At 71.3% G+C, this 57,671-nt stretch carries 45 protein-coding genes and 1 pseudogene (1 of these 46 running past the window's edge); 17 read left to right on the top strand and 29 right to left on the bottom strand.

Features of this window, described 5'->3' with window-relative positions:
- From MYF83_RS06330 to MYF83_RS06295, 8 genes are all read right to left on the bottom strand, one after another.
- Positions 1-408, bottom strand: the 5' portion of a protein-coding gene (locus tag MYF83_RS06330) for a NifU family protein (protein WP_248959230.1). The gene continues 162 nt to the left of window position 1, outside the view; the window shows 408 of its 570 coding nt (coding positions 1-408); the start codon lies at positions 406-408; its stop codon lies off the left edge, out of view.
- A 40-nt stretch (positions 409-448) separates the two neighbouring features.
- On the bottom strand, positions 449-2,233 hold the full coding sequence (locus MYF83_RS06325; RefSeq protein ID WP_248959229.1) for a nickel-dependent hydrogenase large subunit: 1,785 nt from the start codon (positions 2,231-2,233) through the stop codon (positions 449-451).
- Between the two features lie 4 nt (positions 2,234-2,237).
- Positions 2,238-3,305 (bottom strand): NADH-quinone oxidoreductase subunit B family protein, encoded by a 1,068-nt coding sequence (locus MYF83_RS06320; RefSeq protein WP_248959228.1) that lies wholly within the window; start codon positions 3,303-3,305, stop codon positions 2,238-2,240.
- Between the two features lie 23 nt (positions 3,306-3,328).
- Positions 3,329-4,129 carry a D-sedoheptulose-7-phosphate isomerase gene (locus MYF83_RS06315; protein WP_248959227.1) on the bottom strand — a complete coding sequence of 267 codons (801 nt, stop codon included), beginning with the start codon at positions 4,127-4,129 and terminating at the stop codon, positions 3,329-3,331.
- On the bottom strand, positions 4,116-4,439 hold the full coding sequence (locus tag MYF83_RS06310; RefSeq protein WP_248959226.1) for a HypC/HybG/HupF family hydrogenase formation chaperone: 324 nt from the start codon (positions 4,437-4,439) through the stop codon (positions 4,116-4,118). Before MYF83_RS06310 ends, MYF83_RS06315 begins: the two co-directional genes overlap by 14 nt.
- Positions 4,436-5,047, bottom strand: a complete 612-nt coding sequence (locus tag MYF83_RS06305; RefSeq protein ID WP_248959225.1) for a D-sedoheptulose-7-phosphate isomerase — start codon at positions 5,045-5,047, stop codon at positions 4,436-4,438. Before MYF83_RS06305 ends, MYF83_RS06310 begins: the two co-directional genes overlap by 4 nt.
- 97 nt (positions 5,048-5,144) lie before the next feature.
- On the bottom strand, positions 5,145-5,828 hold the full coding sequence (locus MYF83_RS06300) for a dienelactone hydrolase family protein (protein ID WP_308201407.1): 684 nt from the start codon (positions 5,826-5,828) through the stop codon (positions 5,145-5,147).
- 69 nt (positions 5,829-5,897) lie between these two features.
- Positions 5,898-7,907: an erythromycin esterase family protein gene (locus MYF83_RS06295; protein ID WP_248959224.1), complete on the bottom strand. Its 2,010-nt coding sequence runs from the start codon at positions 7,905-7,907 to the stop codon at positions 5,898-5,900.
- Positions 7,908-8,313: 406 nt separating this feature from the next.
- On the opposite strand from MYF83_RS06295, the gene MYF83_RS06290 reads away from it, so the two are divergent.
- Together MYF83_RS06290 and fdhA are read left to right on the top strand one after the other, a co-directional pair.
- Complete coding sequence (locus MYF83_RS06290) at positions 8,314-9,426, top strand: family 2 encapsulin nanocompartment cargo protein polyprenyl transferase (RefSeq protein WP_248959223.1); 1,113 nt, start codon at positions 8,314-8,316, stop codon at positions 9,424-9,426.
- A gap of 637 nt (positions 9,427-10,063) precedes the next feature.
- Positions 10,064-11,287: a formaldehyde dehydrogenase, glutathione-independent gene (gene fdhA / locus MYF83_RS06285; RefSeq protein WP_248959222.1), complete on the top strand. Its 1,224-nt coding sequence runs from the start codon at positions 10,064-10,066 to the stop codon at positions 11,285-11,287.
- A 134-nt stretch (positions 11,288-11,421) separates the two neighbouring features.
- Here fdhA and MYF83_RS42460 read toward each other — a convergent pair whose 3' ends face one another.
- Positions 11,422-13,479: a glycoside hydrolase family 6 protein gene (locus MYF83_RS42460; RefSeq protein ID WP_279339190.1), complete on the bottom strand. Its 2,058-nt coding sequence runs from the start codon at positions 13,477-13,479 to the stop codon at positions 11,422-11,424.
- A gap of 249 nt (positions 13,480-13,728) precedes the next feature.
- Positions 13,729-14,931 carry a nucleotide disphospho-sugar-binding domain-containing protein gene (locus MYF83_RS06270; RefSeq protein ID WP_248959221.1) on the bottom strand — a complete coding sequence of 401 codons (1,203 nt, stop codon included), beginning with the start codon at positions 14,929-14,931 and terminating at the stop codon, positions 13,729-13,731.
- A gap of 434 nt (positions 14,932-15,365) precedes the next feature.
- Between MYF83_RS06270 and MYF83_RS06265 the strand changes: the two genes are divergently transcribed.
- Both MYF83_RS06265 and MYF83_RS06260 read left to right on the top strand, forming a co-directional pair.
- Positions 15,366-17,018 (top strand): PHP domain-containing protein, encoded by a 1,653-nt coding sequence (locus tag MYF83_RS06265; RefSeq protein WP_248959220.1) that lies wholly within the window; start codon positions 15,366-15,368, stop codon positions 17,016-17,018.
- Positions 17,015-17,683 carry a hypothetical protein gene (locus MYF83_RS06260; protein WP_248959219.1) on the top strand — a complete coding sequence of 223 codons (669 nt, stop codon included), beginning with the start codon at positions 17,015-17,017 and terminating at the stop codon, positions 17,681-17,683. The genes MYF83_RS06265 and MYF83_RS06260 overlap by 4 nt, the downstream gene beginning before the upstream one ends.
- 69 nt (positions 17,684-17,752) lie before the next feature.
- Here MYF83_RS06260 and MYF83_RS06255 read toward each other — a convergent pair whose 3' ends face one another.
- Positions 17,753-18,481, bottom strand: coding sequence for a DUF998 domain-containing protein (locus MYF83_RS06255; RefSeq protein WP_248959218.1), 729 nt, complete (start codon positions 18,479-18,481; stop codon positions 17,753-17,755).
- A gap of 162 nt (positions 18,482-18,643) precedes the next feature.
- On the bottom strand, positions 18,644-19,591 hold the full coding sequence (locus tag MYF83_RS06250) for a PrsW family intramembrane metalloprotease (protein WP_248959217.1): 948 nt from the start codon (positions 19,589-19,591) through the stop codon (positions 18,644-18,646).
- Between the two features lie 194 nt (positions 19,592-19,785).
- Here MYF83_RS06250 and MYF83_RS06245 point away from each other — a divergent pair, with 194 nt between their 5' ends.
- Positions 19,786-19,986, top strand: coding sequence for a hypothetical protein (locus MYF83_RS06245; RefSeq protein WP_248959216.1), 201 nt, complete (start codon positions 19,786-19,788; stop codon positions 19,984-19,986).
- Between the two features lie 12 nt (positions 19,987-19,998).
- On the opposite strand, the gene MYF83_RS06240 is transcribed toward MYF83_RS06245, so the two are convergent.
- The 4 genes from MYF83_RS06240 to MYF83_RS06230 all read right to left on the bottom strand — a co-directional run bounded on the left by MYF83_RS06240 (position 19,999) and on the right by MYF83_RS06230 (position 23,785).
- Positions 19,999-21,177 (bottom strand): glycosyltransferase family 4 protein, encoded by a 1,179-nt coding sequence (locus MYF83_RS06240; RefSeq protein ID WP_248959215.1) that lies wholly within the window; start codon positions 21,175-21,177, stop codon positions 19,999-20,001.
- Positions 21,174-22,040 (bottom strand): sulfotransferase family protein, encoded by an 867-nt coding sequence (locus MYF83_RS06235; protein ID WP_248959214.1) that lies wholly within the window; start codon positions 22,038-22,040, stop codon positions 21,174-21,176. The genes MYF83_RS06240 and MYF83_RS06235 overlap by 4 nt, the downstream gene beginning before the upstream one ends.
- Before the next feature lie 60 nt (positions 22,041-22,100).
- Positions 22,101-22,235, bottom strand: a complete 135-nt coding sequence (locus tag MYF83_RS42455) for a hypothetical protein (RefSeq protein WP_279339189.1) — start codon at positions 22,233-22,235, stop codon at positions 22,101-22,103.
- A gap of 131 nt (positions 22,236-22,366) precedes the next feature.
- Entirely contained in the window at positions 22,367-23,785 is a 1,419-nt protein-coding gene (locus MYF83_RS06230; protein WP_248959213.1) for a pentapeptide repeat-containing protein, read from the bottom strand.
- Between the two features lie 440 nt (positions 23,786-24,225).
- Between MYF83_RS06230 and MYF83_RS06225 the strand changes: the two genes are divergently transcribed.
- Complete coding sequence (locus MYF83_RS06225) at positions 24,226-24,396, top strand: helix-turn-helix domain-containing protein (RefSeq protein ID WP_248959212.1); 171 nt, start codon at positions 24,226-24,228, stop codon at positions 24,394-24,396.
- Positions 24,397-24,518: 122 nt separating this feature from the next.
- On the opposite strand, the gene MYF83_RS06220 is transcribed toward MYF83_RS06225, so the two are convergent.
- Positions 24,519-24,905, bottom strand: a complete 387-nt coding sequence (locus MYF83_RS06220; protein WP_248959211.1) for a TetR/AcrR family transcriptional regulator — start codon at positions 24,903-24,905, stop codon at positions 24,519-24,521.
- Between MYF83_RS06220 and MYF83_RS06215 the strand changes: the two genes are divergently transcribed.
- Positions 24,904-25,431: a cysteine hydrolase family protein gene (locus tag MYF83_RS06215; protein WP_248959210.1), complete on the top strand. Its 528-nt coding sequence runs from the start codon at positions 24,904-24,906 to the stop codon at positions 25,429-25,431. The genes MYF83_RS06220 and MYF83_RS06215 overlap by 2 nt on opposite strands.
- Positions 25,432-25,671: 240 nt before the next feature.
- Here the strand turns inward: MYF83_RS06215 and MYF83_RS06210 are convergent.
- A pseudogene (locus MYF83_RS06210) lies at positions 25,672-26,031 on the bottom strand (helix-turn-helix domain-containing protein); the annotation flags it as partial.
- 114 nt (positions 26,032-26,145) lie between these two features.
- Here MYF83_RS06210 and MYF83_RS06205 point away from each other — a divergent pair.
- A complete protein-coding gene (locus MYF83_RS06205; protein WP_248959209.1) occupies positions 26,146-26,619 on the top strand; it encodes an NUDIX domain-containing protein in 474 nt (157 codons plus the stop codon).
- Between the two features lie 13 nt (positions 26,620-26,632).
- Here the strand turns inward: MYF83_RS06205 and MYF83_RS06200 are convergent, their stop codons facing one another.
- Positions 26,633-27,211 (bottom strand): hypothetical protein, encoded by a 579-nt coding sequence (locus tag MYF83_RS06200; RefSeq protein WP_248959208.1) that lies wholly within the window; start codon positions 27,209-27,211, stop codon positions 26,633-26,635.
- Between the two features lie 213 nt (positions 27,212-27,424).
- Here MYF83_RS06200 and MYF83_RS06195 point away from each other — a divergent pair, with 213 nt between their 5' ends.
- From MYF83_RS06195 to MYF83_RS06175, 5 genes are all read left to right on the top strand, one after another.
- On the top strand, positions 27,425-28,543 hold the full coding sequence (locus MYF83_RS06195; protein ID WP_248959207.1) for a glycosyltransferase family 4 protein: 1,119 nt from the start codon (positions 27,425-27,427) through the stop codon (positions 28,541-28,543).
- The gene (locus MYF83_RS06190) at positions 28,540-29,280 is read left to right on the top strand and encodes a GlgC family sugar phosphate nucleotidyltransferase (protein WP_248959206.1); all 741 of its coding nucleotides are present in this window, start codon (positions 28,540-28,542) and stop codon (positions 29,278-29,280) included. The genes MYF83_RS06195 and MYF83_RS06190 overlap by 4 nt, the downstream gene beginning before the upstream one ends.
- Entirely contained in the window at positions 29,168-30,052 is an 885-nt protein-coding gene (locus tag MYF83_RS06185; RefSeq protein ID WP_308201408.1) for a class II aldolase/adducin family protein, read from the top strand. Before MYF83_RS06190 ends, MYF83_RS06185 begins: the two co-directional genes overlap by 113 nt.
- Before the next feature lie 93 nt (positions 30,053-30,145).
- The gene (murA, locus tag MYF83_RS06180; protein WP_248959204.1) at positions 30,146-31,492 is read left to right on the top strand and encodes a UDP-N-acetylglucosamine 1-carboxyvinyltransferase; all 1,347 of its coding nucleotides are present in this window, start codon (positions 30,146-30,148) and stop codon (positions 31,490-31,492) included.
- A 55-nt stretch (positions 31,493-31,547) separates the two neighbouring features.
- Positions 31,548-31,889, top strand: a complete 342-nt coding sequence (locus MYF83_RS06175; RefSeq protein WP_248959203.1) for an HAD family hydrolase — start codon at positions 31,548-31,550, stop codon at positions 31,887-31,889.
- Positions 31,890-32,276: 387 nt separating this feature from the next.
- Here MYF83_RS06175 and MYF83_RS06170 read toward each other — a convergent pair whose 3' ends face one another.
- From MYF83_RS06170 to MYF83_RS06135, 8 genes are all read right to left on the bottom strand, one after another.
- Positions 32,277-34,655: a beta-xylosidase/alpha-l-arabinosidase gene (locus tag MYF83_RS06170; protein WP_248959202.1), complete on the bottom strand. Its 2,379-nt coding sequence runs from the start codon at positions 34,653-34,655 to the stop codon at positions 32,277-32,279.
- Between the two features lie 8 nt (positions 34,656-34,663).
- A complete protein-coding gene (locus tag MYF83_RS06165) occupies positions 34,664-35,482 on the bottom strand; it encodes a carbohydrate ABC transporter permease (protein ID WP_248959201.1) in 819 nt (272 codons plus the stop codon).
- A complete protein-coding gene (locus MYF83_RS06160) occupies positions 35,479-36,408 on the bottom strand; it encodes a carbohydrate ABC transporter permease (RefSeq protein ID WP_248959200.1) in 930 nt (309 codons plus the stop codon). Before MYF83_RS06160 ends, MYF83_RS06165 begins: the two co-directional genes overlap by 4 nt.
- A gap of 14 nt (positions 36,409-36,422) precedes the next feature.
- Positions 36,423-37,739, bottom strand: a complete 1,317-nt coding sequence (locus MYF83_RS06155) for an ABC transporter substrate-binding protein (protein ID WP_248959199.1) — start codon at positions 37,737-37,739, stop codon at positions 36,423-36,425.
- A gap of 421 nt (positions 37,740-38,160) precedes the next feature.
- A complete protein-coding gene (locus tag MYF83_RS06150) occupies positions 38,161-38,664 on the bottom strand; it encodes a MauE/DoxX family redox-associated membrane protein (protein WP_248959198.1) in 504 nt (167 codons plus the stop codon).
- A gap of 399 nt (positions 38,665-39,063) precedes the next feature.
- The gene (locus tag MYF83_RS06145) at positions 39,064-40,002 is read right to left on the bottom strand and encodes a clavaminate synthase family protein (protein WP_248959197.1); all 939 of its coding nucleotides are present in this window, start codon (positions 40,000-40,002) and stop codon (positions 39,064-39,066) included.
- A 123-nt stretch (positions 40,003-40,125) separates the two neighbouring features.
- Positions 40,126-41,139, bottom strand: coding sequence for a 2,3-diaminopropionate biosynthesis protein SbnB (gene sbnB / locus MYF83_RS06140; protein ID WP_248959196.1), 1,014 nt, complete (start codon positions 41,137-41,139; stop codon positions 40,126-40,128).
- Entirely contained in the window at positions 41,129-41,836 is a 708-nt protein-coding gene (locus MYF83_RS06135) for an aspartate/glutamate racemase family protein (protein ID WP_248959195.1), read from the bottom strand. The genes sbnB and MYF83_RS06135 overlap by 11 nt, the downstream gene beginning before the upstream one ends.
- 112 nt (positions 41,837-41,948) lie before the next feature.
- On the opposite strand from MYF83_RS06135, the gene MYF83_RS06130 reads away from it, so the two are divergent.
- From MYF83_RS06130 to MYF83_RS06115, 4 genes are all read left to right on the top strand, one after another.
- Positions 41,949-43,148, top strand: coding sequence for a cytochrome P450 (locus MYF83_RS06130; RefSeq protein WP_248959194.1), 1,200 nt, complete (start codon positions 41,949-41,951; stop codon positions 43,146-43,148).
- A 9-nt stretch (positions 43,149-43,157) separates the two neighbouring features.
- On the top strand, positions 43,158-44,345 hold the full coding sequence (locus MYF83_RS06125; protein ID WP_279339187.1) for an NAD(P)/FAD-dependent oxidoreductase: 1,188 nt from the start codon (positions 43,158-43,160) through the stop codon (positions 44,343-44,345).
- 791 nt (positions 44,346-45,136) lie between these two features.
- Complete coding sequence (locus tag MYF83_RS06120) at positions 45,137-45,382, top strand: hypothetical protein (protein ID WP_248959193.1); 246 nt, start codon at positions 45,137-45,139, stop codon at positions 45,380-45,382.
- On the top strand, positions 45,379-45,768 hold the full coding sequence (locus tag MYF83_RS06115; RefSeq protein ID WP_248959192.1) for a type II toxin-antitoxin system VapC family toxin: 390 nt from the start codon (positions 45,379-45,381) through the stop codon (positions 45,766-45,768). Before MYF83_RS06120 ends, MYF83_RS06115 begins: the two co-directional genes overlap by 4 nt.
- Before the next feature lie 244 nt (positions 45,769-46,012).
- Here MYF83_RS06115 and MYF83_RS06110 read toward each other — a convergent pair whose 3' ends face one another.
- Complete coding sequence (locus MYF83_RS06110; protein WP_248959191.1) at positions 46,013-51,454, bottom strand: non-ribosomal peptide synthetase; 5,442 nt, start codon at positions 51,452-51,454, stop codon at positions 46,013-46,015.
- Complete coding sequence (locus MYF83_RS06105; RefSeq protein ID WP_308201406.1) at positions 51,451-57,669, bottom strand: non-ribosomal peptide synthetase; 6,219 nt, start codon at positions 57,667-57,669, stop codon at positions 51,451-51,453. Before MYF83_RS06105 ends, MYF83_RS06110 begins: the two co-directional genes overlap by 4 nt.
- Positions 57,670-57,671: the final 2 nt, after the last annotated feature.

Genomic DNA, 57,671 nt, shown 5'->3' with positions numbered 1-57,671 from the left:
CGACGACGCGCAGCCGTGGCAGCTGCCGGACAGGCGTAGCCGCACGACCCCGCCCTCCTCCACGCCGAGCAGCTCCACTCCGCCCTCGTGCAGGCCGAGGGCGGGGCGCACGTCGTCGAGCGCCGCGCGGACGCGTTCCTCGGTGCCGAGCGGGTGCAGGTCGTGCAGGACGAGCAGGCCGGAGAGGACCTCGTCGGCGGTCAGCCGCCGGAGCACCTCGGCCGCGCCGCTCTCGACCACGATGGCCATGACGCGTTCCAGGCCCGCCCCGTACAGCTCGACGACGCTTCGCACCAGTTCCTCGGCGCGGGCTTTGGTCACCGGGTCGGCGAGCGTGCCGAGCTCGTCGATCAGCCCCTCGACGCGCTCTCCGACCGCCCGGACGTCCTGCGCTTCGCGCACGCGCACCGGCTTCCCCTCCGGACGTCCGGGGGCGGCGCCGCCGGGCTCAGGTGGCATCGAACGCATGAGGGCTGTGCAGCTTGCGGAGTTCCTTGCCGTTGCCGAGGTACATGTGCACCCCGCACGGCAGGCACGGGTCGAAGCTGCGGACGGTGCGCATGATGTCGATGCCCTTGAACCTCTCCGGCGGGTTCTCCTCGAAGATCGGCGTGTTCTGCACGGCGTCCTCGTACGGCCCGGGCGTTCCGTAGCTGTCGCGGACGCTGGCGTTCCAGGGCGTCGGCGGGTACGGATGATAGTTGGCGATCTTGCCGTTCCTGATCACCATGTGGTGGGAGAGAACGCCGCGCACCGCCTCGGTGAACCCGCAGCTGATCGCCTCCTCTGGGACCGTGAACGGCTCCCAGGTCTGGGTGTGTCCCCTTCGCACCTCGTCCAGCCCCTGCTCGGCGAAGTACACCGCGCACGCGGCGGCGTACGCCTGGAAGTAGGTGCGGGCCCGGTTGCGCTCGAGCGTGTTGGACATCAGCTGACCGTCGCGTTCGGGGATCTTCCACTCGAACGTCGTCTCGGGCTTGGTGGCGGTCTTCGGCAGCCGGATGATCACGCTGTGCCCGGTCGCCTCGATGCCGCCGAAGTCGACCCTCCTGGACAGGGCGGTCGACCACAGCCGGGCGAGGGGGCCGCCCCCGGTGTCCAGCGGCAGCATGTCCTTGCCGTCGAACCACCGGGGCGACATGACCCAGCTGTACTTGTCGGCGAAGTCGCGCTTCTGCGGCCGGGGGATCGTGTACTGGTTCCAGGGATGCCTCATGTCGACCGGGTTGCCCAGCGGGTCGTGGGTGACGAACGGCTCCTGGTCGGCCCAGTCCTCGTAGTAGGAGCTGCCGAGCAGGATGCGCATGCCGAGGTTGATGTCGACCAGGTCGTTGGTGATCAGCTCGCCGTCGACGATGATGCCGGGGGTGATGAACATCTTGTGACCCCAGGCGTTCATGTTGTCGTAGGTGAAGTCGCAGTACGCCGGGTCGTTGAGGCTCCCCCAGCAGCCCAGCAGCACCCGCCGCCGGCCGACCTCCTCGTACCCGGGCAGCGCCTCGTAGAAGAAGTCGAACAGGTCGTCGTGCATCGGCACGACCTTCTTCATGAACTCGATGTAGCGCATGAGCCGGGTGAGGTAGTCGGTGAACAGCTGCACCGTGGCCACCGTGCCGACCCCGCCCGGGTAGAGCGTGGAGGGGTGGACGTGCCTGCCCTCCATCAGGCAGAACATCTCCCGCGCGAGGCGGCTCATCACCAGGGCCTCGCGGTAGAACTCGCCTTCCAGCGGGTTCAGTGAGCGCATGATGTCGGCGATGGTGCGGTAGCCGTGCTGCTCGGCGTGCGCGCACTCGGTGCGCTCGGCCAGCTCGAGCACGCCGGGGTTGGTCTCGCGGACCATCTTCTCGCAGTAGTCGACCCCCACCAGGTTCTCCTGGTAGATGTTGTGGTCGAACATGTACTCGGCCGACTCGCCCAGGTTGATGATCCACTCGGCGAGCGCGGGCGGGCGCACGCCGTAGGCCATGTTCTGCGTGTACACCGAGCAGGTGGCGTGGTTGTCACCGCAGATCCCGCAGATGCGGCTGGTGATGAAGTGGGCGTCGCGCGGGTCCTTGCCCTTCATGAAGATGCTGTAGCCACGAAAGATCGACGAGGTGCTGTGGCACTCCACGACCTCCTTCTTCGCGAAGTCGATCTTCGCGTAGATGCCCAGGCTGCCCACGATGCGCGTGATCGGGTCCCAGGCCATCTCGACCAGGTCGCGGTTCTGGTCCTTCGAGGTGGTCATGTCGTCAGCTCCAGGGCGCTTTGTAACCGGTGAGCAGTGCGCGGCCCTTGGCCCGCCACTTCGGCTCTTTGTCGACTGTTCGAAGCGTGATGCCGCGCAGCTTGCGGACGATCCCGCCGTACACCGTGCTGACCGTCGCGGACACGTGAGCCCCCGGGGGCTCGTCCATGAACGGCATGAACTTGTCCGGGAAGCCGGGCATCGTGCAGGCGATGCAGATGCCGCCGACGTTCGGGCAGCCGCCGAGGCCGTTCATCCAGCCGCGCTTGGGGACGTTGCACTTCACGACGGGGCCCCAGCACCCGATCTTGACCAGGCACTTCGGCGAGCCGTACTCGACGGCGAACTGGCCCTGCTCGTAGTACCCGGCCCGGTCGCACCCCTCGTGCACGGTCTGGCCGAACAGCCACGTGGGGCGCAGCGCCTCGTCCAGCGGGATCATCGGGGCCTGCCCGTTGAGCTGGTAGAGCAGGTAGAGGAGCGTCTCGGACATGTTGTCCGGCTGGACCGGGCAGCCGGGCACGTTGACGATCGGCACTCCGGCCTTCGACCGCCACTCCCAGCCGAGGTAGTCGGCGACGCCCATGCAGCCGGTCGGGTTGCCGGCCATGGCGTGGATCCCGCCGTACGTGGCACAGGTCCCGGCGGCGATCACGGCCGTCGCCTGGGGCGCCAGCCGGTCCAGCCACTCGGGCAGGGTCATCGGCTGGCCGGTCTCGGGGTTGTTGCCGAACCCGGACCAGTACCCCTCCTGCTTGATCGACTCGTTCGGCACCGATCCCTCGACGACGAGCACGAACGGCTCCAGCGCGCCTCGCGCCGCCAGGAAGTACCAGTCGATCATGGCGTCGGCGCCCTGCATCGGGCCGCTGTGGAAGTCGATCAGTGGCCAGTGGACGTCGACCGCCGGCAGGCCCGGGAGCCCGCCGAGCACGATGTCCTCGATCGCCGGCTGCGTCGCCGCCGTGAGCGCGACGGAGTCCCCGTCGCAGCTCATGCCGGCGTTGATCCACAGGATGTGGACGACGGGTTCGTCCTGCTCCCGCGCCCTCCTGTCCGCTGAATCTGTCATCGCGGCCATAACCGCCTCCCCCGCTACTGGTCGGTGTCGATGAGCCTCGAGACGCGCTCCCCCTCAGCGCGATCCGTCACGTGAACCCGATCCGCCTGATCGGGCCGGTCCGGACGGCCGGGCATGTCGCGCAGCAGGTGCTGCGTGACCTCCCACAGCACGTGGTAGACCGTCGTCTGCGCCTCCTGGATGCGGTGCACGGACGAGGACGGGATCACGAACAGGTACTGAAGGACGTCCAGCTCCGCCAGCTCGGCGAGCCTTCCCCCCTGGTAGCCGGCCAGCCCGACGGTCAGCAGGCCCCGACCCCACGCCTCCTCGAACGCCTGGACGAGGTTGGCCGACCCGCCGCTGGCGGACAGGCCGAAGGCGATGTCGCCGGGCCTGCCGAGCGCCGCGATCTGCCGGGCGAAGACGACGTCGAACCCCACGTCGTTGGTGAGCGCGGTGACCACGGCGACGTCGGAGGTCAGCGACAGGGCCGGCAGCGGCCGCCCGTACCGGGGACGCAGGTAGGCGGTGGCCACCTCCTGGGCGTCGGTGCTGCTCCCGCCGTTGCCGAACGCGAAGAGCCTGCCACCCGCGGCGAAGCTCGCCGCCATCGCCTGCGCGCACTCCGCGAGCCGGTCGGCGTGCAGCCCCGCCACCTGCGTGCGCAGGCGGACGATCTCGGCGGCCTTGGTCTCGGTGGACCGGTTGACGGGGTCCTCGCGCTCGGCACGCCGGTCGCGCTCGCCGGAGGGCGCGTGGCCGTGCCCCTGCAGGAAGGGATACAGCCGGCGTATCCCTTCGGAGGACGCCTCCGCCTCCTCATCCGTGGCCATCGCCGCCCCCCTTCGCGTCCCCGCTCCGCCTCGGGTCGCCGCTCCCCTTCGGGTGGTCGTTCGCCCTGCGGGCGCCGCTCCCCTCCGGGACGTCGCCCGCTCTCGCGATGACGGCGAGGGCCTCCTTGGCGTGCACCAGGACGGTGTCGCCGGCGGCCGCGTCGACCAGCGCGACGCTCACCTCCTCGCGGACGCCGTCGATCTCCACGACCGCGAGCCCGTCGTCCAGGGGCCGCACCACGAGGGCGGGCAGGGCCTGGTCGGAGCAGGTGAGGCACACCCCCTCGGGGCCGTCCGCGCATGCGGTCATCGGCCCGCCTCCGGACGGGTCCGGGCGTGGAAGACGTGGACCAGCTCCCACAGGACGTGGTACATCGTGACGTGGATCTCCTTCACCACCGCCGCGTCGCCGGAGCGGGCGACGAGCGCGTGGTCGACGGCCGGGCTGCGCGCGATGGCGCCGCCGTCGCCGCCCAGCAGGGCCATGGTGAACAGGCCCAGCTCGTGGGCGGCCTCCAGCCCCTTGAGGACGTTGGCGCACCAGCCGTCCGGCGAGACGCCGAGGGCCATGTCCGCCGGGTCGGCCCAGTGGCGCACCTGGTGGGCGAACACCTCGCCGAAGCCTTCGCTCGCCCCGACGGCGGACACCGTGGCGGCGTCGTTGCTCAGCGCCATGGCCGGCAGCGCGCGCTTGCCCACGATCACCGGATGCATGAACTCCACCGCGATGTGGGAGGCGTCCGTGCCCGCGCCGCCGTTGCCGAAGACGATCAGCTTGCCGCCGCGGTGGAACCTCGCGGCCATGGCGCGGCAGGCGCGCGTGATGCGCTCGGAGTCCTCGGCGAGACCGCGTCCCGCCGCCTCCCGCCGGGTGAAGGCTTCGCTGACCGCCAGGCGCGTGGTCGACGTCACAGGCATGTTCACGCTCCGTTATGTACCGTAGTCGTCAGGCTACGATCCGTACGCAGCGGACCGACATCCCAAGGCGGACAACCCGGAGTAAAGGCTTGATCTCCTACGCCGTGGGATGGACCTCGCGCCAGTGCACGGTCCGCAGATGGCGGGCGAACCAGTCACGCGCCAAGTGGGCCGCCTGGTCCAGCGTGCCGGGCTCCTCGAACAGGTGTGTCGCCCCGGCGACGATCGCGAAGGCGGTCGGACCTGGGATCTGCTCCATCGCCTTGCGGTTGAGATCGATCACGACGGTGTCGTACTCCCCGACGATGAGGAGGGTCGGCTGGTGGACCAGGCGGAGGAAGTCACCGGCGAGGTCCGGCCGGCCGCCCCGCGACACGACCGCCTGGACCGTGGCGGGACGTTCGGCCGCGGCCACCAGCGCCGCCGCGGCGCCCGTGCTGGCGCCGAACAGCCCGACGCCGAGGCTGGCGAGCGGCTTGTACCGCGGCAGCCAGTCGGTCACCGCGACCACGCGCTCCGCGAGCAGCCCGATGTCGAAACGGAGCGCCGCGGTCAGGGCGTCGACCTCCTCCTCCTCAGGGGTCAGCAGGTCCATCAGCACCGTCGCCAGCCCCGCGGTGTGCAACTCGGCCGCGACGTGCCGGTTGCGCGGGCTGTGCCGGCTGCTGCCGCTGCCGTGCGCGAACACCACCACGCCATGGGCGGGCCGCGGCACCGTGACGTCCGCTCCGAGCGAGACGCCCACCGCCGGGATCGCAAGGCTCTGCCGCTCGACCATCATGTCCTCCTGCCGGGTCGTGATCCTCCTGCCGGTCGCCGGTCGTGTGGCCTCCTACCGGTCTTCCGCCTCTCAGACACTGGACGGGTAGGTCCGGGGAAGCTCGCCCTGGTCCCACCGGGCCGTCCGCTCCAGCGGTTCCACCGCCCGCGTCTCGTCCATGTGGATCACCGCGTCGAACTCGTCCCGCAGCCTGGCCCGGAAGTAGTGGCAGCGCCGCTCGGACTGCGAGACGTAGACGGCGGAGATCATCCGCTGCAGGCGCGCGGACCGCAGCACGTCGGCGGTGCGGAGCGCCGTGGCGAACCAGGTGTAGAACTGCTTCTCGCCGACCTCGTGGAACAGCTCCTCCACGCTGTCGGACAGCGCGGGCCGCAGCCACTTGCGTTCGCCCGGCGCTCCCCAGCGGTCGGCCGCGGTGACCGTGCCCGTGTAGGTCGTCATTCCGATGATGCGGCAGTCGTCGCCATGCCGTTCCCGTACGAGCTGGCCGAGGTTGACCTCGCCGCGGCACGCCGCCTCCGTCGCGCGCGCGTCGCCCACGTGGGCGTTGTGCGCCCATACGACGATCTTGGCCGGGCCGCCCCGGACCCGGCCGAGATGCTCGGCGAGCGCGTCCAGCGTGTCGGCCATGTGGCGGTCCCGGTGGTTCCAGGCGGAGATCCGGCCGCACAGCATCGCGCGGTAATGCTCGTCGGCCCCCCTCATGGCCCCGGCGTTCAGCTGCGCGTAGAACATCTCGTCCTCGGCGAGCAACCCCTCCTCGCGCGCGCACCGCATCGCGTCCCGCCGCTGGTCCACGAGGTGGGCCATCATGTCCTCCTCGCTGCCCATACCGGCCCCGCAGGCCGGGCTGAACCCGTAGGGCTCGTCGTCGGGGCCGATGTGGTCGAAGCAGGCGTAGCGCTCGCGGGCGCGGTCGGCGGCGAGCGGGTTGATCCCCTCCAGGAAGGCGACCACCTGCTGCATCGTCCGGTGGGCGCCATAGACGTCGAGGCCGTAGAAACCCGCCTGGCCGGAAAGGCCGGCGAGGATCCGGTCGTTGTGCTCGCGCAGCCATTCCACGAATTCCAGCACCACCATGTTGCGCCACATCCAGCTCGGGAACCCCCGGAAGTCGCGCAGCGCCTCCTCGGCGGTCGCGTCCTGGGTGCGGCCGTGGACGTACCGGTTGACCCGGTAGGCGTCGGGCCAGTCCGCCTGCACCGCGACGGCGCAGAAGTCCCGCTCCTCGATGAGCCGCCGCGTCATGGCGGCACGCGTCGCGTAGAACTCGTGCGTGCCGTGGGAGGCTCCGCCGATCAGCACGTAGTGGGCGTCGCCGATGAGTTCGAACAGCGCCTCGGGCGCGGGAGTGCCGTCCTCGACCGGGACGGCCTCCGCGCGGACGGCGGAGACGTCGCTCGGCCCCTGCCCGCCCGCGCCTGCCTGCGCCGACATCGCGGACGCGCGGAGCAGGTCGCGGACGTCCTCCAGGGTGACCTCCTTGAAGCCCCAGTAGGAGGGGTCGACCACGAAGAACGGCGAGGGGGTGGTCGCGCAGACCACCTCGTCCGACTCCATCTCGAGTTCCTCGAAGGTGGCCACGGAGCAGGCGGGCACGGCCACGATCACGCGCGCGGGCCGCAGCCGGCGCAGGGCCTTGAGCGCGGCCACCAGCGCGACACCGGTGGCGAGGCCGTCGTCGACGAGGACCACCACCCTGCCTTCGACCCGCTGCGGCGAACGGCCCTGGCGGAAGTGCTGCTCCCAGCGGACGATCTCCCGCCCTTCCCAGCCTGCGACGTGCTCCACCACTTCCGGGGGGATGGCGAGGCCTCGGACCAGGTCGTCGTTGAGCGCGATCACGCCGTCTCCGGCGATCGCCCCCATCGCCAGATCCTCCTGGCCGGGGACGCCGAGCTTGCGGGAGAGGAAGACGTCGAGGGGGGCGCCGAGGGCTTTGGCCACCTCGTACCCGACGGGCGTGCCCCCGCGCGGCAGCGCCAGGACGACGAGGTCGGGGTGTCCCCGGTAACGGTCGAGAAGGCCGGCCAGCGCTCGACCGGCATCTCTGCGGTCATAGAAGAGGCGGTCGGACATCGCGGCCCCCTAACGTGCTCGGAGGCGGACCGCCCGGCGACACGGCGCACCGGCGCTGCGGGCGCCGGCACGGGTCTCGGGGCGGTCCTGGGCCTTGTTCGCAGCCTACGCCTTCTCCTCGCCCGGTCCTCCTGGCCGGGTCTCGGGCCAAATCTCGGGCACGGACGGAGGGCGGGGCACGCGGGCGAGCGGGGCAGGCGGGCGGGCAAGGGAGGGCCGATAACGCGTCCCGTCATTAACCGCCGCACCGGATGGAATTTCCTGATCACGACCGCTCTTATCGGCGAATGCCATTAATTTCGGACCGGCCGGCCGGGGAAACCATAATTGACACATCAAAGACGCGGTTTCATAATTACGGCCACGGAAAGCGACACCGTAACCAGAGCGCTCAGGTGGTGTGGTCGTGAGCGAGACGACTCGCGCGTCGACGGTCCGGTCGGCGCGGGAGGTGCTGGCGTGGAGCCGCGATCTGACCCGCCCCGGCCTGCGATCCGCGGTGGAGACCCTGCCGCCCTCGATGCGGCGCGTCGCCGGCTATCACTTCGGCTGGCTGGACGAGCACGGCCTGCCGGCCGCGGTCGGCGGGGGCAAGGCCGTCCGCCCGGCGCTGGTCCTGCTGGCCGCCGAGGCCGCCGGAGGCTCCGCCGCCGCCGCGCTGCCGGCGGCCGTCGCGGTGGAGCTGGTGCACAACTTCTCCCTCCTGCACGACGACGTCATGGACGGCGACGCGACCCGACGCCATCGCCGCACCGCCTGGAGCGTGTTCGGCGTCAACGCGGCGATCCTGGCCGGGGACGCGCTGCTGACGCTGGCCTTCGACGTGCTCAGGGCCGACGGCCGCCCGGCCGTCCCGGAGGCGGCACGGGTGCTCGGCGCCGCCGTGCTCGACCTGGTGGAGGGGCAGAGCGCCGACACCTCCTTCGAGCGGCGCGACGATGTGACCCTGCCCGAGTGCGTGAGCATGGCCGAGAGCAAGACCGGCGCCCTGCTCGGCGCCGCCTGCACCCTCGGCGGCCTGTTCGGCGGTGGCGGGCCGGAGCGGGTCGAGCGCCTGCGCCGGTTCGGCGACCGGCTCGGGCTGGCCTTCCAGCTGGTGGACGACCTGCTCGGCATCTGGGGCGACCCGGCGGTGACCGGCAAGCCGGTCTACTCCGACCTGCGCAACCGCAAGAAGTCCCTGCCCGTGGTCGCCGCCCTGACCTCCGGCACCCCCGCCGCCCGCGAGCTGGCGGCCTTCTACCGGCGCCACCACCCCGCCGCCGCCCCCGGCCTGCCCAACCTCGCCTCGGCACCCGGCCTGCCCCCCACCGGCGCCGGGCCGGCCGACACCGACGCCGGCCTCATGCGTGCCGCCGGTCTGGTCGAGGCCGCCGGCGGGCGGGAGTGGACGCAGGAACACGCCGACGCGCTGCTGGCCGAGGCCCTCGCCCACCTCGCCTCCCTGGACCGCCCCGCGCCGCGCGCCACCGCCGAGCTGCGCGCCCTGGCCCACCTGGTCGCCCACCGCGATCACTGAACGCGCGGCCTCCCCTTCCGCTCGAAGCGACCGGCGCCGGTGCGGTGTCCTGGGTCGCTCGCCGTACGAAGGGCGCCGGTACCGCCGTACCGTACTCGCCGTCACGGCGCCCGATGCACGACCACGACACCGAACGGAAGGGTGGGACCGCCCAGAGACGCGAGTGGACACCGAGCGGAGGGGTGCGACCGCCCGACGACGCAAGCGGACACCGCCCGGAAGGGGGAGACCACCCGGGGACCGCAGAGGTCTCCACGCTGAAGGAGATTCGGCGAACAGGCTCATGCAGCAGGTGACCAGGATGAGCATCCGCCTGCGGCGGCTGGGCTCGGGCACATACAACCAATGCCTCCTATAGCCCGACTTATGCCTATGAGCTGCGGATATATGACGAATCACCGGGGAAGAACGTCTGTCGTGGGGGCGAGCGATGGCCGGTCACCCGCGACGGACCCCGGTTCCACGGGTGTCCGCCGGGTGCCGCGCAGCGCGTTCGGGCCGGGCTCCGCCGTCGCCCGCGCTCAGGGGGACAGCGGCCGGTCATGCCATGCCGCGGCCGATCTCGTCCGGCCGCGGCACGACACGATCTTCGTGGCTGTCCCCCACCCACCGTCGCGCGGCTCGCAGGGGGAGCAGCATGCCCGGTAACAAGGCCGTCGCCTATCTCGGGCCCGGCAGGGTCGAGATCGAGGACACCGACTACCCGGAGTTCGAGCTGAAGGACGGGCCGGGCGTGAACCCCGCCAACGTCGGCCGCAAGGTCGGCCACGGCGCGATCGTCAAGGCCATCGCGACCAACATCTGCGGCAGCGACCAGCACATGGTCCGCGGGCGCACCACGGCGCCGGCGGGCCTCATCCTGGGCCACGAGATCACCGGCGAGGTCGTCGAGACCGGTCCCGACGTCGAGTTCGTCAAGGTGGGCGACCTGGTGTCGGTCCCGTTCAACATCTCCTGCGGCCGGTGCCGGAACTGCAAGGAGGGCAAGACCGGCATCTGCGAGAACGTCAACCCCGACCGGCCCGGCTCGGCGTACGGGTACGTCGACATGGGCGGCTGGGTCGGCGGGCAGGCCGAGTACGTGCTGGTGCCCTACGCCGACTGGAACCTGCTCCGGTTCCCCGACAAGGACCAGGCGATGGAGAAGATCCTCGACCTGGCCATGCTGGCGGACATCTTCCCCACCGGGTACCACGGGTGCGTCACCGCCGGCGTCGGCACCGGCTCCACCGTGTACATCGCGGGCGCCGGCCCGGTCGGGCTGGCCGCCGGCGCGTCGGCGCTCCTGCTGGGCGCCGCCGTGGTGATCATCGGGGACCTGAACGAGGATCGCCTGGCGCAGGCGCGCAGCTTCGGCTGCGAGACCGTCGATGTGTCCAAGGGCGAGCCGAAGGACCAGATCGAGCAGATCCTCGGCGTCCCCGAGGTGGACTGCTCGGTCGACGCGGTGGGCTTCGAGGCGCGCGGCCACGGCGCCGAGGCGGGGGTCGAGCGGCCCGCCACCGTGCTGAACAGCCTCATGGACATCACCCGGGCCGGCGGCGCCATCGGCATTCCCGGCCTGTACGTCACCGGCGACCCCGGGGCCGCGGACCAGGCCGCCAAGGAGGGGTCACTGTCGATCAGGTTCGGCCTCGGCTGGGCCAAGTCGCACGCGTTCTTCACCGGCCAGTGCCCCGTCATGCGCTACAACCGGCAGCTGATGATGGCGATACTCCACGACCGGGTGCGGATCGCCGAGGCGGTCAACGCCACCCCCATCCCGCTCACCGAGGCCCCGCGGGGTTACGCGGACTTCGACAAGGGCGCGGCCCGCAAGTTCGTCCTGGACCCGCACGGGATGCTCGGGTCACGGGCATAGCGTCCCCCGTACATGGATCATGGCCCCGCCCCGGAGAGGACCCCTGTCCGGAGCAGGGCCACGATGGTGACCTGGGGACGGGCCCCGCCAACGGGCTGTCGGTCAGCCGTGGCAGGGCCCGCTGTCGAGAGGGATCAGGAGAGGGGCGGGTAGGCGTTCGCCAGCAGCTGGCGGAACTGCGCCGAGAACCAGGCACCGGAGAGCGGGGCGCCTGACAGGGCACCGGTCGCGTTGTTGCCGTTGCGCTCGTTGCCACCGTAGGTGGGGTCGCACATCCGGTCGAAGCCCTTGCCCTCGTCGTTCGGGATCGCCGTGCTGGAGCCGTCGGACTCACCCGGAGGCTTGATCCAGACGTAGGCGTCGAGACCGGTCGCGGGGTTCGCCCTGGGCCGCTCGCCGAGGCCGGCGCCGCTCTGGTTGCACCAGTTGCCGGCGTGGATCCGGCGGTCGACGCGCGACTCGTTCACGAACGTGTCGACGTTGGTCGACGTGCTCGTCTTGGTCGGGCGGGCCGACCCGCCCCATCCGTTGCGGGAGGTGTCGATCAGCATGCCGATGTTGGACGCGAAGCCCTCCGAGACGAGCCGCTGCCGGAACGCCTGCGCGTAGGTGAGCTCATCGACGTAGAAGTTCCAGTCGATCCACTTGGCCTGCCGCACCGACGTGCCGTTGACCGAGGTGTTGATGGTGAAGTACGGCTCGGTCAGCGCCGAGTAGTTGGCGGTGTTGGTGATGAAGCCGTCGACGCTGGCCATGCCCGCGGTGGTGCCGCGGACGGTGCTGGCGAAGAGCTGCGCGGCCGGGCCGAAGTTGGTGTCCCAGCCGAGCCAGCCGTGGTGCGCGGCGTCGATGTAGGTGTAGACGTTGCTGATCGCGTGCAGCTTGTTCAGGGCGTACTGCACACCCTGCACGTAGGCGCCGGACGACTGCGCCTCCTGGCACGCGGCCAGGTTGGTGTTGGTGATGAGGTTCGGCAGCGAGTCGATCTCGATGATCGTCACGATGCGCAGCGCGGAGTACTTCGAGTCGCTCATGATCGCGGCGATCGGGTCGATGTACTCGGTCTTGTAGCGGTTGAGGCCGTTCTCGGCGATCTTCAGCTCGCCGTTGGAGGCCAGCGCCGAGCAGTCACGGTTCGGCAGGTTGTAGATGACGAACTGGACGGTCAGCGGGGAGCTGCCGTTCGAGGCGTCCTGCTGCACGGCCGCGTCGAGGTGCGCCCGCAGGCCCTTGGCGCTCGAGGTGCCGGCGATGGCGGCGATGCGGTCGAGCCACACACCGGTCGAGACGTTGGCGACGGCGGCGCCGCCCGGCTCGGCCGAGGCCTTGGCGGACCAGTCGGAGTTCACATAACCCGTGGCGCCGGCGTAGGGGTTGTCGACGTGCGTGCCGGGGTTGCCCCCGCCGGTGTCGTTGTCGGCCTCGGTGGCGGTCACCGCGACCGAGGTGAGCCCGGAGGAGGCCACGGAGAAGGCCCGCGTGCCGTTGGTGGTGTCGGTGTCCTCCGCGGCCCGCAGCGTCACGTTCTGGGCGGTGTTCCAGTTGGAGGTGGTGAAGGTCAGGCTGGCCCCGCTCGACACGGAGAGGTCGGAGTCACCACTGCCGGCGGTCGTGGTCACCGTCACGTTGCTCGTCGGCTGCGTCGCCAGGCGGACGGCGTAGGTCGCCGTGCTGCCCTCGGGGACGCTCACCGAGGTCGGGCTGACGACCAGGGACTGGGTGCCGGGGGTGGGGGTGACGGTGGGCGTCGGGGTCGGGGTCGGGTTGCCTCCGCCGCCGTTACACGTCGTGCCGTTGATGGCGAAGCTGGTGGGGTTGCTGTTGGTGCCGCTGAAGGTGCCGTTGAACCCGATGCTCCACGAGGCGCCGGTGGCCTGGCTCCCGTTGTACGACAGGCTCTTCGCGGTCACGTTCGCACCGGACTGCGACCAGTCGGCGCTCCAGCCCTGGGTCACCTTCTGGCTGCCCGGGAAGGCGAAGGTCAGCGTCCAGCTGGTCAGCGGGTCGCCGAGGTTCTTGATCGTGAGGTTTCCGCCGAACCCGTTACCGCCTTCCCATGCCTTCGCATACGTGACATCACACGCGACGGCGGCATTCGCCGACGTCGGGGCGACGGCGATCCCGATGGCGGCGAGCGCTAGCGCTGTCACCGCCGTCAGGCCTCTGCGCCAGGAACTCTTGTGGGGTCCCATTGTCTGTTTGTCTCCCTCATGAAACTGATCGGTCCGCCGCCTTCTTGAGGCGGCCAAGCAGCGCCCAGCTCGACATCGGCGGTGGGAGCGCTCCCATCGTCGGAGTGTTCCGAGAGGATGTACAGCAGATTGCGGGCGGCCACCCGGGGCGGCGGCCCGTTTGCCCGCCGCACCCGGCCCGCCGCCCATGTTGTGCTGTGCAAACACGCGGCACGGCTCAGTGGATCACCACGGAGTCCGATGAAACATTCATCTGGAAGGCGCGCCTACCCGTCCGGGCGCACGGCGCGGCCCGGCGCCCGGACGGCAGCCGGCGAGGTCCTCCAGCGACCGCACCACGTCGAACGGGGAGGGCTGGAGGGTCATCTCCCCCGCCACGCGCGCCGCGGCCTCGGCGTACCGCGGCGTGCCGAGCACCTCCCGGCAGCCCTCGGCCACCGCCTCGGGCGTGATCTCGCCGGGCGACAGGCGCACCCCCGCGCCCGCCCGCACCACCGCGTCCGCGTTCTCGAACTGGTCGTCCATCTGCGGCAGCACCAGCTGCGGGCGGCCCGTCAGCAGGGCCGTCAGCGCGGTCCCCTGGCCGCCGTGGTGCACCACGGCGTCGCACGTCGCCAGCACCTCGGCCAGCGGCAGCCGGCCGGCGTGCAGCACGCCGGCGGGCAGCGGCGGCCACGACGCGGCGATGTCGTCGTCCACCGCGACCAGCAGCTCGATGTCGGGCCGCGCCAGGTCGCGGAGCAGCCTCACCATGAACTCCGGGTCGCCGGCGACGCCGTACCGCGGCAGGAGCGTGCCCAGCGTCACGCACACCCGTGGCCTGTCCCGGCGCGCGAAAGCCCAGCTCGGGACGTGGGCGTCTCCGTTGAACGGCACGTGGCGGACACCGTGGTGGCCCCTCGCGTGCGGCAGGCGCAGGGACTCCGGCCACGGGTCGAGCACCATCCCCGGCTCCGGCATCGCGGAGAGTCCCAGCGCCGCCGGCTCGCCGCCGAACTCCTCGGCCGCGGCGTCCCTGTACTCGTGCAGCCCGGCGACCGACCAGTGGTAGCGCACCCAGGGCACGCCGTGGACGGCCGCGGCGATCGGGCCGGCGAACTCCGCGCGCTCACTGACGATCAGTGTGGGCTCCCACGCGCGTACGAGCGCCGCGATCCCGGGCAGGGCATGGGCCGCGATACGGCCGAACCCGCGCCCGTGCAGGCGGCGCTGCTCGCCCGACCCGCTCGCCACCGTTCCCGCGCCGGCCGCCCGGTCACGGCGGACCAGATCGGTGAACTCGATCGCCGGTCCCGACGACGCGACGGGCAGCCCCGAACGGACGACCGCCGGCACGAAGCTCTCCACCGCGCCGACCAGCACCTCGTGCCCGGCCGAGCGGAACGCCCACGCCAGTGGCACCAGGGGCAGGAAGTGGCCGGGCAACGGCGCCGTGGTGAACAGGATCCGCACGTGTACTACCTCCAGGAGATCGGCGGCCACGCCGTCGGACCCGCGCGCGGGCCCGCGTGAAGCCCCGCGCGCAGACCTGACGCGAGGCCTGGACGAAGACCCGCGTGGGGCGGGCTCGAAGGCCAGCTTGGCCCTGCCACCGCCCCGGATCGGCGTGCCCGAGCGGCTCGCCGGGTCATGTTTGGGTCATCTCCCCCGCCCTCCCCCTCCCACCTGTACGCGACGTCGCAAGCCGTTCGCCCACTTACCGATCCGGACCGTTCATGTGCGGTTCAGCCGCTCTTGCGAGGGTGCCTACGTAGCCGGAGCAAGATCTCTCCGGCGGGATGGAAAGGCAAGACATGGGCCACGGGCACGACCACCCTCACGATCATCCGCATGCTCACCCCCACGACCACTCCCACGGTGCCGAGCACGCCCACGAGCAGGGCGAAATGGCGCCGGTCGTGGACATGTCGGTCCCCGACTCCGAGCTTTCCCCCGGCCAGCTGTCGCGGCGCCAGATGTTCCGGCGCGCGGGCCTGCTGGGCGCCGGCCTGACCGCGGCCGGGGTGCTCGGCACCCAGCACACCGCGGCCGCCGCCACCTCCTCGACCGACCGCGCGAGGCACGCCTCCGAGCCGCGCGACGGCTACCTGTGGCTCGCCGGCGACCACCACATCCACACCCAGCACAGCTCCGACGGCATCTACAAGGTCAGCGACCAGGTCCAGCACGCGAACGCGTACGGCCTGGACTGGATGGTCATCACCGACCACGGCAGCGTCGCGCACGCCAAGATCGGTGTGGAGAAGGTCAACCCCGACATCGTCGCCGCCCGCCAGGCCGTCAAGGACACCCTGGTCTTCCAGGGGCTGGAGTGGAACATCCCGGCCGCCGAGCACGGCACGGTGTTCGTGGCCCCCGGCCGCAACGAGGTCGCCACGCTCAAGGAGTTCGAGAACTCCTTCGACGGCTCGGTCAAGGGCGCCTCGGCGTCCACCCCGCAGAACGAGGCCCTCGCCATCGCCGGGCTGAACTTCCTCGCCGACGCCGTGAAGAACCGCCGCGTCGAGGCCGCTCTGTTCCTCGCCAACCACCCCGCCCGCAAGGGTCTCGACTCCCCGCACGAGATCCGCGGCTGGCGGGACGCGCAGCCGGACATCGCCGTCGGCATGGAGGGCGCGCCGGGTCACCAGGCGGCCGGCATCCCCAAGCCGAACGGCCCGGGCTCCGGGCGCGGCTTCTACGACAGCACCCCCGGCGCGGACTCCTTCCCCGCCTACCCGGCCGAGAGCTACAAGACCTTCGGCGGTTTCGACTGGATGACCGCCACCGTCGGCGGCCTGTGGGACAGCCTGCTCGCCGAGGGCAAGAGCTGGTGGATCACCGCGAACTCCGACTCGCACTGGGTCTACGGCGACACCAGCGACCGCGGCCCCGGCAGCGACTTCGAGGCCAACGGGCGCTACAACGACCCGGTCTACAAGGGGGTCGTCGACCTCACCAAGGGCGACTTCTGGCCGGGCTACTACAGCCGGACCCACGTCGGGTCGAAGGGCTTCTCCTACACCGCGGTCATGGACGGCATCCGCCAGGGCCGCGTCTGGGTCGACCACGGCGGCCTGATCAGCGCGCTGGTCGTGCGCGCCCGCCAGGCCGGCACCGGACAGCGCGGGGTGACCCTCGGCGACACGCTGCACGTCCGCCAGGGCGCCAAGGTCGAGATCGCCATCGAGATCACGCTGGCGAACCAGCCGAACTGGGCGCAGTTCGTCCCGGCCCTGGCCCGCGTGGACGTCATCCAGGGTGACGTCACCGGACCCGCCGCCGACAAGGACGTCTTCACCACCCCCGCCACCAAGGTGGTCAAGTCGTTCGAGGTCGGCAAGAACACCGGGACGGTCACGTTCACCTACCAGGTCGGCGCCGTCGACCGGCCGGTGTACGTGCGGCTGCGCGGCACCGACGGCAACCGCGGCGCCGCCGGTCTGCTCGGCGCGGCGGTCGACCCGGTGGGTCCCCGCATCGACGTCTTCGGGGACGCCGACCCGTGGAAGGACCTCTGGTTCTACAGCAACCCGATCTGGATCGTGCCGCGCGGATGATCCTCGGCCTGGACGCGGGCTCGCGGACGGTCGCCGAGGCCGAGCATCTCCTCCACGACGTGGTGGAGGTGCTCGGCCTCCCGCCCGGGACCGTGGGCTGCACCCATTTCGTCCGCACCGCGACCGGACTCCCGCACGTCGCCTGCTCGCTGACCACCGGAGAGCCGGCCAGGGAAGCCACCAGCGGCGGGGCCGCCGGCCTCGGCACGCTCACCGCCGACCTCGGCTCGCTGCCCGGTGACCTGGGCACCGCGCTCGGTGACCTGGGCACCGCGCTCGGCGACCTGGGCACCGCGCTCGGTGACGCCCGTACGGGGCCGGCGGACCTGGCGGAGGGCGCCGCGCTGGCGGCGGCCGAACGCGCCTCAGGGTCGGGCGGGCGGCTGGTCCTCTATCCCGGCAGGGCGGAGCTCACCGGCACACTGACCGTCGCCGACGTGCTGGCCCGCTCGGTGATCGACCGCATCGTCGTGCTGGGCGAGCCGGAGGCGCCCTCACCGGACACGCCTGTCGCGACCAACGACCACGTGCGGCCGCAGTGGCGCGACGGGCAGGTCGTCCTGCTCGCCATGCCCGCCTCCGGCGAGCGCCTCATGCCGGCCGAGGTCCCCGACCCCACTCCCTGCCTGCGCCGACCACGGGTGACCGGCGGCGAGGTCACCTAACGAGGCAGGCCGTCGCCAGCCGGCGGGAAGCTCAGCGGCGGTGCGACCTCGCGGGGCCGGCGTGGCCGGCTAGGGGCGGGAGGCGGGTGCGGCGGGCGGCCTCCGGCGGAGCAGGTACAGCGCGAGCAAGGTGAGCCACGCCCATCCGATGGCCAGCGTGAGGCGCTGCAGCAGGCCGCCGACCGGCATGAACACCGGATCCCGGGCGAAGCCCATGCTCGTGAGGACGAAGCAGCCCAGGAACGCGACGGCCGTCCCGGCGGAGTACCCCGCCCAGGCTCTGTGCCGCGAAACCCAGAACCGGTAGGCCAGCACGAGACAGGCGACGGGCAGTCCCAGGAAGACCAGAGCGGAGAACAGGTCGTGCAGCGTGCCGGACATGGTCTTCACCGGCACCATCGGGGTGCCTTCGGGATAGCCGTTGACGGGATCGGTGACGAAGACGCCCGCGCCGATCAGGCCGATGCTCACCAGGCCGATCAGCAGCGGCGCCCAGACACCGCCCCCGTAGCGGCGAACGGCCGGCCGCAGGCCGAACGAGAACGCGAGCAGCAGGGCCCCGGTGACCAGGAAGTTCGCGGTCTGCGTCCAGCCGGACGGCCCGATCGCGAGGGAGCTCACCGGATACCGCAGCGGGTCGTACCCCGCATGGCGGGTGGCCCCCTCCACCAGGAACGCCAGGACGAAGAGCGGCGGCCCGACCGCCCCGCAGGCGAGCAGCACGCGCTGGAGGGGTGCGGCCGGCCGGAGCGGCGTGGCCTCTCCCTGCCCGGCGACATCGGCATTGTCACTGCGCATCCGTCACTCCTGCCTGCCGGGCCGTCCACCGGAACTGGCCGGCCCTGCGCGGAAGGGGGTCCGCCGATGCCGGCGACACTCGCGGTGCTCAGCCTACGCAGCCTCGGTCGCCGGGGATAGCCTCAGCCGGCTGGAGCCGGTGCCGCGCCATTCGACGAGGGCTCAGCGGCCCCTGGGAGGTGGCATGCCGCCGGTGGGGATGCGCCAGGCCGGCGGCACACGGCGGACGCGGCGGGTCGAGCGCCACAGCCCGAACAGCCAGGCCAGGCCGATCACCGAGGTCAGGGCGAGCCCCGCCCAGTACAGGACGGTGAACGACTGGAGCTGGGCCGGGGTGGGATTGGGCACCCAGCCCTGCCGCAGCAGGTCCAGCTGGCCAGGCGTGCTGGTGAGCAGCAGCATGACGACCAACGCGATGGAATGCATGGAGTCCCACAGGGCGTGCAGTGCGGAGACCCCCAGATAGGTCAGCACCAGCCGGCCGGTGATCAGGAAATGGTCCCGGGTGCTGGCGCTGAACAGCACGCCGCCGAGGATCGCCGTCCACAGCCCGTGCCCGACCGGAGCGAGCAGCCCGCGCAGCACCTCGGTCTGCACCAACTGCATCAACGACAGCCCTTTGACGGTGAAGAGCGCGGTGAAGGCGTACCCGGCCGATTCGAAGGCGGCGAACCCGAAGCCCACGGCCGCCCCGAGGATCACGCCGTCGCGCACGGACTTGTCGGCCAGATGGCGGGTGAGGAAGGCCAGCGCCAGCAGCTTCACCGCCTCCTCGATCAACCCGACCCCGACGAACAGCCACGGCGAGGGGCGGAGCAGGTAGGACTCCAGGACGGACGCCCCGAGGACGCCCAGCACGCCCCCGGTGAGGAAGGTGCTGAACACCAGCGTCGGGGTCAGCTCCCCGGTGTCGCGGCGCTCGAAGGCCCACACGACGAAGGTCACGGGCACCAGGAAGCTGCCGAGCAGCACCAGGGTCGGGATCAGGTTGGGGTTGGCGGTCAGGAAGGTGATCGTCACGGTCAGCAGCCACAGCACCAGGCCGGTGAGCAGGATGCGCAGCCATGAACGCCGCGCGGGAGGTCTGAGGCGGGTGCCGGAGGTCGTCATCGGTCCTCCTCGTGCCGGGGCGGGTGACTTCGATCGGCCTTTACCCCTACCCCGCGCGACCGGTGGCAACCGGCCCTGACGGCAGGTGAGAACCGTTTCGGACGGCGGCCGGGCCGTGTAGGGACATTCCCCGGGGGTACGCCCGCCCATACGGGACGGTTTCGTGTCAATGTCGATCGATCGAGGGGGACGACATGAGCACACCATCCGGAGATGAGGAATCAGGGCGGCGCGTCGAGCGCGGCGGTGCCGGGGAGGCGGCCGGGGCGCCCTTGACCTCCGCGGAAGAGGAGGCCTCCGCGCGGCCCGGGGGCGCCACGCCAGGGCCGGACGAGGAGATCACCGACGCCGAGTGGAAGCGGTTGAAGGAGCTCAACCCCGACGACTTCGAGTGATCGCCCCGAGCCTCAGCAGGCGGTCCAGAGGCCGCCCTTGACCGGCCATCCGCCGTGCAGCTCGTCGAAAAGGTGCTCCCACAGCGGCATGACGACCTCCGGGGCGTAGTCGCCGGAGGTCATGGCGGCCGCGGCCCCCATCCGCAGCCGCAGGTCACGGTCCTCGACGAGGCGGAGCAGGGCGGCGGCCAGCCCGTCGACGTCCTCGGGCGGCACCAGGAGCCCGTCGGCCTCGTCGGTGAGCACGTCCGCCGGCCCGGTCGGGCAGTCGAAGGCGGCGATCGGCAGCGCATGGCTCATCGCCTCGATCATCACCATGGGCAGGCCCTCGAAGCGGGAGCTGAGCGCGTAGATCGAGGAGTCCGCCAGCTCGTCCTGCAGGTTCTTCGTGCGGCCCATCAAGGTGACGTGGCCGGCCATGCCGTGCTCGTCGATGAGCTTCCGCAGCGGGGCCTTCTGGGCGCCGGTGCCGAAGATGCGCAGCCGCCACTCCGGATGCCGGCGGGCCACCTGGCTGAACGCCGGGATCAGCAGGTCGAACCCCTTCTGCGGGACGAGCCTGCCCGCGGCCACCACGACGGGGTTCTCCTGGGTGGAGGGCTTGGGATCGTCGGTGTGGACGGCGTTGGGGATGCGGACGATCGCGCTGTGCGGCAGGAGGCGCTGGTATTCGATCCGGCTGGTCCTGGTCAGGGCGGCGATCGCGTCGAACCGGGAGTAGTACCGGGCGATCTCCTCGCGGACGGTGCCGGGGTAGGCGGCGAGGTTCATGTGCTCCTGCGCGACCCGGATCACGCTCTTGTGCGCCCGCCGGGCGGAGATGAGGTTGAGCGCCGGCCGCGTGGTGACCAGGACCCCGTCCCGCAGCTGCGAGACGTAGTCGATGACGGCCCGTTCGACGGGCTCGGTGAAGTAGCCCGCGGCGAACTCGCCGACCGGGACGATCTTGCCGCGCAGCCTCCGCCATGCCCGCCGGCCGAGCGAGTCGGGTTGGACGCCGTCTCGCTGGTCCACCAGCGCGGTCAGCCGGACGCGCGGGTCAAGGGGGAACTGGGGGTCGTCACGGCGGCGCACCACGCTCACGACCTCCACGTCGTGACCATACGCGGCCATCGCGCCGGCCTGGTTGAGCACGGTGCGGATCGTGCCGCCCATGCCGTACGCGTGCAGAATCAGGTAACGGATCTTCACGCCGATCCCGCCGCTCCGGGAAGGTAACCCCAGCTCGCGCACATCGGCCGTAGCGGCTCGGGGATCTCCTCCGGACCTGGAAGCTCGCGCCCTGGTTGGACGCTGCCGGAGCGGATCTTGTCCTTCCAGTCGCCGAGCCCCTTCTGCAGCACGCCGGGCTCGCCGTAGGAGAGCATCGCGGGATCCCAGGGAATGTCGAGGAACGCGCAGATCGAGCGGGTCTCCGGCTCGGGGGCCGAGGTCAGGTCCTCGTACCGCACGGTGAGGCCCGGCAGCGCGGCCCTGGCCCGCTGCACCGCCTTCATGTAGCGCAGGGCGTCGGTCGCGGCCTCCTCCGGGGTCCTCCTGTCCGGGCTGGCCTCATGCCAGGAGGTCGCGATGGACGCGGGGTGCCGGAGAAGGAAGACGAACCTGGCGTCGGGCCAGCAGGTGGCGATGCGCTTGTAGGCGAAGGCGTTGGCCGGGGTCTTGTCGACGATGAACCGCTTGCCGCTTCGCGCCAGCTCCCGGTGCAGCACACGGTCCCACAGCAGGTGCTCGAGGTCGGCCTGGTTGTGGCCGAGCGCCGCCATGGCCTTCTCCGCCAGCGGCGTGCCGAAGCCCACGCTGAGCCGGCGGACGTGCAGCTCGTGCGGAGCGTGCAGGTCGGGATGGGCGTTCAGCATCGCGCGCAGCAAGGTGGAGCCCGAACGCACCGGGGAGATGACGAAAATGGGGGCGGTCAGCAGCCGGTCGGCTCGCGGGTCCGCCGGAGGCCGGACCAGGTCGCCGGGGGCCGGGGCGGCGACTCCGGCCGGGACATGACCGGGTTTCCCTACCCGTTTGATCTGGATTCCGGTATACTTACTCAGGGCGCTGTGCATCCTCCGCTGCCACGTCATGCCGCAGCAGGCTACCTAGTTTCCCTGGCAATTAACTGTGAGCTACCTGAACATCACCGTGACGTCACGCGCGGCCTGCCGGCTCGACCGCCGGCGAGGCGCGAGGGCCCGCTCGCTCTCGCCAAGCTGTGCCCGCGCCACGGCCAGGCCGAGCTGGTTGGTCATCATCATCAGCACGGCGCGCTCCTCGACGCTGAAGTGCCGTCTCCGAGCGTGATCCGCTCCCCCTGCCGTGCTACCTCACCGCGCCCCGCAACGGTCTCCCGGCACGGGACACCTACAACACCACTGTATTGCCGCCCCATCTGCTAGGACGAGTGGTCGCCCTCCGGTGGTTCGCCACCTCGGTTTCCGTGGACCAGGATCGTGGATGCCGGGCCGTCGGGGCCGGTTGCCTCCTGCCAGCCTTCGGGCCATGATCGTCCGGTGCCGGGGACGGCCCGGGCCGTGGCCTCCCACAGGGCCGGGGTGGTGGCGAACGCGGCCTCCTGGAACGACGCCCCGCCGTCGAAGCGCGCCTGCCGGAAGACGGCCTCGTCCTTGAAGGCGGCTCCGCCGAAGACCGCGTCCCCGGCGAAGGCGGCCGCCCGGAAGAGCGCCCGGTTCTTGAACACCGTCCGGCTGAAGATCGCCTCCTTCTCGAACGTGACGCTCCTGAAATCCGCCCGGAGGGCGAAGACGGTCTCCCGGAATATCGCCCCCTCCTCGAACACCACATTCTCGAAGCCCGCCTTGTAGTTGGCGTCGCCCCAGGCCGCCTTGCCGGTGAAGACGGCTCCCCCGAAGACCGTCCGTCCCGAGAACGTGGAGCCGTCGAAGCGGGCCAACCCCTCGAACGTGACCCCGCCGAAGCCCGCCGCGCGCATGCGGCACTCCCAGAAATCGAGTTTCACGAGCCATGCGCTCGTCAGGTCCAGGTCCATGTCCGGCCAGAAGGCGGCGGGCGGCGACGGGTCGGACCTGCTCCAGCGCAGGTGGTTGCCGAGGATCCGCTGCGCCGTGGTGCGGACCTGCAGCTCCTGCGGGTCGATGAGATTCATGATCTCCTCCTCACGGCCGGCGAGGAGGAGATGCTCCGCCTGTTCCGCCGGTTCCCCCTGCGGGAATCCGGCCCGGATAGGAGGCATGCGGAGGTAGGCGCAGATCACGTCGACGACCGTCTGGCGGTGTTCGGGGTTGTTCTGGGCGACGCGCTCCAGGGCGTACAGCCCCGCCAGGCGTACGGCGGCCTTGTCATGCCCGAGCTGGTCGGTCGCCTTGGTGTAGAGCTCGGTCACGCGCTTCTCGTCGGCGTCGTACTGCTGGTAGGCCTGGGTGCGCTCCCCCAGCCACTGGCGGCGGACGCCGAGGAGGAGCGCCACCAGCCCGGCGGCGCCGGCGCCCACGGTCAGTCCGGTCTTCACGGCCTCCAGCCGCAGCTCGACGCGCCGTGCCGGGTCAGGGGCCGTGTCCGCGAGGTACAGCAGCACCGCCGTGGCGCTCCACATGGATACGACGATGAGCACGACGCCGCCGAGGACCCACCACCAGGACAGGACGCGCAACGAGACCCGGCCGGCGCTCCCGTCCAGGCCCCTGGCCAGGCCCATGCCCGTTCCGGCCAGCACCACGGCCGCAAGCGCGAGCACCCCGGACACCGGCACGTAGGCCACGATGTCGGGCGCTCCCAGCAGCCCCGCGAGGACCGCCCCGGCCACCGCCACCATGGCCGCGACCGTCGAGATCATGCCGACCGTCCTACGCTTCGCCCTCCACCAGCGCTGTCTCATGGTCGAACTTCAACACATACGCCCGGCATGCTCCAGCGGAACCGGGTGGACCGCCCGGCCCGGCGCCTCGGCACGACGCGGCACCGCCTGCCGCTAACGACAGGCAAACGATGCGCTGACGCGGCGACCGTCATGCTCAGGGGCCCAGGGAGCACGCGGGCTCAGCGGGCTCAGGGGGCCGGGCTCAGGTAGAGGGGGGCGGCTGTGGACGGGTGGGAAGCGGAGCTGGCTGGAGTTGCTGGGCCGGCGCCTGCGCGACGCCGAGGAGAAGCTCGTGGAGTTCAGCTCCTGCGACATGCTCGGGCGGGTGGTGCGGCGGCTGGTCGAGCTCGCCGGCCGGTTCGGCGCGCGGTGTCCCGCCGGGGCTGAGGATCACGCTTCCGCTGTCGCAGCAGGAGTTGGCCGGGTGGACGGGATCGTCCCGGATCGCGACCGCCAAGGCGCTGCGCGTCCTGCGTGACCGCGGCTGGATCGAGACCGGCCGCCGGGAGATCATCATCCGGGATCTCGACGCCCTCCGGCACCGCGCCGGAGCGGTGTCCGGCCGCCCGCTCGCCGAAGCGAACTGATCCGCCCCACGGTGGCGCACTCCCCTCCATCACCGGGCGCGCCCGTCGCGGCCGCTTCACCGGTGCGGTGCCCACGAACGTTCGCGGGCTTGTTCGCATTGGCGGAGCGGGCTCGGGATCGATCAGTGTGGGGGCGCGAGCAGGATGTCGACGACATCGCGAAGCGGGCCGATCAGATCGTCGGATGTCGCGTCGCGCAAGGGCTGCAGACCGACGGCGGACCGTATGACGGCGACGCCGACGCCCAGCGCGACCAGGAGTTCCGCCCTCAGCAGGCGTTCGTCGTCGTCCTGCGCCGGCCGCGTGCCCGAGGCTTGGAGCACCTGTCGGCTGAAGTCCTGCAGGGCCTGTCTGCGCAGGCTGTCCACCCCTTCGTCGCCGGAGACGCGCAACAACATCAGCACCGGGTGCTCGCCGAATTCCGGCCAGGCACCGGCCGACAATTGGTGGCTGAGGGCCTCGGCGAGGGCGGCACGGTCTCGGGGGAACTCGCCTGCACCCCCCGTCATGGATGTCCAAAGCGTCGTCGTCGACCGCTACCCCGATCCCGCCTACCTGCCGCGCCTGCGCGAGGCGATCGGCGCCGCCCGGGCGGGCGGCCTTCCCGTGATCTATGTGGTCGTCGGGTTCCGCTCCGGGTACCCGGAGGTCAGCACCCGCAACAAGATGTTCGGTGCGCTCCCGGGCACCACGGGAGCGGCCGGCGGCGGCCAAGCCACCCGGGCCCATCCGGACGTGGCACCCGAACCCGGCGACATCCTCGTCACCAAGCGACGCGTCAGCGCCTTCGCCGGCAGCGACCTCGACATGGTTCTGCGGGCCGGCGACATCGATCACCTCGTCCTCACCGGCATCGCCACGAGCGGCGTCGTGCTGTCCACCTTGCGCCAGGCGGCCGACCTGGACTTCGGCCTCACCGTCCTGGCCGACGGATGCCTCGACGCCGACCCGGAGGTGCATCGGGTGCTCACGGAGAAGGTGTCCCCCCACCAGGCGGATGTCACGACCGTGGCCGACTGGGTGGCGGCACGCTGACGGTGCCCGCACTCGGCATGGCGTCACTCGACCAGAACCGGGATGCGGCCGCGCGTAACCAACTCGTGGCCCGGTCGGCCGGCGAGGCCATGACCTCTCGCAAGGACGAACGACACATCCCGATGATCGGGACTCGGAACAGGCCCTAAGTAAGTGTCCCGCGCCAGAAATTCGTCGACAGGCGTCCTTGGGGGTCTGCTCCAGCGTCGCCACCACGACCTGCTCGACCTGGTCCAGGCTGATGGACGGCGGCCGGCCCGGCCGCTGCTCGTCCATCAGCCACTCCAGCCTCAGCCGCAGGAACCGGGTACGCCACTTGGACACCGTGTCGGGGTGGACCCGCAACTCCGCGGCGATCTGCTTGTTGTCCTTTCCCTCCGCGCACGCCAGAACGATCTGCGAGCGCATCGCCAGGACCTGCGAGGACTTCGCCCGGCGTGCCCATCGCTGCAACGTCGCGCGTTCCTCATCGCTCACCGTCAGCTCAGCCTTCGGCCGCCCCGTCCGGGGCCTGTCCAGCAGGGCGTCGGTCCCGCCTTGGGCAAAGGCGGTTCGCCACCGGCGGACCGTCGCCACGCTCATACCGAGTTCCCTTACCACCTGAGCATCGGTACCGCAGACGGACCTGGATGCCCCATACGCATCAGGATAAAAAATTATCGGACAGATTTCAGGCGCACAACACCCCAGAGCCCCCTCGGTTACGGTTTGTGTATGAGCGTCGCAGAAGGTAATGATTTCTCTCGCCAGCCGGCAGCAGTCGGACTACTGATCACCGACGAGGCCGGACGGCTCCTGCTCGTCAAGCCGACCTATAAACCGTTGTGGGAATTCCCCGGCGGAATGGTCGACGCCGGAGAGACCCCGTGGGAGGCCGCGGTCCGGGAGATCAAAGAAGAACTCGGCCTCGTCTGGACGCAGCCCCCGCGGCTGCTGTGCTTCGACTGGATGCGCGCACGTCCCGGGGAACCCGGCGGGCTACGCCTCATCTTCGATGGCGGGGTGTTCGACGAGGCAGCGCTGCCGCAGATCAGGCTCCCGCCTGAGGAGCTCAGCGAATGGAAACTCGTCGCGCTGCCCGACGTCGACGACTACCTGCCGCCGCAGCGAGCCCGCCGCGCCCGGGCGAGCATGTCCGCTCGCGCAAGGGGGGTCGCCTACCTGGAGAACAGCCACCCCACCTTGTGACCGCCGGGCCGGGTCACCCGGCCGCCAGGCTGTGCAGCGTCTCCCGGTAGTCGTTGAACGCCGGCGACCCGCGCTGCCCGGTGTTGGAGACGTCGAGCAGCTCGTGCGCACGTGACAGCACAAGAGGGGTCCGGTAGCCGGAGGGCGTGGCCATGAGGTGATGGGCCGCGAGCTGGTAGCCGCTGGCGAGGTCTCCCCCGCGGATGAGACACGAAGCCTGGTCGAGCCGGATGAGCATGGGGTTGACGTGTTCGGTCGCCGGATACAGCGCGAGCGCTGCCGTCTGGGCCTCTCCCGCCTCTTTCAGCCGGCCGATCGCGGTCAGCGTGGCCTCTTTGTGAAATGCCATCTGCTGCCGCGGATACCCGTAGATGGAGTTCTCCAGGTGCGCCGGCGGCAGCTTGTCGACGATCTCCTCGGCCTGCCGTAGCGCCTCCAGGGCGCGAGCCGCGTCACCGAGCCGGGCATAGGCGCGGGCCTCGGTCGAGGCGGCGAGGGCGGCGCCGGTGCAGGGAGCCTGCCCTGCCCAATGGCGCGCCTCGCCGGCTAGGGCGAGCGCGGTCTGCGCGGGCTGGTGATGGTAGAGGCTCACCGTCGCCTCACGCGCCCGCACCCACGATTTCAGGACCCGGTCGTTGGTCTCCTGCGCGGCGACCTGCGCTGTGGAGAACCAGTTGCGGGCGTGCCGGTGATGGCCGAGGCCGATGTGCGAGCGGCTCGCTCTGGCCGGCCGCCCGCACCTGCCACATGGTGAGCGCACCCGGCCGGGCGGCGGAGCCCGGCCTACAGCCCTGGAGTAGACGCGATGGGGTTGCAGCGAATCGTCTTGACGTGGGTCGCCACCGGCCGCGGCGGCGCCGAACGCTCGATCGAGGAGGTCGCCGAGTATCTCGCCCGGTTCGGCATGGACGTCGCCGTGGTGTGGTGGCGGCACGGCGACGGGCCGGCCTACCTGGGGACGCGCCCGGGCGTCGACGTCCGGCAGGTGGCCGACCTCGCCGGGTACCGCGCGCAGCTCGCCGCGGTGATGGGCGACGGGCACGGCACGGTGCTGGTGTCCACGCAGCGTACGGTCCTGGTGGACCTGCACCACGCCGGTGCCGCGCCGGTCCTGGCCGTCGTGCACGGCATCATTCAGCCCGATCATCCGTTGAGGGTGATCGACCCCAACAGCGGGGGCCTGGTGGAGTATCCGCCCGGGTCGTGGCCATGGGACCGGCTACACCGCGTCGCGCGGTGGGTCGGCATCAGCGAGGCCTCGGCCGCCTCGATCCGCCAGGCGGCCCCGCCCGGCACGCCTGTCGAGGTGATCCTCAATGGGCTGACCGTGCCGGCCGTCCATCCCGAGCGGGCGCCGCGCGGGCCGGTCCTGCGGGTCGCCGCTGTGGCGCGGGCAGTGCCCTGGAAACGGCTCGACCACATCATCGCCGCCCTCGCGCATCCGCTGCTCACCGGCCGGTCCCGGCTGGATGTGTACGGTGCCGAGGACAGCGCACACCTGCAACGCCTCGCCGACGAACTCGGCGTGCCGTTCACCTGTCACGGCTACGTCGACGAGCTGTCGGAGCACCTGTCGCGGGCCGATGTGCTGGCAGGCGCAGTGCTGGTCGAGGGGTTCGGGCGGTGCGTCGTCGACGCCGCCGGCGGCGGCACCCCCTCCGTCATGCCGAACGCCGGCGCCTGTCCGGAAGTCGTGCTCGACGGCATCACGGGCCTGTTGTACGACCCCGCCGACCCCGACGGGTTGGCGCACGCCCTGTACTGGGCGGCCGAGACCGACCCGGGCGAGCTCGCCGCCATGGGGCAGGCCGCCCGGCATCGGGCCCTGGCCTGGTTCACCCCGGGCCGATGCGCCACCGAATACCTGCACCTCGCCTATGAGGTGAGCAACCAGGCGCGTGCGCTGGTGGGGGCTGGCGCATGAGCCAGATCCCCCGGCTCGGCGACCTGGCGGGCCTGTCGGCGGATCCGTTCCTGACCGCGTGGGGCGTCGCGGCGGCGCTGGAGGACCGGCCGTTGAACCACCTGGGGGACTTCGCCGGCGACGCCTACGCGACGGCCCTGCACCGCGTCGGGCCGGGGCGGATCCATCCGACCGCGTCGATCTCGCCGCTCGCCAAGGTCAGCCCCGACGTGGTGATCGGCCCTGACGTCACGGTGCACGAGTACGCGACCGTGCGGGGGCACAGCGTGCTGTCAGCCGGCGTGCAGGTCGGCTTCGGCTGCGAGGTCACCAACACGGTGGTCGCCCAGGGCACGCGGCTCGCCCACCAAATCTGCGTCGGGTACAGCATCGTCGGGCAAGCCGTCCACCTGTCGGCGTCCGTGGTCGTCGCCTCCACGCACCTGTGGTGCACCGACATGGGGCACCCGGACCGGGAGGTCACCGTGCGGCTGGGCGACGGGTCGGTGTGCCGGACCGGGCTGGTGAAGTTCGGCGCCATCATCGGCGACCGGACCCGCGTCGGCATGCACGTCGCCCTCGGCCCCGGCCTGGTGGTCGGCGCCGACAGCGTGATCTACCCCGGTGTCATCGCGGCCGGCGCCGTTGTGCCGGCCGCGCACGTCGCCCGCCCAGACCCCGCCTCCGTCCGGATCACCCCGCGCCGCGACATTCCCTCGCCCACTTCCGCTCTTGAGGCCGTTGGAGGCCAACCGTGAAGTACACCGCCGAACGCCGCGAACTCCTGGCCCTGGCCGAGGAGCTGCAACGCTGGGACATGCTCAACCGTCCGGTGGGGCGCTCAGTATGCGTCTGCCCGACGGCAACATCCTCATGTCGTGCGCCGGGTCGGCGTTCCACCGGTGGAACCTGACCGTCAAGGACTTCATCGCCCTGACCCCCGCTGGTGACATCGTCGACCGGCCGGCCGGGCTCGGGGCGGCGGCGACCACCACGCACCTGGCGATCTACCGGAGGTTCCCCGACGCGAACGCCTGTCTGCACGCCCACTCCCCCTACAGTCTGGCGTTCGCCTCGCTCGGCCTGCCGGTGCCCTCGTTGACCAACCGGATGGACATGTTGGGCGAGGTGCCGTGCATCGCGGCCGACGACACCAGGATCAAGGCCGACTACCTGGCCAACCCGCGTCCGCTGCAACTGCCGGCCGGGATGAGCCCGCGCCCTGACGCTGCCGTGGTGAACCTGGAGCACATCGAACCGCAGATCGAGAAGGTGTTCGGCCCGCGGGGACACGAGCTGGCCCATCACGGGCTGGCGTTCACGTTGTACCGGCACGGGTTGTTCGCGTTCGCCAAGTCCGCCGACGAGGCGTTCGACAACGTCGCCCGCGTCGAGGAGGCCGCGCGCACCGCGCTGCTGCAGGCGGTGCTGGGCGGTGACAGCGGCCGTATCCAACTCGACCGGCTGTTCCCCGCGACCCTAACCCCTTCCGCCGGAAGACGACCGGACACATACCGGGGGCCGCCCTGATTCGCGGGCGGCCCCCGCTGCGTGTCTGCTTCAATCGCCGGGCACGCAACACCCGCCTACTGCCCAGACTCCGATCACGGAAGTGAGACCCGCGTGACCGACCGGCGAGGACCTCAGGTCATGGCCACCGACCGCCACTATTACCGCATCACCGGACAGCGTCCGCTGACCGGCACCGTGCAGGTGGCCGGGGCGAAGAACGCGGTGACCAAACAGATGGTCGCCACCCTGCTGACCAATCAGCCGTGCACCCTGACTGGTGTTCCGCGGATCGCGGAGGTCGGCATCGTGCTGGACATGCTGACCGAGCTCGGCACCGACGTGGAATGGCTCGACGACCAGTCGGTGCGCCTCACCACAGCGAAGATCACCAATCCGTCGTTGTCCGAAGCGTACTCGGGGGTCAACCGCATCCCGATCCTGATGATGGGGCCGCTGCTGCACCGCACCGGCGAAACCGTCGTGCCGCTTCCCGGCGGCTGCAGGATCGGCAAACGCCCGATCGACTTCCACCTGTCCGGGCTGCGCGCCATGGGCGTCGACATCACCGAGCAGATCCGCAGCGTGAAGGTCCGCGCCGACCGGATCCATGGCGCGCACATCGCTCTGCCGTTCCCGTCGATCGGCGCGACCGAGAACCTTCTGCTCGCCGCCGTCCTGGCCAAAGGCACGACGATCATCGACAACGCGGCCGTCGAACCCGAGATCATGGACCTGATTCTGTTCCTCCAGCAGATGGGGGCGCTGGTGTCGGTCGAGGTGGACCGCAGGATCGTCATCGAAGGCGTCGACTCGCTGCGCGGCGCCTCCCACAAGACGCTCCCTGACCGCATCGAGGTCGCCTCATGGGCGGCGGCGGCCGTGGCCACTGGCGGCCGCATCGAGGTCGTCGGCGCCGTCCAGGAGCACGTGACGACGTTCCTCAACCATCTGCGCAAGCTCGGCGGCGAGTTCGAGGTCACCCCTGGCGGGCTGGCGTTCTTCGCGGCCCGCGAGCTGTCGCCGATCCCGGTCGAGACCGATGTGCATCCGGGGTACATGACCGACTGGCAGCAGCCCCTGGTGGTGCTGCTCACCCAAGCCGACGGCGCTTCGGTCGTGCACGAGACCATCTACGAGGATCGTTTCGGATACACCCGGCAACTGAACACGATGGGCGCCAACATCGCCTTGCACACCGCGTGCCTGGGCGGCCGCGGCTGCCGGTTCGCGCTGCGCGACTACGAACACTCGGCCGTCGTCATCGGGCCGACCCCGCTGGTCGGCGGGCCGCTGGAGATCCCCGACCTGCGCGCCGGCTTCGCCTACGTGCTCGCGGCCTTGGTCGCGGAGGGCACCAGCGAGATCCGAGGCACCCGATACCTGGAACGCGGCTACGCCGACGTCGCGAGCAAACTGCGTTCCATCGGCGCTGACATCGAGATCGTCCCCGAGAGCTAGGCCACCGGCCCGGAACAACCCGGTGGCAGCGCAGCCGCACCGCAGGAGGATCTCGATGGGCCAGGAGCAGCGCGGGGCCGAGCAGGGTCGGCGGCCGAGACGGGCCGGGACGGTCGGCGTCGACTTCGACGGCGTACTCCACGCCTACCGGCGCGGCTGGGACGACGGCAGCATCTACGACGAGCCGGTCCCGGGGGCGGTCGAGAGCCTGCGTTCGCTGATGGAGCGGCACGCGGTGTTCATCCACACCAGCCGTGAGCCCGAGCAGGTCATGCCGTGGCTGGAAGGTCGTCGGAGCGTTCGCCGATGGCGATGGCCAGCCGCGTCTTGCCGGCTCCGCCCGGACCGGTCTGTCCCCTTCGACCATCGAGGACGTTCCGAGCAGGCGCACGCGTAAGCCGTCCATCGCGACCCCCGTCGGCATGACCCCCATGCGGCGCCCCGAGCGTAGCTTTCCCTCAGAGCCACGAACAGGTAATCATCCACATAAGCCGCAGAAAGCCAGTTATAAGTCATGAAAACGTTCAAGGCGCTCCGAATTCCGGGAATTCGGAGCGCCTTGAATTTCGGTGATGCCGAGGGCCCACCGGCCGGGACAGGCACGCGGCGGGGTCACGGGCACACCCCCGGCGCCCCACCGCGCCGCGCGGACCGTCAGGCCGGGACGACCTCGTACAGGATGGTGTACTCGGCGTGGTTCAGGTGGTCGAACGTCTCGAGCTGGACGCCGGCGCCCGACTCGCTAACACGGTCACTGTGTAATTCGAAACGTTCAGCCCCGTCGCTACCGTCCTCCGGCTCCGGCTCCGTCGGACACGGTGAAGGTGGCGTGCAGGCGGCGGGTGTGGTCCACCTGGCGGACCGGCCCGGTGAGCCTCACCGTCGCGGTGAGGCGCGGGTCGGTGCTGGAGGCGCCGAGGCGCAGTTCCAGCTCTCCCGGTTCGACGATCCGCCGGCCGTCGCGACCGGTGAAGGAGGTGACGTCGGCCGGGACGGTGACCCGCACGCGGCTCGACTCACCCGGGCCGAGCGGCACCCGCGCGTAGCCGATCAGCCGCTGGACCGGCTGCACCACGGAGGCGACGGGGTCGTGGAAGTAGAGCTGCACGACCTCGGTGCCCTCGCGGTCCCCGGTGTTGCGCACCCTGAAGCCCAGGCGCAGCTCGCCGTCCGTGCCGGTCTCCACGCCCTCGACCTCCAGGCCGGACCACTCGAAGGTGGTGTACGTCAGGCCGTGGCCGAACCCGAAGGCCGGCGTCGGGTCGATGTTGGACACCTCGCTGGCGTGGGCCAGCCGCGCCGACAGGTAGGTGGACGGATGCACGCCCGGCCGGCGCGGGATGCTCACCGGCAGGCGTCCGGACGGGTTGACCCGGCCGCTCAGCACACCGGTGATGGCCGAGGTGCCCTCCTGGCCGGGGAAGAACGACTGGACGATCGCGGCCGAGTCCTCCACGGCGCGGCCCAGCGCGTACGGCCGGCCGGCGAGGAGGGTCGTGACCACCGGCGTCCCCGTGCCGATGAGGGCGTCGAGCAGTTGCTGCTGCACTCCGGGGAGCGCCGCGGACTCCGCGTCGCAGCCCTCCCCGCTCGTGCCCCGCCCGAACAGCCCGGCCCGGTCGCCGAGCGCCGCCACGACGACGTCCGCGCCGTGGGCGACCTCGATCGCCTCGGCGAAGCCCGCGGTGCCGGGGCCGTCGACGGTGGCGCCGGGCGCGGTGACGATCTCGGCGTCGGGGAACTCGGCCGCGAGGGCCTCGCGCAGCGTCGGCAGGCCGATGCCGTTGGGCGCCTCGGGGTGATGGACGCCCACGTGGACAGGGAAGGAGTAGCAGCCGAGTACGGCCAGCGGGTCGTCGGCGTTGGGGCCGATGAGCGCGATCTTCCCCGGACTCCGCAGAGGCAGGGTGCCATCGTTGCCGAGCAGGACGATGGCCTGCTCGGCGATCCGCCGGGCGATCTCCCGGTTGGCGGCCGAGTCCAGGTCGATCGTCCCGCGCAGCGCCTCGGGATCGCTCAGGTCGGCGCCGGCCAGCCCCGCCGGGACGGGACTCCAGCCGGGGTCGAGCAGTCCGAGCTGCGCCTTCTGGACGAGCACGCGGCGCAGCGCGCGGTCGATCAGGGCCTCGGGGACCTCCCCGGCGGCGACCGCGTCCAGCAGGGGCCGCCCGAACGTCTTCACGGTGGGAAGCTCGACGTCCACGCCGGCGGCGAGGGCGGTGCCCGCGGCCTCGCCCCAGGTCCCCGCCACGCCGTGCAGCGTCTTGAGGAAGGCGACGCCGAAGTAGTCGGCCACCACCGTGCCCTCGAAGCCCCACGTGTCGCGCAGCAGCCCGGTCAGCAGCCACTCGTCGGCCGCCGCGGGCATCCCGTCGGTGTCGGTGTAGGCGTGCATGACCGATCGCACGCCGCTCTCGCGCACCGCCATCTCGAACGGCACGAGCATCACGTCGGCGCGCTCACGGGGTCCCATTGCCACCGGCGCGAGGTTGCGCCCGGCCACGGAGGCCGAGTAGCCGGCGAAGTGCTTGAGCGTGGCGACGATCCCCGCCGACTCAAGGCCCTGGATGTAGGCGGTGGCGATGGTGCCGACCAGGTAGGGGTCCTCGCCGATGGTCTCCTCGACCCGCCCCCACCGGGCGTCCCGCACCACGTCGAGCACGGGGGCGAGCCCCTGGTGTACCCCGACGGAGCGCATGTCGCCGCCGATGCGGCCCGCCATCCGGCGGATCAGCGCGGGATCGAACGTGGCCCCCCACGAGAGCGGCACGGGATACGCCGTGGCGCCCCAGGCGGCGAAACCGGCCAGGCACTCCTCATGGGCGAGGGCGGGGATCGCGAAGCGGTTGGCGCCGGCGATCCGCTCCTGGGTCCTGAGCAGGGACAGCGCGCCGATGGCCGGGTCCACGGGAGCCGTGCCGAAAGGGCGCGTCAGCTGCCCGAGGCCGTCCGGCAGCAGCGCGTCCAGGTCCACCTCCTCTTCCATGTCGTGCTGGTGTGGCGCGACCTCTCCACCCTCGCCCGAGGCGCCGACCCAGACGCCGAAAAGCTGTGCGACCTTCTCTTCCAAGGTCATCCGCGTGATCAGGGCATCGGCGCGGGCGCCGGCGTCCTGATCGGGGTCGTTCCCGATGGGGGTGGCTGGGTCTGTCTCAACGGCCACGATTCGAATCACTTTCCTCCGGCGCCCATGAGCCCCTGTACCAGGGCACGACGGGCGAACAGATATACGAGCAGGATGGGCACCATCGACAGGATCACTGCGGCCAGCAGCCCAGGGATGTTGATGCCGTACTGCGTCTGGAAGTCGTACAACCCCATCGTGATCAACTTTGTGGAGTTGGACTGGGTGAGGATGAGCGGGAACAGGAACCCGTTCCACGCCTGCAGCGCGGAGAAGACGGCGATCGTCGACAGCCCGCCCTTGGACAGGGGGAGGACGAGCTGGAAGAACATCCGCCGCGGCGTCGCGCCGTCGACCGCCATGGCCTCGAACAGCTCGGGCGTGATGTCGCGCATCACGCCGGACAGGACCAGTGTGGAGACCGGCAGCGCGAACGCGGCGGTGGGCAGGATGACGCCGATCAGGTTGTCGTACAGGCCGACCGTGCTGATGACGTAGAACACCGGGATGATCACGGCCTGGGCCGGGACGGCGAGTCCCAGCAGGAACAGCCGGAACACGGCCGAGATCACCTTGTTCCGGCTCCGCACGATCGCGTACGCGAGCGGCGGCACCAGCAGGAGCACGATGCCGACGACCGAGGCGGTGACGATGACCGTGTTCAGGTAGTAGTGCCCGAAGCCGCCGGAGAAGACGTCGGAGAAGTTGGACAGGGTGAAGTCGTCGGGGAACCCCAGAGGACCGTTCTGCCCGTAGCCTGACCGCGTCTGGACAGTGGCCATGACCAGCACGTAGATCGGCAGACCCACGATGAAGAGCCAGAGGGCCGATCCCAGGCCGGCGAGGTAGTTGGGGCGGCGCCTCACATGCCCTCCAGCGTGCTGCGCATCTTGTCGTAACCGGAGGCGCGCACCACGACCAGAGAGACGAGCGTGGCGACGACGACCAGGACGAGCGCGATGGCCGAGGCCGCGCCGAACTCGAAGTTGCGAAACCCCTTCTCGTACATGTAATAGGCGCTGATCATGGTGTCGGTCCCCGGGCCGCCCTGGGTCAGGATCAGCACGGTGTCGAACGTCGTCAGGCCGCCGACCACCATCAGGATCATGGAGGTGATCATGCTGTTGCGCAGCTGCGGCAGCGTGATGCTCCAGAACTGCCGGACCGTCGACGCGCCGTCGATCTCCGCCGCCTGGTACAGGACACGGGGGATCGCCCGCGCGGCGCCCTGGTAGATCAGGGTGTGGAACGGCGTGAACTGCCAGGTGCTCACGAAGGCCAGGACGCCGATGGCCGTGGCCTGCTTGCCGAAGAGGTTGCCGTTGCCGAACAGCCAGGACGCCTGTGCCGGGATGCCGAAGTTCGGGTCGAGCAGGGCCCGCCACAGGACGGACACCGCGGTCGCCGACAGCAGCAGCGGGATGAAGTAGATCGCCGAGAGGATCGCCCGGTTGCGCTGGTGCCCGGCCGCCCAGACGCCGAGCAGGACGCTCAGCGGCGTCTGGATCACGACGCCCAGCACGGTGAGCAGCAGGCTGAGCCAGAGACTCTTGATCATGATGGGGTCGTCGAGCAGCGCGGACCAGTTCTCGAATCCGACGAGCTCAGGCGAGCTCAGACCGTCCCACCTGGTGAAGGAGAGGACGGCGACGAGGATGAGCGGAACGATCGCGAAGAGACCGAAGAACAAGGTGGCGGGTATGGCCCAGGCGAAGCCCGGGCGGCCCATTTCGAGGCTGCCCAGGCTTTTCGTGCGCCGCCTGCCGCTCACAGCTGGAGCGATGGTCGTCATGTCGGTGATGGACCTCAGGCCGCGGGGAGGGCCTGCATGGCCTGGATGAACCCGTCGGCGTCGATCTGGCCGCTGAAGAACTGCTGAACGGCCCGGTGGATGGGCTCGATGCCGCTGGGCGGGTAGGCCTGGTCCCAGGAGAGCTGGAACGACGGCGCCTGCTTGACCAGGTTGAACTGGTACTTCAGGTAGTCGGGGTTGTCGGCGGCGTCCAGGAACTTCTCGGTGTTGGTCGTGGTCGGCAGGTTGCCGATGGCCAAGCTCGCCTTGACGAACTCGTCGGAGTACATGAGCTTCAGGAACTCGCCGACGGCCTTGGGCGTCTTGGTCTTCTTCAGCACCGAGTAGAAGTTGTTGGTGTTACCGACGACGTTGTTCGGGTCGCCCTTGCCGCCGGCGATGGACGGGAAGTTCGTGTAGCCGAGGTCGTTCTTCGCGAACTTCAGGTTGAAGTCCTGGATCGTGGCGTACTCCCACGAGCCCATCAGCTCGAAGCCGGCCTTGCCGTTTGCCAGCAGGGTGGGGGAGCCCTGGTCGGTGAACTTGACGGAGTCGAACTTGTCGCCGAAGGCGCCGGTGTCGATGAGCTGCTTCAGCATGGTCAGCGCCTTCTTGCTGTCCTCACCGGCCCATGCCTGCTTGTCACCGTCGAGGGCCTTCTGGAACAGCTCGGGGCCGGCGATGCGGTCGTAGGCGTACTCGAACCACATCAGGGTGGGCCACTGGTCCCCGCCGCCGAGCGCGATCGGGGTGACGCCCTTGGCCTTGAGCTTCTGTACCGCCGCGATGAGCTCGTCCCAGGTCGTGGGCGGGGTGACGCCCGCGTCGGCGAGGACCTTCTTGTTGTTGAACAGCATGACGGGCTGGGTGCCGCGCATCGGGACGCCGTAGGCCTTGCCGTTCACGCTCGCGCTGTTGAACACCGACGGCAGGAAGTTGCTCTTCAGGCCGGGGTCCTTGGCGATGTAGTCGTCCAGCGGCAGCAGCAGGTTCGCCCGCACGAAGGGGGCGATGCTGCCCCCGCCCCAGTTGAAGAACACGTCCGGGGCCTGGTCGGTGTTGATGATCGTCTGGAGCTTCTGCTGGTAGTCCGCGCCCGGAATGGTGTCGAGGACGGCCTTGACCTTCGAGGTCTTGTTGAAGGTGTCGACGATCTGCTTCTCCACCTTGTTGGTGGCGTCCCCGTAGACGAGGACATGGAACTGGCCGGATTCCTCTCCGGCGGGGGATGCGCCAGTGCCTCCGCTGTCGCTGCTTCCGCAGGCGGACAGGGAGAGCCCCAGAGCCAGCACCGCGGTACCGGTGACGGTGCGTGTGAACCGTGTCTTCATCGTGGAGCCTCTCGAAAGTTTCGAGTCCGTTTCCGAAAGTTGCCGTAATCGTGGACAGTAGAGGGCGTGGAGATCAGCGTCAACGGCCCTGCGGCACAGCTACCGAACCGTTATTCGCGCAGCGAGGCCGTGCCCGCATGAGCATGGGAGATGCCCGGCAGAGCACGGTTGGGGTTTCACCCGGAGGGATGGTACGAGCGGTCATGCCATCGCCGAAAACTTTCGGGAGACCGTAGGCATGCCGAAACACCGCGGGAACGAGGGGTGAGAGGCGGGCACTGCAGCCGTTCTCCGGCGGCCCGCGCAGGCGGCGCCCCCGCGGTGGTGCAGTTCGGGGGCGTCAGCTTATCGGCTTCCGCAAAACGTCGTGAAACCCACGAAATGCCTGATGGCACACCGTGGGAATGAGATCACCGGGCCGTCAGGCGAACAGCTCGACGAGGTCCTCGAACCGGATGACGAGGCCGGCCACGGCGAGGCCGGCGACGGCGGCGAGCGCGACGCCCGCGGCGTCGGCCGGGGAAGCGGCGGGCAGCGCGGCCAGGAGGAGTCCGAGCACGCCGATGGCGAGCAGGATCAGGTTGCGGACCACGTGACGCGGGCCCAGCCGCGCGTCCCCGGAGCCGAAGCACCGGCAGCGCACGGCCAGGCCGCGGCGCACCACGGTGAGCACGCCCGCGCTCAGCACGGCGAGCATGCCGCTCGCCAGGGCGAACCCGGCGAGCGGCGCGAGCAGCGTCAACGGCGGCGTGAGGAGCTCACCCGCGACGAGCGCCGCCGCCACCGGCGTCGTCCGCCGCACCAGCGGCTCCAGCGACCGGGCGAACCGGCGGAAGGCCGTGCGGGAGGCCAGCTTGCTCACCGCGGACCAGCCGAACACGGCGGCGAGCAGGACCTGGCACCCGATCTCCACATAGCCCGCCACACGCCCACCCGCCTGCCGCTCGCCGTTTTCCCGGGGTCCGGCGGGCGTCAGCTCGCCGACACGGAAAAGCTGTTGGTGCGGAAGTCCATCCCGCCGCTGTTTCGATGATCTCGTAGGTGTGGCCATCGCACCAGATGTCGTACGCCGTCGTGCGCGCGCCGCCGTTCGGGACCGTGACGTTGAAGCCGCGAGGAGCCACCGCGCGCACCCGTGAAACTTTCTGATGCCCCCCGGCTCGAGACCGAGACGCTCCCGGCCCGTGACCGAGACACCCCCGCGAACGGGAGGGTCTCGGCGGCCGGGATCCGGGCGTGCGGCGGCCGTGGCCGGGCATGGCGAGAGGGGCAGGAGGGTAGAGGGCAGGGGGCTGGAGGGCGAGGGCCGGTGGCGGCGATCCGGTCAGTCGATGACGTGCCCGTCGCCGAGACGGCCGATCCGCGACCGGCGGAAGTCCTGCAGGACGAACGTGCGCTGGAGCCAGCGGTCAGCCCCGTCGTACCGGGGACGGAACGCGGTGCGCCCGTGCAGCGCGACCCGGTTGTCCACGATCGCCAGGTCGCCCGGGTGCATGACCACCGTGTGCGCGACCTTCTCGCACAGCCCCCGCAGCTCCTCCAGCGCCTGCTCCGCGCCGGGCCCGAGCGGCTTGGTGGCGGCGAAGTCGACGCGGATGTCGGGGTCCTCGGGCGCCCCCGACAGGACCGCGTGCGGCGCGGTGCTCCCCCCGGTGCCGAAGGACGGCGGAGCCGCCGTCACGAAGTCCGGGCTGCTCAGCGCCGCCCTGCTCTCCCGGCTGAGCAGCGGCAGGACCTCCCGGACGCACGCCGTGCGCAGTCCGGCGACCCTGTCCCGGTCCGCTCGCAGGCACAGGAGCATGACGAAGTCCGGCCTGTAGGGGTGGAAGGCGTTCTCGTTGTGGAAGCTGAGCAGCACCGAGCCGGCGTTGCCCTGGAAGTCCTCCTTGCCCTGCACCGGCACGACGTCCTGTACGAGGGCTCCCGACTTCTCCGGCCTGAAGGCCACCGGCTCGCCGAGCTCGGCGGCGATCATCATGAGCAGCAGGGCGGGGACGGTGCCGAACCGCTGCACCGAGGTGCTCGTTCCCGGGGTGCTCGGCAGGGACGGCTCGTCGACGGGAAGGTTACTGATCAGCGCCGCGCCGCGCTCCCCCGACTCGCGGCGGAACTCCCGCAGCGTCCCGCGCAGGGACGCCGGCATGAGCATGGCGGCCTGCCGGCAGGCCGCGAGCATGGTCGGGTCGTCGATCCGGCCGCCCGGCACCTGACGGATGACCGTGCGGGCGATCGCCAGCAATTCATCGGCGTCCGCAGCGCTCAACCGGAGACTCCCGGTCGCGCTTTCCGCCGTTGCCAGAACTGTCAACTGACTCTCCTAAGAATAGCGCCGAAGCCACTCATAGAGCGTATTCAGTCGGTTTATGCGGGCGATATTGAATGGATTTCACGGGAAGAAGTCCGGCACGACGGCGAGGTCTCCCGAGCGGGTCGCGGCCTCGTGGACGAACTTGCCGACGGCCAGGTCCAGCACGCCGAGCCCGAAGGGCGAGAAGATCACCGGCCGGTCGCGGCGTACCGTCACCGCGCCGGTCATGACGTCGTGCAGCGTCCCGTCGACGAACGCCCGGTCGCCCGTGAGCTGCTGCGCCAGGTCCAGCGAGGTGCCCGCGCGCAGGCAGTGGTCCACGTCGTCGACGACGTTGGCGGCGTCCTTGATGATCTCCGGCGCGAGGTCGCGGAGCGACACGTGCAGGACGAGTGGATGGTGGGCCAGCAGGCTCGGGTCCGTCACGTGCGGGCTCCCCGCCACGGTGGCGAACACCACCAGGTCGCAGCTCCGCAGCAGATCCTCCGGACGGTCGTGGACCACCACGTCCTCGCCGGCGGCCCGCAGGTCGCCCGCGAAGCCCGCGGCGCGTTCGGGCAGCAGGTCGTGCACGCCGACCCGGTCGAAGGACCAGCCGGTGGCGGCGAAGTAGGCGTGGATGGAGCGCGCGATCAGCCCGGTGCCGAAGAACCCGACCCGGGTGGGGCGCTCCTGCCCGCGGGTGAGCCAGTCGGCCGCGAGGACGGCCGAGGCCGCGGTGCGCGCGGCGCTGATCAGGGAGGCCTCGAGGCAGGCGTACGGGTAGCCGGTGCGCGGGTCGTTGAGGATGAGGACGCCGGACGCGCGCGGGATGCCCTTCACCACGTTCGCGGGGAAGCTGGAGATCCACTTCACCCCGTCCACGGCGTTCTCCCCGCCGACGGAGGCGGGCAGCGCGATGATCCGCCCGGTGGGCCGGTCGGGGAAGCGCAGGAAGTACGACGGCGGGTTGACCGTGCCGCCCTCGCCGTGCCGCCGGTAGGCCTCCTCGACCAGCTCGACGACCTGCTTCTCCCGGCCGGACAGCACCCGGCGCACGCGGGCTCCGGAGAGCACGCCGAACGGCGGAACGTCGAGCCTTTCATCCGGCATGCTGGAGATCCTTTCCATAGGGCGCCTCGGCGGTGCGGGCGATGGCGCGCAGTGCGTCGATCACGTTGCCCTCGCCCCGGAGGGCGACGAGCCGGTCTGCGACCAGGTGGAACTCCGTGCAGCCGAGGATGACGCCCGAGCACCCGTAACGCGCGCGCAGGCGGTCGACGGCCGGCGCGATGTCCCCGAGGGCGCCGTGGCGCTTCATCCGGTACACCATCCGGTGCACCAGCTCCTGGTCGAGCTCCCCCGGCAGCGCGACACGGCCGGCCACGCGGTCCCACAGCGGCGCGTTCTCGAAGATCCGCGCCCGCCGCGTTCCCTCCGTGCACAGCAGGAGGAACCTGCCTTCGGCGTGGTCCAGCTCGGTCAGCGTGACGTCGACCAGGGAGGTCAGCCGCCGCCGTACCGCCGGATCGACGAGGGGGAGGAAGTGGTGGGCGGTGAAGCAGGCCATGACCAGCCGGGTCGCGCCACGCGCCAGCAGGTCCCCCAGCCGCAGGGTGAGGCGGTCGCCGATCTCCTGGGCACCCGGGCCGTCCACCGCCTGTGTGCGGTCGGGAAAGCCCGGATCGGAGTCGAGCAGGACCCGGGGCATGTCCTGCTCGTAGGAACGGAGGTTGGCGTGGTAGAGCGTCTTCAGAAACTCGGCCGAGGCGAGCGGCCCCATCCCACCGAGCACACCGAGAACATCCATTGGCGCAAGCTATAACCACGGCTTATCACCCTGATATCAGTAAGCCGCCCGATATCGGGGTGATAAGCGGTTCGTGCATATTCAGGTGGACTACAGAATGGAGTCCGCCACAATGACCGAGGTCATGATCGACGCCGTTCCGCTGGCGGACGGCGGGACCGAGCTCTTCGACTGGATGGCACGCATGCGGGAGGACCATCCCGTATGGCGCGAAGGAGACGGCGCGTACCACGTCTTCCGCTACGCGGACGTGGAACGCGTGCTCACCGACCACGCCACCTTCTCCAACGACATCAGCCGCATCAATCCCGAACTGGCCGAGATGAGCCAGGGGAACATCAACTCGATGGACCCGCCGGGACACGCGAAGCTGCGCCGCCTGGTCAGCAAGGCGTTCACGCCCCGGACGGTGAGCGCGCTCGCGCCCCGCATCGCGTCCCTCGCCGGGGGACTGCTCGAGGAGGTGGCGGAGGAGGAGTTCGACCTCGTCGACGCGCTGACCTTCCCGCTGCCGGTGATCGTGATCTCCGAGCTGCTCGGCGTTCCCGCCTCCGACCGGCACCTGTTCCGCACGTGGATCAACCGGATGCTGAACGCGCAGGGCATGACCGCGCGCGAAGGGATCACCTCGGAGTCGCCCGAGTACGCCGACCTGCTCGAGCAGGTCACCAAGGACATGGCCGACTACCTCCTCCAGCACTGCCGCGACCGCCGCCGCAATCCCAAGGACGATTTGATCAGCGCGCTCTGCTCCGCCGAGGTGGACGGCGAGCGGCTCTCGGAGGACGAGGTCGTCAAGTTCGCCGACATCGTGTTCATGGCCGGAAGCGTCACCACGACGCTCCTGCTGGGCAGCGCCGTGCTCTGCCTGGACCAGACCCCGGCCGCGATGGCCGCGGTCCGCGGCGACTCCGGGCTGATCCCCGCGGCGATCGAGGAGGTGCTGCGTTACCGCTCCCCCTTCACCACCGCCAGCAGGATCACCGCCAAGGAGGTGGAGATCGGCGGGGTCACCATCCCGGAGAACCGCATGGTCACGCCATGGCTGATGTCGGCCAACCACGACGGCCGCCGTTTCGCGCACCCTGACCGGTTCGACATCGGCCGTGATCCCAACCCGCACCTGGCCTTCAGCCACGGCATCCACTTCTGCATCGGCGCCCCGCTGGCGCGCCTGGAGAGCAAGATCGCGCTGGAGGCGCTGCTGCGCCGCTTCCCCTCGCTGGCGGTCGACCGCCGCGTCGAGATCGGCTACCACGAGCGGGGGATGTGGGGTCCGAAGAACCTTCCCGTCATCGCCCGGCCGAACTGAGGGACGACGATGTACGACGTGATCGTGGTCGGCGCCCGCTGCGCGGGGTCGCCGGCCGCCATGCTCCTCGCCCGCGCCGGGTACCGGGTGCTCCTGCTCGACAAGGCGCGCTTCCCCAGGGACACGCTGTCGACGCATTACATCCACCAGCCGGGTGTGGCCAAGCTGGGGCAGTGGGGCGTGCTCGACGACGTGGTCGCGACCGGCTGCCCGCCCATCGACCGCATCGTCTACCAGGTGGAGGACGTCCGCCTGGAAGGCTGCTCGTGGGGGGTCGACGGCCACCGCACGGCGTACGCGCCGCGCCGCCACCGTCTCGACCCCGTCCTCGCGGCGGCGGCCACCGCGGCGGGCGCCGAGTTCCGGGAGGGCTGCCAGGTCGAGGGCCTGCTGTTCGACGGCGACCGCGTGGCGGGCGTCCGCTGCACGACCTCGAACGGCCGGTTCGAGGAGCGGGCGAGGCTCGTCATCGGCGCGGACGGCATGCGTTCCACGGTCGCGTCGCTGACCGGCGCGCCGACCACGGTCGAGGACGACCGCAGGTCCTGCGTCTACTTCAGCTACTGGGAGGACCTGCCCGCGACCTTCGAGGTGTACGCGCGGCCGCACCGCCTCGTCGGCACGGTGCCGACGAACGACGGGCGCACGCTGGTCGGCGCGTACTTCCCGCAGTCGGAGTTCGACCGGATCCGCGGGGACGCCATGACGGCCTACCTGGAGAGCGTCCGCACCACCGCGCCGGAGGTCCACGAGCGGCTGCGCGCCGCCCGGCGGGCGGAACGGCTCTACGGGACCGGCGACCAGCGCAACTTCTTCCGCCAGGCGGCCGGTCCGGGGTGGGTCCTGCTGGGGGACTCCGGCTACCACAAGGACTCGATCGGGAACAGCGGCATCACCGACGCCTTCCTTCAGGTGCAGATGCTGGTCGACCACATCGGCGACGGCCTGCGCGACGAGGCCGGGCTGGACCTCGCGCTCGGCCGCTTCGGCAGGGACCGCGACGAGCACTTCCTGGGCCTCTACCACGGCACGTTGAAGGCCGCCGGGCTGGAGATCCAGCCGGAGCGGGTCACCATGCTCCGCGCGATCGCCGGCCGCCAGGATCTCGTCGACACCTACTTCGCCACCCTGTCGGGCGCCTGCGAGATCGACGACTTCTACACCGACGAACTGTTCGACGCGCTCGCCCTCGTCTGAGAGCGGGCGGCCGTTCCAGCACCGACACCGCCTGCCGTGGTCCTTGAGGATCTCCCAGGCCGTGGAGGCGGCGACCTTGATGCCGAGCGCGGCCAGCTCGCCGTGGAAACGCCGGTAGCCCCACGAGGAGTTCTCCCGGCCAGTCGCAGCACCAGGACGCGGATAGATCGGACAGTGCGCGGGCGTCCTAGGCGCCGGTGAGCACTGGCTGCGGCGTGCCGGCGCCGCAGCAGATCACGATGCCAGCGCAGGATCGTGTCAGAGCGGATCAGCAACGTGAGGTACCGCAGCATGTCCATCGGCAGACGATGCAGCAGCCCCGCGAGGAGGAACCGATCTTCCCGAGTGAACGCGGGCTTGCTCACCTGCCGTTGCAGCACGGTCAGCTGATGCCGGAGCACCAAGATCTCGATGTCCTTGTCGCGATCGCTTGCGAAGAGCAGCCGCAGGAGCGAGAAGATGGTCGTCACCGTGAGGTAGGCCAAGCGCAGCAACACGACCGATCATCATGCCGCTATCTGACGCAGCGCTCGAGGCGCTCACCCGAAAGGACGGATCGTCCATCATGCCTTTGACCTGCCTGGAAAAATATTCGACACCCGCACCTACCCGGTAGGTACACAGTCCTTCGGAATGAACTCGGCAGCACCGGCGACGGGGAAGGACGACAGCTCCGCACCTCGGGGTACCTCGGCCCACCGGACGCCGCCGTGATCGGCAGATACGGCAACCGACCACAAGCTACGCTGGAGCCACAGTCCGGAGATGAGGGCGAAAGGAGATGAGCGACCGTGGACGTGGACCTCGAACACGAACCCATCCATGACCTCGCCCGCCGAGTCATCCGACTGGCCGAGGAAACCCAACACGCCGCCCAGGTACTCGAACGCCGCCTGGAAGCCCTGGAACGCCGCGACGAAGCTACCGGCCGAGCCGAGCGCATCCTGACGATCGCCGCCGACATGCGCACCCACCTTGGCCAGGACAAACTGTCCACCGACGCCCTCTACGACCCAGGCACCGGCCTCCCCGCATGATCGTCGACTCAAGCGCCATCATCGCCATCATCAACGACGAACCCGAAGCCAGCAGGTTCGCCCACGCCATTGCCGGCACGGTCTGCCGCATCTCCGCCGTCAACTACGTCGAAGCAGCCATCGTGGCCGACAACCGAGGCGAGACCATGCGCCAGTCCTTCGACGCCCTCGTCGAAGAGATGACCCTCCTGATCGAGCCCGTCACACCCAACCAGGCGAAGATCGCCCGCAGCGCCTACCAGACCTACGGCAAAGGCAACAACTCCAAGGCCAGACTCAACATGGGCGACTGTTTCGCCTACGCCCTCGCCAAGGACCTCAACCAGCCGCTCCTGTTCAAAGGCGACGACTTCCCCCACACCGACATCACCCCCGCCCAGCCCTAACGTCAAGGCGGGATCCACCCCAGGATTGCTCGGCTGCTGCGCCGCTTCCCCTCGCTGGCGGTCGACCGCCGCGTCGAGATCGGCTACCACGAGCGGGGGATGTGGAGTCCGACCTCGCGGCGGCGGGCGCCGAGTTCCGGGAGGGTTGCCAGGTCGAGGGCCTGCTGTTCGACGGCGACCGCGTGGCGGGCGTCGTCCGGACGCGCGTGATGGCCATGGGGCCGTCCCCCATGGCCATCACGCGTTACGCGTCCGGGCGTTCCCTGACCGGTATGCGGCCGGCGATGATCGAGGCGATTCGCGCCGCGGGCTCGGGCTCGAGCATGCGGGCGTGTTCGGCGTCGACCCGCTGGACCTCGATGGAGCCGGTGGCGTAGGGCCGCCAGGACTCCGGTGGCGAGGACGGCCGCGCGGAGGTGACGAGGAGCATGTCGCCGTCCAGCTCGGGGGGCGGCCCGCTGGTGATCCGGATGCTGTTGACCATGACCTCCAGGGCGTGGCCGCGCTGGGCCGGGTCCAGGTGGCCGAGCTCGCCCTTGCTGTTGCCCAGCAGGGTGACCACCCGTTCCCTCATCTGGTCCAGGCTCATCGCGCCGACGTCCACCGGCTCCACGCCATACGCCTCGGCGTAGTGCTCGCACATGTCCGCGAGGAGCACCCGCCGATCGGAGTAGTCCTTCTCGTCGGGCGGGGACGGGTAGGCGTCCAGGACGGCCAGCAGCCCGATCTCCTCGCCCTCCTCGCGCAGCCGGGCGGCGACGGCCTGGGCGAAGTTGCCGCCCAGCGACCAGCCCAGCAGGTGGTAGGGGCCGTCGGGCTGCACCTTGCGCATCTGGGCGGCGTAGTCCGCGGTGAGCTCTTCCAGATCGGCCGGCAGCTCGTCCTGCCCTTCGAGGCCCCGGGCCTGCAGCGCGTAGACCGGGTGCTCGCGGTCGAGGTGGGGCAGCAGCGCGGAGTACCTCCAGCCGAGGCCGGCCAGCGGGTGCACGCAGAACAGCGGGAGGCGGGCGCCGCCCTCGCGCAGCGGCATCACGACGTCGAAGGCGCCGCCGGAGCCGCCGCCGGAGCGGGCGGCCAGCCGGGCCGGGGTGGGCCCCTCGAAGACGTCGCTCACCCGAAGGTCGGCGCCGAGGACGGAGCGGATCCGGCTGACGAGCTGGGTGGCCAGCAGCGAGTGGCCGCCCAGCTCGAAGAAGTTGTCCTCCACCCCGACCTCGGCGACGCCCAGCACCTCGGCGAACAGCCCGCACACCACCTCCTCGCGCGGACCCCGGGGCGCCCGGCCCGGACCGGACCCGTACACCGGCGCCGGTAACGTCCGCCGGTCCACCTTCCCGTTGGGCGACAGCGGCAGCGCGTCCAGCCGGACGAACGCCGAGGGCACCATGTGCCCAGGCAGCAGGTCCGCCAGGAACTCCCGCAACCCAACCGGCAGCTCCGCCGTGACCACGTACGCCACGATGCGCCGGTCTCCGGGCCGGTCCTCGCGCACGATCACCGCGGCCTGGTCCACCTGCGGATGCCGGGTCAGCACGGCCTCGATCTCGCCCAGCTCCACCCGGAAGCCGCGCACCTTGACCTGGTCGTCGACCCGCCCGACGAACTCAAGCTGCCCGTCGGCCCGCCAGCGGACCGCGTCACCCGTGCGGTACATCCGACCGCCGTTGAACGGATCGGCCACGAACCGCTCCGCCGTCAGCGACGGACGGCCCAGATAGCCGCGCGCCAGCCCCGCACCGGCCACGTACAGCTCCCCGACCACCCCTGGTGCCACCGGCCGCAGACCGGAGTCCAGCACGTACACCCTCGCCCCGGGGACCGGGCGCCCGATCGGCGGGTGCTCGGGTCCCGACAGCGGTGCGCTGACGGTCGCCGCGACGGTGACCTCGGAGGGCCCGTACTCGTTGATCAGGCGGCGTCCCCGCGACCAGGTCGCGCGCGCCTCGGCGGAGAGCGTCTCCCCGCCGGTGATCACGGTGCGGAGGGCGGGCACGTCCGGCGGCAGCCCCGCCAGCACCGCCGGCGGGAGGAACGCGTGGCTGACCCGCTCGGACCGCAGGCGGGCGGCCAGCTCCTCGCCGGTCAGGCCGTCCCCCGGCCCTGCCAGGCAGGCGCCGGTGAGCAGGCCCAGGCACAGCTCGGCCACCGAGACGTCGAAGCTGGGCGAGACGTACTGGAGGACCCGGTCGCCCGGGCCCGCCGGGTAGGCGCGGGCCTGGTTCTCCCGCAGGGCGGCGAAGCCGCGGTGGGTGACCACCACCCCCTTGGGACGGCCCGTGGAGCCGGAGGTGTAGATCACGTACGCGGGCGAGGACGGCTCCAGCGGTGCGATCCGCTCGGCGTCCACGGGGTCGTGGCACGGCTGGGCGGCGGAGTCGGGCAGCGGCGTGGACAGGACGAGCGCGGGGGCCGCGTCCTCGAGCATGCCGGCGATGCGCTCGGCCGGGTAGTCCGGGTCGACCGGCAGGTAGGCCGCGCCCGCCTTCATCACGGCGAGCACCGCGACCACCAGCTCGGCCGAGCGGGGCAGCTTCAGGGCCACGATCCGCTCGGGTCCGGCCCCGCGGGCGATCAGCAGGTGCGCCAGGCGGTTGGCCCTGGCGTTCAGCTCGGCGTAGCTCAGCCGGTCGTCGCCGAACGAGAGGGCCGGGCTTTCGGGGGTACGGCGCGCCTGTTCCTCGAACAGCTCGGGGAACGTCGCCTCCTGCTCGAAGGGGCCGCCGTCGCCCCAGTCCGACAGCAGCCGCGCGCGCTCCTGCGCCGGGAGCACCTCCAGGGTGCTGAGCGGCGCGCCCGGATCGGCCACGGCCGACCGGAGCACGCAGGCCAGCCGGTCGACGAGCCGCTCGGCGGTCTCCCTGTCGAACAGGTCGGTGGCGTACTCAAGGACGCCGCGCAGGTCGGCGTTCACGCTGAACGCCAGGTCGAACTTGGCGACGTCGGTGCGGAGGTCCTGGCCGCTGACGCTCAGCCCGGCCAGCTCAGGGGTGTCGCCGCCGTCGCCGCCGTCGTCCTGCATGGCGAGCATCACCTGGAACAGCGGATGGTGGCTGAGCGACCTCGGCGGGTTGATCGCCTCCACGAGCCGCTCGAACGGCACCCCGGCATGGGCGTAGGCCGACAGGTCCGCTTCGCGCACCCGGTCCAGCAGCGTGCGGAAGTCCGGATCGCCGGAGGTGTCGGTGCGCAGCACCAGGGTGTTGACGAAGAACCCGATGAGGTCGTCCAGCGCCTCGTCGGCGCGGCCGGCCTCGGGCGTGCCGATCGGGATGTCGGTGCCGGCGCCGAGCCGGGTCAGCAGGGCGGCCAGCGCGGCCTGCACCACCATGAAGACCGTGGTGCCGGTCTGCCTGGCCAGCGCCGCGACGCCGTCGCGCAGGTCGGCGCCCCAGTCGATCGGGACCTGGTCGCCCCGGTAGCCGGCCTTGGCGGGGCGGGTGCGGTCGGTGGGCAGTTCCAGCCGTTCGGGCAGGCCCTCCAGCGCCGAAAGCCAGTAGCCGAGCGGCAGGTCCGACCCGCGCTGCCAGAGGGTGTAGTCGGCGTACTGCACGGGCAGCGGCCTCCAGCCGGGCGGCCGTCCGGCCACCCGCGCCGCGTAGGCGGTGGACAGGTCCCTGGCCAGCGGCCCCATCGACCAGCCGTCCCCGGCGATGTGGTGCAGCAGGATGAGCAGGCAGTGGTCGTCGGGGCCGAGCCCGAACAGCGTCGCCCTGATCGGCAGTTCCCGGGAGAGGTCGATGGCGTGGGCGCAGGCCGCGCGCAGGGCGTCGTCCAGTTCCCCGGGCGCGAGGTCCACCCGCTCCAGCGTCACCTCGGCCTGTCCGGGTGGCAGCACCCGCTGTCCGGCCTCGCCTTCGTGGTCGGGGAAGACCGTACGGAGCGACTCGTGCCGTCCCACCAGGTCGTGCAGCGCCCGCCGCAGCGCGGCGACGTCGAGCGGGCCGCGCAGCCGCAGCGCGCCGGGGATGTTGTAGGTCGCGCTCGGCCCTTCGAGGCGGGACATGAACCACAGGCGCTGCTGGGAGTACGACAGCGGGATCCGTTCGGGACGCGGCATGGGCACCAGCGGGGGCCCGGCCTCCGCCGCCGTCTCGACGCGCCGCGCCAGCCCGGCGACGGTCGGCGATTCGAAGATCGCCCGGACGGGGAGCGCGGCGCCGAACACGGCGCGGACCCTGCTGAGCAGGCGTACGGCCGACAGCGACTGGCCGCCGAGCGCGAAGAAGTCGTCGCCGGGGCCGACGTGCGGCACGCCGAGGATCTCCGCGTACAGGCCGCACAGGATCTCCTCCCTGGGACCCGCGCGATGCCGTCTCCCTTGCGTGCGGTCGCCCTCCTGGGCGGGCCCGGCGGGGGCCATCGAGGCGAGGGCTGGGCAGGCGGGGATCGCCGCCCGCTCCAGGGGAAGGTCGGGGGCGGCGGCGACCGTCGTGAACGCCTCGACCAGCCAGCCGCCGAGGGCGCGGGCCTCCTCATCGGTCAGCAGATCGGTGCGGTACTCCAGCTCCATCTGCAGCCGGGGGCCCGCCATGCCCGCGATCAGGCGCAGGGGGTAGTGGGCGGAGTCCCGCCCGCCGACCTTGACCAGCCGGATCTCGGCGTCGTCGCGGCCGGTTGAGCCTCCGGGGTAGTTCTCCACGGTGGTGACGGTGTCGAACAGCTCGCCGAGCCCGGCCATCCGGTGGATGCTGCCGAGCTTCATGGACTGGTGGGCCAGCAGCCTCGCCTGCTCCCCCTGCAGCCGGGCGAGCAGGGCCGTGAACGACTCGGCCTGGTCCAGGCGCACCCGGACCGGGATCGTGTTCATGAACATCCCGACCATCGTCTCGATGCCGGGGACGTCGGGCGGCCGCCCGGAGACGACGGCGCCGAACACGACGTCCGCCCGGCCGGTGAGCCGGCCGAGCAGCAGCCCCCAGAGCCCCTGGACGAGGGTGTTGGGGGTGATGTCCCTGCCGCGCATCGCGGCGGCGAAGTCCACCGCGAGCTCGGGGGGCAGGTCCAGGATGAGCCGGCCCGGCAGCTCGGGCACCTGCTCGGCCGCCCGCGGGAACAGCCGCGTCGGCTCGGTGAGCCCGTCGAGCGCGCTCCGCCACTCCTTCTCGGTCTCCGCGTCGTCCTGGCCCGCGAGCCAGGTGAGGTAGTCGCGGAAGGGGGTGACCCGGGGCAGCACCGAGGCGTCGCCCCGGGAGTGGTAGAGCGCCAGCAGCTCGCGCAGCAGGATCGGCAGCGACCAGCCGTCGAACAGGATGTGGTGGTTGGTCACCACCAGGCGGTGGTGGTCGGCGTCCAGCCGCACGAGGGTGAAGCGCAGCGCGGGCGGCGTGGCGAGGTCGAACCTGCGGTCCTGCTCGGCCTCGAACAGCCGGGCGAGCTCCGCCTCCTGAGCGGCCTCGCCGAGGCCGCTCAGGTCGATCTCCTCCCAGGGCGGCTCGACGTCGCGGTGCACGACCTGCATGGGCTGCCCGGTCTTGCGCTGGCGGAAGCTCACCCGCAGGTTGGGGTGGCGCCGGAGCAGCGCGCGGGCGGCCGTGCGCAGGATCGCCGGGTCGAGGCGGCCCTCGAGCTCCAGCACCATCCGCACGGTGTAGGTGTCGACGCCGTCCTCCTCCGCGAGGGCGTGGAAGAGCAGCCCTTCCTGCATCGGCGCGAGCGGCAGGACGTCCTCGAACGCGGAGCGCTTCACCGGCCCATCAGCTCCTCTTCGAGGTCGTCGATCTCGTCCTGGGTGAGCGCCATCGACAGGTCGGAGGGGGTGTACCCGCCCGCGTCCGGCCGGTCGGCGTGGGCGACCAGGCCCCGCAGGGCGGTGAACCACTCGCCGGCCAGCTCGCCGATCTCCTGCTCGGTGAACAGCTCTCCGGGCCAGGACCAGGTGACGGAGAGCGCGGGACCGTCCGCCCGGTCCACGGCGGTAGCGACCAGCTCGATCGCGTGCGCCGAGGGCATCTCGGGGTCGCGGGGCACCGGGGTCGGCATGCTCTCGGCGGGCGCCCAGTGCGCCTCGCCGCCGCCCGGGCCGCCGGAACCGCCGGACCCGAAGCGGCCCAGGTAGTTGAAGGCGATCTGCGGGACGGGCGACACCCGCGGCTCGCCGCCGAGGTAGCGCCACAGGCCGAAGCCGACGCCGTTGTCGGGGATCGCCCGCATGCTCTCCTTGACCCGTCTGAGGGCGTCGCCGACCGCCGGGCCGCCGTCCACGACGTCCTGCCCGGCGACCGTGCCCACCCGCAGGTGGACCGGGTACATGCTGGTGAACCAGCCGACCGTCCTGGACAGGTCCAGGCCTTCCACCAACTCCTCCCTTCCGTGCGCCTCCACGTCCACGAGCAGGCCGTCGCGGCCGCGCCACCGGCCGGCCGCGATCGCCAGACCGGTCAGCAGAACGTCGTTGACCGAGGCGTGGAAGAGGGCGGGCACCCTGGTCAGCAGCGGCTCGGTGTACTCGGCGGGCAGCGTCACCGTCAGCTCGCGCGCCGTCCGGGCGGTGTCCCTTCGCGGGTCGAGCGCCCTGGCCCCGAGCGGCCGCTCGGCCGCCGGAAGCGCGTCCCATGGCGACGTCTTGCAGTCGCGTGCCAGCGAGACCAGGGTGTGCGCCCACTGGCGGAAGGACGTGGGCACCGGATCCAGCTCGGGCGTGGCGCCGCGTGCCAGCGCCTCCCACGCCGCCCGCAGGTCGGGGACGAGGATGCGCCAGGAGACGCCGTCCACGACCAGGTGGTGCAGCACCATCAGCAGCAGGCCGGAGCGGCCCGCGCCCGCGTCGAACCACACGACGCGCGCCATCACGCCGTCGGATGGGGACAGCGACGCCCTGGCCGACTCGCCCTCCTTGGCGACCACCGCGCGTACCTGCTCCTCGTCGAGGCCCGTGATGTCGACCCGGACGATCCGGTCGGCGGCGGCGACGGCGCCCGCGGGCGGCACGTTGAGGGAGTCCCCGTTCAGCCGCATGCGCAGCGCGTCGTGGTGGTCGAACAGGGTCTGGACGGCGGCCTGGAGGTGCTCGCCCAGTGCGGGCGGCACCGTGAGCACCATCGCCTGGTTGAACCCGTCGCTCGGGCCGCCGAGCTCGCGCAGCCAGTGCATGATCGGAGTGGTGGGGAGGTCGCCCGTCCCCTCGCGGCCGTCCACGCGCGCCACCGCCCCCGGCGTCTCCTTGGCGACGGCCGCCAGCGCCTCCACCGTCTGGTTCTGGAACACGTCGCGCGCGCTGATGGTCAGGCCGGCCTTGCGTGCCCGGGAGACGAGCTGGAGCGACATGATGCTGTCGCCGCCGAGCTGGAAGAACCCGTCGTCGAGCGAGACCGTGGGCACGCCCACCACCTCGGCGAACAGGCGGCAGAGGATCTCCTCGCGGGCGTTGCGCGGCGCCCGTCCCGGTGCCTGCGCGGCGAAGGACGGGTCGGGCAGGGCCTTGCGGTCGATCTTGCCGTTCGGCGTGAGCGGCAGGTCGGGAAGGGCGACGAGCGCCGAGGGCACCATGTAGTCGGGGAGCACCCCGCTCAGGTGCTCGCGCAGCGCCGCGGCCGCGTCGCCCGGCTCCCGGGTGACGACGTACCCGACCAGCCGCTTCGCCCCGCCCTGCGGCTCGTTGGCGATCACGACGGCGTCGGTGACGCCGGGGGCGGCCCGCAGCGCGGCCTCGACCTCGCCGAGCTCGATGCGGTTGCCGCGGATCTTGACCTGGTGGTCCACCCGGGTCAGGAAGTCGAGCTGGCCGTCCGCGCGCAGCCGCACGCGGTCGCCGGTCCGGTACATCCGCGCGCCGGGCCGGTCGGTGTACGGGTCGGGGAGGTAGCGTCCGGCGGTCCGGGACGGCTCGCCCAGGTAGCCGAGGCCCACCCCGGTGCCGGCGATGTACAGGTCGCCCGCGAGGCCCGGGGGCACCGGCCGCAGGCCGTCGTCCAGGATGTGCAGCCGGTTGTTGCGCAGCGGGCGCCCGACCGGCAGCCGCCCGCTCTCCACCTGGCCGTCGATGTCGCCGGTGATGAAGGCGTGGGTGTTGTCGTCGGAGCACTCGGTGAGCCCGTAGGCGTTGACCAGCAGCGCCTGCGGGAAGCGGGCGTACCACCGCTTGCAGATCTCCGGCGAGAGCACCTCGCCGTTGACGATGAACCAGCGCAGGGTCGGCATGGACGGCGCGGGGATGCCCGAGTCGTAGGCGTCGAGCCCGGCCCTCATGAAGGAGGGCACCACCTCGACGATGGTCAGCTCCGCGCGCTCGACCTCGGCGAACAGCTCCAGCGGGTCCCGGGCGACGTCCTTGTCCACGACGTGGGTCCTGCCGCCGGCCAGCAGCGCCGACAGCATCTGCCACACCGAGACGTCGAAGGTCAGCGGCGCGTTCAGCACGACGGCGTCGGAGCCGGTGACGCCGAGCTCCTCCACCTTGGCCAGCAGATGGTTGATCATGCCTCGCTGGTGCACCATCGCGCCCTTGGGCCTGCCGGTGGAGCCGGAGGTGAAGATGACGTACATCAGCCCGTCGCGGCGCAGCTCGGTCCTGGCCGGCGGGTCGCCGTGCGGCTGCCGTGCGAGCGCCGCGACGGTCTCCTCGTCGTCCAGGAGCAGCCACGGCGCGTCCACGCCGGAGATCGGGACGGCGGACCCCGACGAGCCGATGAGAAGGGTCGGCCGGGCGCTCTGCAGCACGGCCCGCACCCGGTCCACCGGGTGCGTCGGGTCGAAGGGCAGGTACACCGCCCCGGCCTTGAAGATGGCCAGCAGGCTCACGACGGCGTCGGCGCACGGCGGCAGCCCCACGGCGACGAACTGCTGCGGGCCGCCCCGCTCCATCAGCAGGTGGGCCAGCCGGTTCGCCCGCTCGTTCAGCTCGGCGTAGGTGAGGGTGAGGTCGCCGTACACCAGGGCGCGGGCGTCGGGCGTCCGCGCCACCTGGGCCTCGAACAGCTCCTGGAACGTCTGCTCCGGGATGGGCGCCACCGTCGCGTTGCCCCCGGCGAGCTGCTTGTGCTCGTCCTCCGACAGCAGGTCCACCTCGGCGATCCGCCGGTCGGGGTCGGCCGCCACGGCGTCGATGAGCCGGGTCAGCCGCTCGGTCAGCGAGATGGCGGTGTCCGCGTCGAACAGGTCGGTGGCGTATTCAAGCGAGCCGCCGATGCCGGCGGGCGTGCCGTCCTCGGCGTGGTGCTCGCGCAGGCCGAAGGCCAGGTCGTACTTGGCCACGCTGCCCTGCAAGGGCTCGAAGCCGGCGCGCAGCCCCGGCAGGTCCAGATGCGGGAGCCGCTCGCTGAGTAGGCTGAGCATCACCTGGAACAGCGGCGTGTACGCCATCGAGCGCTCCGGGTTGACCGCCTCGACGACCCGCTCGAACGGGACCTCGGAGTGCGCGTAGGCGGCCAGGTCGGCCTGCCTGACCCGCGTGAGCAGCTCACGGAAGGTCGGCTCTCCCGACACGTCGGTGCGCAGCACCAGCGAGTTGACGAAGAAGCCCACCAGGTCGCCCAGCGCCTCGTCGTTGCGTCCCGCGACGACGGTGCCGATGGGGATGTCGGTCCCCGCGCCGAGCCGGCTCAGCAGCCCGGCCACGGCGGCCTGCAGCACCATGAACACGGTGGTCCCGGTCTCGCGGGCCAGCGCGGTGACGCCCCGGTGCGTGCCCGCCGGGATGTCCATCGGGATGCTCGTCCCCGCGTGGCCGGCGACGTCGGGCCGCGGCCGGTCGGCGGGGAGTTCGAGCAGCTCGGGCGCCCCCGCGAGAGTGTCGCGCCAGAACCGGATCTGCGCGTCGTCCGTGCCGACCTCCTGCTGCCAGAGCGCGTAGTCGGCGTACTGGACCGGCAGCGGCTCCCACCGTGGGGCCTCGCCCGCGTGCCGCGCGGTGTAGGCGGTGACCAGGTCGGCCGACAGCGGCATCATCGACATGCCGTCGCCCGCGATGTGGTGGACCAGGAGCAGCAGCACGTGCTCGGCCGGGCCCGTGCGGTAGAGCCAGGCGCGCATCGGCGGGCGGCCGGCCAGGTCCAGGGGGTACCTGATGTCCTGCGCGAGCAGCCCGGGAAGGTCTTCCTCGCTGGTGTCGACCAGCTCGATCTCGGTGTGCACGGCGGGCAGGATGTCCTGGTGGACGGTGCCGTCGGTCTCGGCGAAGACCGTGCGCAGCACCTCGTGCCGGTCGGTGAGGTCGCCGATCGCGGCGGCCAGGGCGTCCCTGTCCAGCTCGCCGGACAGGCGGATCGCCAGCGGGATGTTGTAGGTCGGGCTCGGTCCCTCCAGGCGGTGCAGGAACCACAGCCGCTGCTGGGCGGCGGAGAGCGGGATCCGCTCCGGCCGCTCCACGGCCCGCACTGGCGTCCTGGCCCCGGCCGCCTCGTCGAGGCCCTCGCACAGGGCCGCGACCGTGGGCTTGTCGAACAGCTCGCGCAGCGGCAGCTCGACATCGAGGACCGAGCGGATCCGGCTGACGAGCTGGGTGGCCAGCAGCGAGTGGCCGCCCAGCTCGAAGAAGTTGTCCTCCACCCCGACCTCGGCGACGCCCAGCACCTCGGCGAACAGCCCGCACACCACCTCTTCGCGAGGGTTGAGCGGCGCCCTGCCCGGTCCGGACCGGTACACCGGCACGGGCAGCGCCCGCCGGTCGATCTTGCGGTTCGGCGACAGCGGCAGCGCGTCCAGCCGGACGAACGCCGAGGGCACCATGTGCGCGGGCAGGACCTTGCCCACGAACTCGCGCAGGCCGGCCGGCAGCTCACCGGCGACCACATAGGCGACGATGCGCCGGTCTCCGGGCCGGTCCTCCCGGACGATCACCGCGGCCTGGTCCACCTGCGGATGCCGGGTCAGCACGGCCTCGATCTCGCCCAGCTCCACCCGGAATCCGCGCACCTTGACCTGGTCGTCGACCCGGCCGACGAACTCAAGCTGCCCGTCGGCCCGCCAGCGGACCGCGTCACCCGTACGGTACATCCGACCGCCATTGAACGGATCGGCCACGAACCGCTCCGCCGTCAGCGACGGACGGCCCAGATAGCCGCGCGCCAGCCCGTCACCGGCCACGTACAGCTCCCCGACCACGCCGGGCGCGACCAGCCGCAGACCGGAGTCCAGCACGTAGAAGCGGATGCCGAGCAGCGGGGAGCCGATGGGCGGCTTCTCCCCTGCGACGAGCTGCCCGCTGGCGGAGACCCACATGGTGGCCTCGGTGGGGCCGTAGCCGTTGAGCATCAGGCGGCCCTCGCCCCACCGCTCGACCAGCTCGGGACCGAGGACGTCGGTGCCGACGAGCAGGGTCGCGAGGTCCGGCAGGGGCGTGACCGGCAGGCTCGCCAGCGCGGCGGGCGGCAGCACGGCGTGGGTGACGCGCCCTTCGCGGAGCACGCCGGCCAGGTCGTCGCCGCCGCGCACGTCTCGCGGCGCGATGACCAGCGTGGCGCCGGCGCCGAAGGCGTAGAGCATCTCGAAGATGGAGGTGTCCGTGCTGAGCGGGGCGAACTGCAGCACCCGGGAGCCGGGAAGCGTGCGCAGCCGCTCTCGCTGGGAGGCCGCGCTCGCGGCGATGCCCTGGTGGGTGACCACGACGCCCTTGGGACGCCCGGTCGACCCGGAGGTGTAGATCACATACGCCGGCGAGGACAGCCCCAGCGGCGCCACCCGCTCGCTGTCGGCCAGGTCATGCCCGGGATGGCCCTCCAGGCCGTCGAGCCCGTCCAGGACCAGCCGCGGCACCTCACCGGCCACCTCGACGGACGGTCCCGTGATCATCAGCGAGGGGCGGGTGTCGGCCAGCATCAGCGCGATGCGCTCCGCCGGATAATCCGGATCCACCGGAACATACGCCGCCCCCGCCTTCATCACCGCCAACACCGCCACCGCGGCCTCCACCGACCGCGGCAACGCCACCGCCACATGCGACTCCGGACCCGCCCCGAACTCCCCCACCA

Origin of the sequence: Sphaerisporangium perillae (assembly GCF_023276435.1) — a bacterium.
Classification (GTDB): domain Bacteria; phylum Actinomycetota; class Actinomycetes; order Streptosporangiales; family Streptosporangiaceae; genus Sphaerisporangium; species Sphaerisporangium perillae.
This window is presented reverse-complemented; position numbering and strand designations above follow the sequence as displayed.

What these genes read in the sequence shown, in the direction of transcription:
- MYF83_RS06325 (WP_248959229.1), bottom strand. Translation starts at nt 2,233, where the DNA reads ATGACCACCTCGAAGGACCAGAACCGCGACCTGGTCGAGATGGCCTGG.
- sbnB (WP_248959196.1), bottom strand. Translation starts at nt 41,139, where the DNA reads ATGCCGGATGAAAGGCTCGACGTTCCGCCGTTCGGCGTGCTCTCCGGA.
- MYF83_RS06125 (WP_279339187.1), top strand. Translation starts at nt 43,158, where the DNA reads ATGTACGACGTGATCGTGGTCGGCGCCCGCTGCGCGGGGTCGCCGGCC.
- fdhA (WP_248959222.1), top strand. Translation starts at nt 10,064, where the DNA reads ATGCCCGGTAACAAGGCCGTCGCCTATCTCGGGCCCGGCAGGGTCGAG.
- MYF83_RS06175 (WP_248959203.1), top strand. Translation starts at nt 31,548, where the DNA reads ATGGGCCAGGAGCAGCGCGGGGCCGAGCAGGGTCGGCGGCCGAGACGG.
- MYF83_RS06315 (WP_248959227.1), bottom strand. Translation starts at nt 4,129, where the DNA reads ATGGCCACGGATGAGGAGGCGGAGGCGTCCTCCGAAGGGATACGCCGG.
- MYF83_RS06160 (WP_248959200.1), bottom strand. Translation starts at nt 36,408, where the DNA reads ATGACGACCATCGCTCCAGCTGTGAGCGGCAGGCGGCGCACGAAAAGC.
- MYF83_RS06245 (WP_248959216.1), top strand. Translation starts at nt 19,786, where the DNA reads ATGAGCACACCATCCGGAGATGAGGAATCAGGGCGGCGCGTCGAGCGC.
- MYF83_RS06220 (WP_248959211.1), bottom strand. Translation starts at nt 24,905, where the DNA reads ATGACGGGGGGTGCAGGCGAGTTCCCCCGAGACCGTGCCGCCCTCGCC.
- MYF83_RS06310 (WP_248959226.1), bottom strand. Translation starts at nt 4,439, where the DNA reads ATGACCGCATGCGCGGACGGCCCCGAGGGGGTGTGCCTCACCTGCTCC.
- MYF83_RS06305 (WP_248959225.1), bottom strand. Translation starts at nt 5,047, where the DNA reads ATGCCTGTGACGTCGACCACGCGCCTGGCGGTCAGCGAAGCCTTCACC.
- MYF83_RS06115 (WP_248959192.1), top strand. Translation starts at nt 45,379, where the DNA reads ATGATCGTCGACTCAAGCGCCATCATCGCCATCATCAACGACGAACCC.
- MYF83_RS06265 (WP_248959220.1), top strand. Translation starts at nt 15,366, where the DNA reads ATGGCGCCGGTCGTGGACATGTCGGTCCCCGACTCCGAGCTTTCCCCC.
- MYF83_RS06260 (WP_248959219.1), top strand. Translation starts at nt 17,015, where the DNA reads ATGATCCTCGGCCTGGACGCGGGCTCGCGGACGGTCGCCGAGGCCGAG.
- MYF83_RS06205 (WP_248959209.1), top strand. Translation starts at nt 26,146, where the DNA reads ATGAGCGTCGCAGAAGGTAATGATTTCTCTCGCCAGCCGGCAGCAGTC.
- MYF83_RS06215 (WP_248959210.1), top strand. Translation starts at nt 24,904, where the DNA reads ATGGATGTCCAAAGCGTCGTCGTCGACCGCTACCCCGATCCCGCCTAC.
- MYF83_RS06250 (WP_248959217.1), bottom strand. Translation starts at nt 19,591, where the DNA reads ATGACGACCTCCGGCACCCGCCTCAGACCTCCCGCGCGGCGTTCATGG.
- MYF83_RS42460 (WP_279339190.1), bottom strand. Translation starts at nt 13,479, where the DNA reads ATGGGACCCCACAAGAGTTCCTGGCGCAGAGGCCTGACGGCGGTGACA.
- MYF83_RS06190 (WP_248959206.1), top strand. Translation starts at nt 28,540, where the DNA reads ATGAGCCAGATCCCCCGGCTCGGCGACCTGGCGGGCCTGTCGGCGGAT.
- MYF83_RS06235 (WP_248959214.1), bottom strand. Translation starts at nt 22,040, where the DNA reads ATGCACAGCGCCCTGAGTAAGTATACCGGAATCCAGATCAAACGGGTA.
- MYF83_RS06155 (WP_248959199.1), bottom strand. Translation starts at nt 37,739, where the DNA reads ATGAAGACACGGTTCACACGCACCGTCACCGGTACCGCGGTGCTGGCT.
- MYF83_RS06320 (WP_248959228.1), bottom strand. Translation starts at nt 3,305, where the DNA reads ATGACAGATTCAGCGGACAGGAGGGCGCGGGAGCAGGACGAACCCGTC.
- MYF83_RS06195 (WP_248959207.1), top strand. Translation starts at nt 27,425, where the DNA reads ATGGGGTTGCAGCGAATCGTCTTGACGTGGGTCGCCACCGGCCGCGGC.
- MYF83_RS06295 (WP_248959224.1), bottom strand. Translation starts at nt 7,907, where the DNA reads ATGTCCGACCGCCTCTTCTATGACCGCAGAGATGCCGGTCGAGCGCTG.
- MYF83_RS06300 (WP_308201407.1), bottom strand. Translation starts at nt 5,828, where the DNA reads ATGATGGTCGAGCGGCAGAGCCTTGCGATCCCGGCGGTGGGCGTCTCG.
- MYF83_RS06230 (WP_248959213.1), bottom strand. Translation starts at nt 23,785, where the DNA reads ATGATCTCGACGGTCGCGGCCATGGTGGCGGTGGCCGGGGCGGTCCTC.
- MYF83_RS06135 (WP_248959195.1), bottom strand. Translation starts at nt 41,836, where the DNA reads ATGGATGTTCTCGGTGTGCTCGGTGGGATGGGGCCGCTCGCCTCGGCC.
- MYF83_RS06130 (WP_248959194.1), top strand. Translation starts at nt 41,949, where the DNA reads ATGACCGAGGTCATGATCGACGCCGTTCCGCTGGCGGACGGCGGGACC.
- MYF83_RS06255 (WP_248959218.1), bottom strand. Translation starts at nt 18,481, where the DNA reads ATGCGCAGTGACAATGCCGATGTCGCCGGGCAGGGAGAGGCCACGCCG.